We start from the raw sequence: 57,671 nt of genomic DNA, 5'->3' as shown, positions 1-57,671 counted from the left end.
CACGGGAGCGCCCCGGGTGCTCCGGGGTGGTGGTGTAGCCGTGACCGCCCTCGGCCACGTCGGGCCAGGGATCCCGCCACACGAGCACGTGGGCGGACGTCACGGACGGCTCGCCCGCTGCGTCGTGCGGGGAGACCTCCGTGGCGGGTCCCGCGGAGAGCAGCTCGGCCATGCGTCCGCCGAGGTCCCGGGTGGCCCCGAGCACGGCCCACTGCGGGCTGACGTCCTGGACCTCGACCCGCAGGGCGAAGCGCATGGAGGTGAGCCAGTCGGCGAGACCGGGGGCCTCGTCCGCCTCGGTGACGAGCCAGGTGGTGGTCCCGTCGTCCAGCACGTGCGGGGCGAACTCGATGCGCCCCTGCACGCTCAGGAACAGGGTCTCGGTGCCGCGGCCGGGTTCCAGGCCGGTGAGCACCTGAGAGGACAGCGTGGTGAGCCAGCTCAGCCGGTCCGGTCCGGTGACGGTCACGACGCCGCGCTGGGAGGCGTCCACGACGGCCCGGCCGCGGGCGAGGGCCCGCTGCTCGTGCACGGGATCCCCGTAGTGGGCGGCCACGCCGCGGTCCAGCCCGTGGGCGGCCACGGCACCGTGACGGGCCAGCAGGGCGGAGGTGTGGACGGTCGGCACCGCGCTCACGACCCGGAGGGGGCCGCGGGCTCGATCCTGGTCAGCTCCGCCGAGGCGTGGGTGGCCAGCTCGCGGCCGTCCGCGGCCATGTCCCAGGCCCACATGAGGTGGTTGTTCACGAGCCCGTAGAGCCGGGTGCCGGACTGGTACTCCTTGGCGCCCTGGGCGCGGATCACGGCGTCGGTGCGCAGGTCCACCCGGGGGCCCTTGATCTGCCCGAGGTACAGCTCCGCCACGCCACCGGGCTGGAGGATGCTCACGGAGATGTCGAAGCCGCCGTCCGCGTTGCGCAGCTTCTCGACGTCCTCCGCGGAGGTGAGCACGGGGACGGGATCGGGGGGCAGCATGCCGGGGCCGATGTCACCGTCCTCGCGCGGTCGCGCGAGCTCCCAGAAGCCCTGCTCGTACGTGGCCTCGCGCTGCGGCTCGCCCTCTTCGTCGAGGAGCGTGGTCTGCGCGCGGTAGATCACGAACGGGAGGCCGGTCTGCTCGAACGTGACGCGCTGCCGGAAGGCCCGCTGCTCGGCATCGCCGTACCCCATGAAGCCGTTGCCCTCCCACGTGCCCAGGAGCCACGCGAAGGGGACGAGTTCGGGGGTCAGGTCCGTGGGGATCTCGATGGGCACGAGTTACATCTGCCCCTTGAACAGGCTGAACACGACCTTGGCGCCGATTCCGAGGATGGCGAGGGTCGCGAGACCGAGGAGCGCGAGGTAGAAGATTTCGAGTGCAAGCATGGTCTCACGCTACCACGGAGGCCAGCACCTGACTGGCGAAAACCGCCACCATTCCGAGCAGCGCCACGGGGGTCACACCGAGGGTGATCATGCCCCTGCGCTGCAGGTGCTCGGGGGCCGCGGAGATCACCCGGGCGCCCGCCACCACCAGGATCACCGTGAGGGGTGCACCCACCCCGGCGACCGTGAGCCAGCCGCTGAGTCCCTGCTCGTGGGCCACGCGGGAGAACGCGATCCACCCCGAGGACGCCACCGCCGCGAGCACTCCCGTGACCGAGGCCAGGGCGGACTCCAGACGGTGCTCGGCACCCTCCCCGCGCACCAGCTCGGCCACGCACACCGCCATGAACGAGACGCCGATGATCGCGGGCAGCCACACGAGCCGTTGCGAGGGCACGAGCTGCACGAGCAGGCACGCGAGCGTCCCGGCCACCGCGATCAGCACGTTGTGCCGGCGCCGCGCGTGGATCCCCGCGGCGGCGGGCCATCCCACGCCGGTGGTCACGGCCATGCCCACGGACACCACGAACGGCGCCCAGCCGCCCAGGACTCCGGCCACGAGCGCGAGGACCAGCGCCACCACGGCGGCGATGACGATGCGCGCGTACTTCATGGGCTGGTCCTTCCGGGCCTGGCTGTCGAGCGGGCAGCGGTCGCTGCGCCCTCCCGCCAGCGTAGCCGCACCGCGTCCCGCCCCGGGCCAGGACCCGCGCCCCGCCGCCCTTCCGGGCGCCCCTCCCCGGGCACGACGCCGCCGCGGCGCCACCGTCCCAGGCCTCCCCGGGGGCGACGCCGCTCCCGGGCCCTCCGTGCGGGTCCCGCGGTCCCGCGCGGCGGGCCCGCCCTATACTGGCCCGGTCATCGGCCGCACCCGTCCCGGGGCCGGCCACCTCGCGTCCGAGCGGATCCCACCGTGTCCCACATCGCCCTGCTCAGCCCCAGCGCCCGCGCGGTGGAGACGGCGCTGCCCGCCCTGGAGCTGCTCTCGCACACCGTGGTGCTGCACTCCTTCGACGCCACCGGATCACTCGGCGGCTCGGCCCGCCCGGACGTGGTGCTGCTGGACGGCACTGCGGACCTCGTGGGAGCCCGCAACGCGGCCCAGGCACTGTCCGCCCTGGAGCGCCCGCTGCCCGTGGTGCTGTGCGTGACCGAGGGCGGGATGGCGGCCGTGGCGGCGTCGTGGTGCGTGGACGACGTCGTGCTGGACAGCGCCGGGCCCGCCGAGGTGGAGACCAGGCTGCGGCTCGCCTGCGCGCACGCAGTCTCCGCCGAGCCCGAGACGGAGCGCTCCGTGCTGCGCGCGGGCTCCGTGAGCATCGACGAGGACTCGTACACCGTGAAGCTCGCGGGACGCCCCCTGAACCTCACGTTCAAGGAGTTCGAGCTGCTCAAGTTCCTGGTGCAGCACGTGGGCCGGGTGTTCACCCGCCAGCAGCTGCTCTCCGAGGTGTGGGGCTACGACTACTACGGCGGAACCCGCACCGTGGACGTGCACATCCGGCGGCTGCGCGCCAAGCTGGGCTCGGACCACGAGCACCTGATCACCACAGTGCGTAACGTGGGGTACAACTTCGCCGCGGGCAGGGAGCCCTCTGCCTGAGCGGACCGCCGCACGAACGCCGAGGAGGCACCCATGTCCGTGACCGTGACCCCGTACGACAGCATCCCTTTCCCTGACGAGCTCGTGGCGCTCGCCGAGCGCTCCCGCGCGGCGGACGGCGAACCCCCGTTCTCAGACCAGACGCTCGTGGACATCCGCTCCGGGCGCGCGGGCGCCACGTGCGTGGCGGCCACCGACGGGGACGAGCTGGTGGGCGCCGCGGTGGTGGTGCCGCAGCAGGACGCCGCGTCCACGTTCACGGTGGAGCTCACCGTGGCGCCCGGGCACCGGGACCAGGGGGTGGCCACGGCGATCGCGGGCCAGCTGCGCGCCATGGTGGACGGCACCGTGGAGGCCTGGGCCCACGGGGACCAGCCTGCCTCCCGCCGGCTCGCGGAGCTCTACGGACTCACCGCGGTGCGGGACCTGCTCCAGCTCAAGCGCACGGTCTCCGGCGCGCAGGACATCCCCCTGGAGGTCTCCCTGCCGCAGGGCGTGCGGATCCGCCCGTTCGAGGTGGGCCGGGACGAGCAGGCGTGGCTGCACGTCAACTCCCGCGCGTTCGCGCAGCACCCCGAGCAGGGCCGGATCACCCTCGGGGACCTGCAGGAGCGCGAGGGGCAGTCCTGGTTCGACCCCCGCGGCTTCCTGCTGGCGGTCTCCGAGCAGGACCCCGACCGGGTGCTGGGGTTCCACTGGACCAAGGTGCACCCGGGCTCCGGGGACTCTCCGGCGCTCGGGGAGGTCTACGCGGTGGGCGTGGACCCGGAGCAGCAGGGCAGCGGACTCGGGCGCGCCCTCACCGCGGCGGGGATCAACCACCTCGCGCAGGAGGGACTCTGCGAGGTGATGCTCTACGTGGACGCGGACAACTCCGCGGCCATGGCGCTGTACGAGTCCCTGGGCTTCGAGCGCTGGCACGTGGACGTCATGTACCGCAGCTGAGCACCACTACCATCGTTACCGGATCCCCGCCCCGCCCATGCGGGTGGGGCATGAGCTTCTGAGCACGGAGAGCAGACCATGGCGAAGAACACCACCACGGGCAAGTACGACATCCTCGCCGCGGGGTGTCTCTGCTGGCGGGTGGTGGACGGCGAGCTGCAGGTGCTGGTGATCCACCGCCCGCGCTACGACGACTGGTCCTGGCCCAAGGGCAAGCAGGACTCCGGGGAGACCCTGCCCGAGACCGCCGTGCGCGAGCTGCGCGAGGAGACCGGGCTGCGCATCACCCTGGGCGTGCACCTCGCGGACTCCGAGTATAAGGTGCGCGGCCACGACAAGCTGGTGCGCTACTGGGCCGCCGAGGTTCCCCCGAACGCCCGCGCCGTGCCCGAGGACGACGAGGTGGACGTGATGAGGTGGGTGACCCCGGAGCAGGCCCGGGAGATGCTCACCAACACGGACGACCGCGCTCCCCTGGACGAGCTGCTGCGGCTGCACTCCCGGGCGAGCCTGGCCACCCGCCCCGTGATCGTGATCCGCCACGCCAAGGCCAAGCCCCGCTCCTCGTGGCAGCGCGCCGAGGGGGACCGCCCCCTCGCGGCCACCGGCAAGCGGCAGGCCCTGGCCGTGACCCGGCTGCTCGCGGCGTGGCAGCCCGAGCGCGTGGTCACCTCACCGTGGCTGCGCTGCATGTCCACCGTGGTGCCCTACGCCAAGAAGCACGGCGTGAAGGTCAAGGAGCGCTCGCAGCTCACCGAGGCCACGCACAAGCGCCACCCCAAGCGGGCCGCACAGGTCACGGAGCAGCTCTTCGACACCGAGCGGCCCGTGGTGCTGTGCACCCACCGCCCGGTGCTGCCCACGGTGCTCGAGGTGCTCGCCAAGCACATGCCCTCGGGGATGGCCGCGCAGCTGCCAAACACGGACCCGTACCTGAGCCCGGGCCAGATGATCGTGCTGCACATGCCGCGCGGCTCCCAGCACTCGCGCGCCGTGGCGTTCGAGATCATCTCCCCGTTCGACGACTGACCACCGCGCGGTGGTGCCACCGCGACCCCCGCACGCAGACAGCGCGACGCGAGCGAGCGGCGTCGTGAGAGGAGAGCCATGACCGAGATCCCCACACCGTACGAGGACCTGCTGCGGGACGTCCTGGAGCACGGGACGCCCAAGACGGACCGCACCGGGACCGGGACGCTGTCGGTGTTCGGGCGCCAGATCCGCTACGACCTCAGCCACTCTTTCCCCCTGCTGACCACCAAGCGCGTGCACTTCCGCTCCCTGGCGCTCGAGCTGCTGTGGTTCCTCTCCGGCTCCTCCAACGTGCGCTGGCTGCAGGAGCGCGGCGTGAGCATCTGGGACGAGTGGGCGGACGAGAACGGGGACCTGGGCCCGGTGTACGGCGTGCAGTGGCGCAGCTGGCCCGCCGGGCACGGAGAGACGATCGACCAGATCGCGCGCGTGGTCGAGTCCATCCGCACCACCCCGGACTCCCGGCGGCACATCGTCACGGCGTGGAATCCCGCGGAGGTGGACCGGATGGCGCTGCCGCCGTGCCACGCGCTGTTCCAGTTCTACGTGCAGCCGCGCGAGGACGGCCCGGACGCCCTGAGCTGCCAGCTCTACCAGCGCTCCGCGGACCTGTTCCTGGGGGTGCCGTTCAACATCGCCTCCTACGCGCTGCTCACCGTGATGGTGGCCCAGCAGTGCGACCTGGTGCCCGGCGAGTTCGTGTGGACCGGCGGTGACTGCCACATCTACACCAACCACCTGGAGCAGGTGCGCACGCAGCTCGCGCGCGAGCCCTACCCGTACCCCACGCTGCGGCTCACGCGCCGCCCGGACTCGATCTTCGACTACCGCTTCGAGGACTTCGCGGTGGAGGGCTACCAGCACCACCCCGGCATCAAGGCTCCGGTGGCGGTGTGAGCTCGGACCGTTTCCCCTCCCCGTCCCGGACGCGGCCCCCGGCGGACGACGACGCCGCTCGCGCCCCGTCCGCGAGCGGCCCCGGCGCGGGCGGCGTCGGCCCGGGCGGCGCCGTGGTGGGGGCCATCTGGGCGCAGAGTCCCGACGGCGTGATCGGGGTGGACGGCGGGATCCCGTGGCACCTGTCCGAGGACCTGAAGTTCTTCGCGCGCACCACCATCGGGCACCCCGTGATCATGGGTCGGCGCACGTGGGAGTCCTTCCCCGAGCAGTTCCGCCCGCTGCCGGGACGCCCGAACATCGTGATCACGTCCCGCCCCGAGTCCGTGCCCGCGGACGGCGAGCGCGTGTGGGCCGTGGGTTCCTACGCCGAGGCGCTGGAGCTCGCCGTGTCCCTGCTGGCGGCTCCCGGACCGGAGCACGAGGAGCCCGCCCGCGAGGTGTGGGTGATCGGCGGGCCGGGCGTGTGGCGCGAGGCCGTGTCCCACCGTCCGCTGCCGCTGACCCGGGCCCTGGTGACCACCGTGGACCTGGACGTCACCGGGGACACCCACGCCCCCGCACTGGACGGCTCCTGGTCCCGCCGTGAGGTGGCGGGCTGGACGGAGGCGCGCAACGGCACCTGGTTCCGGATCGACGAGTGGACGCGTACCCCCGTGGGGTAGCGTGATGTCCCACACACACCGAGTGGAGGAGTCCCCCGTGAGCGACGAGAGCACACCGAGCACCATCACGAGCCCCGAGCTGCGGATCGTGCCCAACCACGACGACTCCCGCTACGAGCTGTGGGACGGCGGGCAGTACATCGGTTTCCTGGGCGTGGAGGTGCTGCCGGACGGCACCGTGGACCTGCAGCACACCATCATCTCCGAGGCCTTCGGACGCCGCGGCTACGCCCGCACGCTCGTGACCCGCGTGCTGGACGAGTACCGCGAGCGCGGCACGAGGGTCCGGGCCACGTGCAGCTACGTGCAGGATTTCATGGACCGTTTTCCCTCCTACCGGGACCTGCTGGCCACCACCCCGGATCCGCGCGCCGAGAGCTGAGACCCGGGGCACCGGCCCCCGGGTCCGGGGCTTGTTCGGCGGGGTGTGCTCCGCGTCCGGGCGACCCGCGCAGGCATCCCCGTCCTGTGCGGGTCGACCTCGGCCCCGTCCGGGCGGCGTCCCACGCCGGCTCCCCCGGTCCGGGCCACGGCCTCCCCACCCGCCACCGCGGGCAGGGGCGGGAGGCCGCTCTGCGCGGGTCGGCGCTGCACGGGCCCTGGCTAGACTGGGCGGCATGACTTCACACCCCGCCGCCGTAGGTTTCATCGGTTGGCGCGGCATGGTCGGCTCCGTGCTCATGGACCGCCTGCGCGCCGAGAACGACTTCGCGGAGCTGGACCCCGTGTTCTTCTCCACCTCCGCCGCGGGAGGCCCGGCACCGGGGATCGAGGGACTCGGGGACACCGGCACCCTGCAGGACGCCCACGACCTCGACGCGCTGGCCAAGCTCCCGGTGCTCGTGACCACGCAGGGCGGGGACTACACCACGGCCGTCCACGGTGCGCTGCGCGCCGCCGGCTGGGACGGGATCTGGATCGACGCCGCCTCCACGCTGCGCATGGACGACGACGCCGTGATCGTGCTGGACCCCGTCAACCGGGACGTCATCGACGCCGCCCTGGACCGGGGCGTCAAGGACTTCGTGGGCGGCAACTGCACGGTCTCCTGCATGCTCATGGGCCTGGGCGGTCTGTTCCGCAACGGGCTGGTGGAGTGGGCCACCTCCATGACCTACCAGGCGGCCTCCGGCGGCGGTGCCCGCCACATGCGGGAGGTGCTGCGGCAGTTCGGGGACCTCAACGCCACCGTGGCCGAGCAGCTGGCCGATCCGGCGTCCGCGATCCTGGAGATCGACCGCGCCGTGCTCGCCGCCCAGCGCGGCGGGGAACTGGACACCACCCAGTTCGGTGTGCCCCTGGCGGGCTCGCTCATCCCCTGGATCGACGCGGACCTCGGCAACGGTCAGTCCCGTGAGGAGTGGAAGGCCCAGGCGGAGACCAACAAGATCCTGGGCCGCTCCGGGGACACCACCATCCCGGTGGACGGGCTGTGCGTGCGGATCGCCGCCATGCGCTCCCACTCCCAGGCGCTGACCCTCAAGCTGCGCGAGGAGATCCCCGTGCCCGAGATCGAGCGGATCCTGGACGCGGACAACGAGTGGGCCACCGTGGTGCCCAACACCAGGGAGGACACCATGAGGGACCTCACCCCCGTGGCCGCCTCCGGGTCGCTGCAGATTCCCGTGGGCCGCATCCGCACCCTGTCCATGGGACCGCAGCACATCTCCGCGTTCACCGTGGGTGACCAGCTGCTGTGGGGCGCGGCCGAACCCGTGCGGCGCATGCTCAAGATCGCCCTCGGGACCCTCTGAGTCGGCTGGTTACCGTCCGGAGACGTGGCCCCCGCGACGGCGGCCCCTCGTCAGTGCCGCGGCTCGCGTGCAGCGGTCGCCGTGGTCACTGACGTGTCGAAGGGTCCGTGGCACGCATGTGCCGCGGTCCCTGCACCCACGCATGGGGTTTGTCCCGGGCCCGGCGGTAGCGCCACCCGGCCAGGAGGTTCGACCACCAGCGCCACACCCGCAGCGCCGCGCGCTTGATGCGCAGGTTGAGCCGGTGCGCCCACTCGAACTCGGTACTCCACACCCCCAGGCCCAGGAAGATGAACAGCCAGCCCGGCCCCGGGGTGACCAGCATGATGATCCCCGCGAGCCCCAGCACACCGCCCAGCACGATCACGATGAGCTTGTGCAGTACCCGCAGCGCGGGATGGCGCTCGGACCACGCGCGCAGCCGCAGGACGGCCTGGTGCACCTTGCCTCCGCGTTCGCCGCGCTCGATCTCCTCGTGGAACTCGGAGCTCACGACAGCACCACCGGGGCCACGGCGCGCGGGGTGAGCGTGCGGGGCACGCCCGTCACAGGGACAGCCCGAGCAGCACCGGTTCCGGCTCCAGGCGCACGCCGAAGACCTGCTCCACCCCGTGCTGCACGGTGCGGGCCACGGCCGCGACGTCCTCCCCCGAGGCCTCGCCCCGGTTGGTCATGGCCAGGGTGTGCTTGCCGGACAGGGACGCCCGTCCCCCGGCGACGTCCTCCCCGACCAGGTCCAGCAGCTCGTTGCGCGTGCCGGGCAGCCCGAAGCCCTTGCCGAAGCCGGCGTGGTCGATGAGCCACGCCGCGGAGAACTTCACGGCGCCCTCCACCGTGCCCCCGCGGGCGTCCAGCACCGGGTACCGGGGGGCGTCCGCGGGGATCCGGTCCGTGAGCTCGTGCTCGGGCACCACGGGGTTCGTGAAGAAGGAGCCCGTGCTGAAGGTGTCCCGGTCCGCGGGGTCCAGCACCATGCCCTTGCCCGCCCGCAGTCGCAGGACGGTCTCCCGCACCGTGGCCAGCGGGGCGCGCTCCCCCACCTCCACGCCCAGGGCCGTGGCCAGCTGCGCGTAGCGGACGGGAGTAGAGTCCTCCCGGCGCTCCAGGCGGAACGTCACGGAGAGCACCACGTAGCGCGGGGAGCCGTGGTCCATGCTGCGCTTGAGCAGGGAGTCCCGGTAGGAGAACTGCAGGTCCTCGAAGGAGAACGTCCGTCGCCGCTGCTCCTGCCGGTCCCACACGCGCACGGCGACGATGTTCTGGGAGACCTCCGAGCCGTAGGCGCCCACGTTCTGCACCGGGGTGGCGCCGGTGGTGCCCGGGATCCCGGAGAGGGTTTCCAGCCCGGCGAGCCCGAGCTCCACGGTCTCTCGGACGAGGTCGTCCCACGGGTGCCCGGCGGCCGCCTCCACGAGCACGGAGCGCTCGTCCCAGGCGTCACCCCCGGTCGCGGTCGCGGTGCCGCCGTCGGCCGGGTGCAGATGCCGGTCACTGCCGTGGTGGGCCCCGCCGTCGGGAGATCCGGCGGCCGGCCCGCGGGCGGCGTCGTCGCCTGCGCCCGTGTGGTCCGCCGCGCGGGAAGGATCCGAGACCGTGAACCCGCGCGTGCCCACGAGCACCACCGTGCCCTCGAACGGCTCGTCCGAGGCGAGGATGTTGGACCCCCCGCCCACCACGAGCACCCGCTCCCCCGCGCGATCGGCACGGGAGACCGCCGCCACGAGGTCCTCCTCCGCGCCGGCCTCGACGTAGCGGGAGACGGGGCCGCCCACGGCCGTGGTCGTGAGCTGGGAGAGGCGCGGTGCAGTCATGGTGGTCAATCCTAGTGTGGGAACCTCACGACGGCCTGGGCCTTGACGAGCACCTTGAGCGGTGCGGCGGAAGCCGGGTCCGCGTCCGGCGCGGAGAGGTCCGGTGCGGTCACGGCGAGGTCCACGCGCGCGGTGCGGGCCTCGGCGTCGAGTGCCCCGACCACCCCGCTCACCGTGAGCGTGGTGCTCGGCTCCACCGCCGTGCCGTACGCGTTGGGCACCACCACGGGCTTGGTGAACCGCGTCTGGTAGTCCACCACGGCACCCGGATCACCGGCCCACTCGGTCACGAGCCCCACGGCTGCGCCCATGGTGAACATGCCGTGGGCGATCACGTTCGGCAGGCCCACGGAGCGGGCGAACGCCTCGTTCCAGTGGATGGGGTTCATGTCCCCGGACGCGCCCGCGTAGGCCACGAGGTCCGCGCGGGACACCTCGATGCGCCGTTCGCCGATCTGCTGGCCCTTCTCGAGGGTCTCGAACTCCACGGTCACTGGTCCTCTCCTCGCACGAGCAGCGACGACACGGTGGTCGCCACCTTCTCCCCCTCCACCGTGGTGACCTCCACGCGGGACGTCACCATGGCGCCCGAGCCGAGCGGGCGCACGGCGTCCACCGTGACGGCGGCCGTCAGCTCGTCCCCGGCCACGATGGGCCGGTGATGCGTGAAGCGCTGGTCCGCGTGGACCACGCGGGAGAAGTCGATCCCGGCCTCCGGGTCGTTCACCAGGGCGGCGTCGGCCCGCTGGGAGACCACGATGGCGAACGTGGGCGGCGCCACGAGGTCCGCGTACCCGGCGGCCTGCGCCGCGGCGACGTCGTGGTGCACGGGATCCGAGGCCTTCACGGCCGTGGCGAACTCGCGGATCTTCTCGCGCCCCACCTGGTACGCAGGGATGGACGGGTAGGTGGTGCCCACCACGTCAGCGGATACGGCCATGGTCTCCTCGATTCGACGGACGGCTTTGCGCCCCAGCCTATCGGCCCCCGCTCGCACCGGGCCCGACGACGCCGCTCGGCCCCGGGACGCTGCCCTCGCGCTCGTCGGGTCCGGGGCCGGCGGCGGAGCCGGGCACGGAAAAGGCGCCGCTCCCCGAGGGGAACGGCGCCTGAACAGTAGCGGTGGACGGGCTCGATCCGTCGACCTCACGATTATGAGTCGTGCGCTCTAACCAGCTGAGCTACACCGCCACATCATGGATGAAACCTGCGGTTCACAGGGTTCCGCAGGTTGTCATCATGAGAGCCCCGACCGGGAATCGATCCCGGGACCTCCATCTTACCAAGATGGCGCTCTACCACTGAGCTATCGGGGCAACGCGGAATACTCTAACAGCATCCCAGCGCGATGCACAAAACGGCTCCGACCCCTGAAGCACGCGCCGCGCGCCCGCCCACGGCGCCGGCGAATCGGCCCGCACAGGGGGGGGCGCTGGTCGTCGCAGGGGTTTGGCGGCGCAGGCGGCGGCCGGCGCGGAGGGTCGCCGGTGCGGATGCTGCGAGGTGGAGTAAATACAGCACAGGGCTCCGATTTCTGCACTGACGGAGCAAATGCACACCCCCGGGTGGGTGCTCGACTGACCGCCCAGCTCCGGGGGTCGGGTGGCCGCCCCACCACCCGGTCCCCCGAACGATGAGCGGCCCCTCACTCCACCGGGGATCCTGCGAGGATGCACCGGGGCGTGAGGGGCTGCGCGTCAGTGGTGGTCGGATCAGCGGCCCGAGTAGCCGCCGTTGTTCCGGCCGTAGCTCTTCTTGCGGGGACGGTCCTGGTAGGAGGACCCGCCGCCGCGGGGGCGCCCGCCACCACGGTCGTCACGGTAGCCACCGCGGTCCTCGCGGTACCCGCCACGGTCACCGCGATCGTCCCGGTAGCCGCCGCGGTCGTCCCGATAGCCGCCACGGTCACCGCGGTACCCGCCGCGGTCCCCACGGTCGTTGCGGGGGCCGCGGTCACGGTCCCCGCCGCGGAAGCGGTTGCCGCCGCCACTGCGGGCACCACCGGGTCCGCGGTCCTCCTGGATGCGGATGGGGGCGCCGTTGATCTGGGTGTTGGAGAGCTTGTCGAGGGTGCCCGCGGGCAGGTTCTCGGGCAGGCCCACCAGGGTGAACGTGGGGCGGATGTCGATCGCGCCGATCTGCGAGCCGTTGAGCCCGCCCTCGTGCGTGAGCGCACCCACCACGGCACCGGGCACCACGCGGTCCCGGTGGCCCACGGCCAGCTTGTAGGTCTTCATGCCGGCCTCGTCGCCCGGGGAGCGGCGGTTGCGGGGTCCGTCCCCGTCGCGGCGCTCACGGTCCCGCTTGCGCTGGGGCATCTCGGGGAGGTCCTCCACGAGGAACGGGCGGCCGTTCTGCGCGATCACGGCCAGGGCCGCGGCGATCTCGACGGCGTCCACGTCGTGCTCGGACTCGTAGCGCTCCACCAGCTCGCGGAACAGCCCGAGGTCCTCGGACTCGATGGTCTCCTCGATCTGCTGCGCGAAGTTGTCCTTGCGGGTCTGGTTGACCTCGTCCGTGGTAGGCACGCGCATCTGCTCCACGGGCTGACGGGTGGCCTTCTCGATGGCGCGCAGCAGGTACTTCTCGCGCGGCGTCATGAACAGGATGGCCTCGCCCTTGCGCCCGGCGCGGCCGGTGCGCCCGATGCGGTGCACGTAGGACTCGGTGTCGTGGGGGATGTCGTAGTTGACCACCAGGGAGATCCGCTCCACGTCCAGCCCGCGCGCGGCCACGTCCGTGGCCACGAGGATGTCGATCTTGCCCTCGCGCAGGGAGTCCACGGTGCGCTCGCGCAGGTTCTGCGGGATATCGCCGTTGATCGCGGCGGCGGTGTAGCCGCGGGCCTTGAGCTTGTCCGCGATCTCCTCGGTGGCGGCCTTGGTGCGCACGAAGACGATCACGCCGTCGTAGTCCTCGACCTCGAGCACGCGGGTCATGGCGTCCAGCTTGTGGGGGCCCATGACCTGCATGTAGCGCTGGCGGGTGTTGGTGCCCGTGGTGGTCTTGGCCTTGACCGTGATCTCCTGGGGATCCCGCAGGTACTGCTGCGCGATCCGCCGGATGGCCTTGGGCATGGTCGCGGAGAACAGGGCCACCTGCTTCTCCACGGGGGTCTGGGCGAGGATCTTCTCCACGTCCTCCGAGAAGCCCATGCGCAGCATCTCGTCGGCCTCGTCCAGCACCACGTACGCGATGTCGTCGAGCTTGAGCGAGCCCTTGGAGAGGTGGTCGATCACACGGCCGGGCGTGCCCACGACCACCTGCGCGCCGCGCTTGAGCCCGGCCAGCTGCGGACCGTAGGAGGAGCCGCCGTACACGGGCAGCACGGTGAAGTCCTCCAGGTGCGTGGCGTAGGAGCCGAACGCCTCGGCCACCTGCAGCGCGAGCTCACGGGTGGGGGCCAGCACGAGCACGCGGGTGCTGCGCTGCGGGCCGTGCAGGTCCGAGAGCTCCGCGAGCTTGGACAGCGCGGGCACCGCGAACGCGGCGGTCTTGCCGGTGCCGGTCTGGGCCAGGCCCACGACGTCCCGGCCGCTGAGCAGCGCGGGGATGGTGGCGGCCTGGATGGGCGAGGGGTACTCGTAGCCCACCTCGTCCAGGGCGGCCAGCACGCGGCCGTCCACGCCGAGCTCGGCGAACGTGGGCGTGGTGGCCTCGGAGGAGGCCGCGGGCTTCTCGGCGGACGCCTGCGCGGGCCCGGCGGTGGACGACGCCGCGTCGGCGGCGGGGGCCTCGGCGGGAACCTGCCCGGCGGCGTCGTTGGGGGCCTGCTCGGCGGCGCCGGCGTCGACGACCGTCGTCTCGCCCGGCTCGCTCGCGGGAGCCACGGTGTGGGCGGTCTCGTTCTCGGGGATGTTGTCAGTGGGCACGGAAGAACCTCGCTTCGGTGGAATGGAGTGACTGGCACCGGTGCGAGCGGAACGTCCGCTGAAGTCCAGGACCGACATGCCGGGAACGGCGAAACGGTGGTGTAGGACGGAAGACCGGGATGATGAACCCCCAGTCTAGCGCACCGGCTCCCCGGAACCGGCTCCGGAGCGGGCCACCACGATGTTCGCCTCGTCACTCACCACGGTGTACTCCGTGCCGTAGACGTCGCGCGCGTACCCGGGGACGTCCTCGGGTGCCGTGCCGCCCCACGTGGCCCCCGCGCGGTCCACCACCACGTACTCGGGGGCGGGGTCCTCGCCGTTGCCGATCCAGTGGACGTCCGCGCGGCCCACGAGCGCGTTCATGAGGGAGAGGTCGGTGCCCACGCTCGCTCCCGGCGGGACCTCCGCCACCGCGGCCGTCTTGGCGTCCCGCCGCGGGTCGGGCTGCCACGCCTCGGGCGCGACCAGCCCGGCGAGGGGCAGCTGGCTCCCCACCGCGAGCGCGACGGTCAGCGCGGCCCACGGCGCCACCGCGCCCATCCCGCCCAGCACGGCGGCTTCCGCACCGCCTCGCGTGGCGCGGGCCCGGGCGGCGTCCGCGCGCAGCCGCACGACCGCGTCCACGAGCGCCACGAACACCACGGGCATCAGCACGGCACTGTAGTGCCAGCCCGGGCCCCAGTACCCCTCGTTCGGGGAGAGCATCCGCCACAGCAGCGTGGGCAGCGCCACGAGCGCGATCGGCGAGCGCACCGCCACCACGGCCCCCGCCAGCAGGAGCAGCAGCCACGTGCCCAGCTTCTGCACGGGCACCACCTGCAGGATCACCGCGCTGGCGGGGTCCCGCAGCAGCCCGGCGACGTCCAGCTTGTCCGCGTACGCGAACTCCCCCGCGGGGTTCAGCGCGGGCAGCACCACCCCCACCGCGAGGGCCGTGACCCCCGCTCCCCAGACCACGAGCGCCGCGCCCCACGCGAGTGCCGGGCGCCGCGGGCCGGGCACCGGGGCCTCCCCCGCACCCCGCTCGGACGACGACGCCGCACGGCCGGCTCCGCGCGTGGACTCGCGAGCCGATGCCGCGGGAACCGGGGCGGCGGCGGGCGCACGGTCGACACCGAGCGCGGGCGCCCCCGATCGGCGGTGCGCCTCGGCCGCGGATCCTCGGGGTTCCTCCCCCGACCCGCCGGAGCGCACGGGCGCGAGCGCAGAGACGGCGGCCCAGCGGCGGCGTCCCGCGGACAGTCCGCGGCGCAGGGCGGGGTGCAGCGCGTGGGCGACCATGAGCGCGCCGACCACGGCCACGGTCAGCCCGAGGTCCTCCTTGACGAGGGCCACCGGTGCGCTCCACATGGCTGCGGCCCGCCAGCGGTGCTCCCGCAGGGCGGCGAGACCCGCCGCGAGCAGGGGCACCGCGAGCGCAACCTCGTGGAACTGCACGGCCACGGCGTTCTGCAGCCCGAAGCTCAGGGCGTAGGCCACCCCGATCGCGGCGGCGGGAGCGGCGGGCAGCACGCGCACGGCGCAGCGGGTCACCGCGACCGCCGAGATCCCCAGCAGCACGTCCTGCACGAGCATCACCGTGAGCGCGGAGGGGAACAGCGCGTAGACCGGCGCCAGGACGATCAGCAGGGGGTGGAAGTGGTCCCCCAGGAGGTTGAAGCCGTGGCCCTTGATGTCCACCACGGGCCCCGCGCCGGCGGCGTAGGAGGACAGCAGCTGCGTGAAGATCGCGTTGTCCCACGAGGGGACGTCCCAGCGGATCCACTGGCTCCACGAGAGCGCGCCGTACAGGGCGGTGGCGAGCGAGCCCACCAGGAGGGGCAGCAGCCAGTGCCCCCGGGCGCGGGCCCCTGCGCCGGGGCGGGGAGAACGACGCCGCCGCGGCACGGCCCACAGGTCGCGTCCCCACGGGTGCGCGCAACGTGAGTGAGGGTGCAACGGTCCTCCGTCCGCAGTGTCGTGGGCCCGTCGTCGGGAGGGCCCGGGGAGCCTCACCGGTTCTGCGTGCTCCGTGGGCCCTGTGTGCTCAGTGGGCCCTGCGTGCCCGTGGAACGCACACTACCGGCGCGGGTGGCGCGTGGGTGTCGGAGGGCGGTGGCATCATCGCGGCATGACCACGGAGGTGACCACGCGCGGCACGGCCCCGGGCGGTGCCCCCGCCCGGCTCCGGTGGAGCCCACCCGGTCCTCTCCACCTGGGCCAGACCCTGCGGGTGCTCGGCCGCGGCGCCGAGGACCCCACCGCGCGGGTGCTCGGCGAGGACTGCGCGTGGATCACCACCCGGTGCCGCGGCCTGCCCGTGAGCGCCCGCTTCACCCGCCCCGCGCGGCAGCCCGGTGAGAGCCCGCTCGACCGGGACGTGGTGGTGGACGCGTGGGGCCCGGGTGCCCGGGACTGGCTGCCGCAGGCACCCCGGTGGGTCGGGTCCGAGGACGCCTGGGACGAGTTCGAGTCCTCGGACGCGTTCTCCGCCCTGCCCCCCACGCTCGTGCGTGCGCGCCACGAGCACCCCGGGCTGCGCCTGCCCGCCACAGGCACGGTGCTGGAACGGGCCGTGGTGGCGGTCCTCGAGCAGCGGGTCACGGCCATCGAAGCCGTCCGCGCCCACCGCACGCTACTGCGCTGGATCGCCGAGGACGCCCCTGGGCCCGCCCCGCACGGCATGAAGGTTCCGCCGACCCCGCAGCAGTGGCGGGCCGTCCCCTCCTGGCAGTGGCACCGTGCGGGGGTGGACCCGGCGCGCTCCGCCACGCTCATGCGCACCATGCACCGCGCCTCCGCCCTGGAACGGCTCTCCCACGAGCGGGACCCCGCCCGGGTGCGCGCGGCCCTGCAGTCGATCAGCGGCATCGGGGTGTGGACGGCCGCCGAGATCACCCAGTGCAGCCACGGGGATCCGGACGGGGTCAGCGTGAAGGACTACCACCTGGCGGACTACGTGTGCTGGTTCTTCGACGGCGCCCCCGGCTCCGACGAGCGCATGCTCGAGCTGCTGGAGCCGTGGCGCGGGCACCGCCAGCGGGTCGTGCGGCTCATCAAGGCCAGCGGGCACCGCAAGCCCTCGTTCGGCCCCCGGCTCAGCCCTCAGGACCACCGCCACCACTGACCTCCTCCCCGCTGCGCGGTCCCCCGCGCGGGCACGGGATGAGGTTTGCCTGCCCTGCCTGGCGCCACCCCGGGATCCAGCGCACACTTGCTGGCATGTCTCTTCATTCCATGGCAGAACCCCATGCCGAGAAGTCCGGGGACCGACTCAACAAGCTCCGCGCCGCCGTGCTGGGCGCCAACGACGGCATCGTGTCCGTGGCCGCCACCGTGGTGGGCGTGGCCGGTGCCACCGCTGCCACCGGACCCATCCTGATCGCGGGCTCGGCGGCCGTGATCGGCGGTGCCCTGTCCATGGCGCTGGGCGAGTACGTCTCCGTGTCCAGCCAGAAGGACTCCGAGGAAGCCCTCATCGAGAAGGAGAAGCGGGAGCTCGAGGAGATGCCCGAGGCCGAGCTGGAGGAGCTCGCCGAGCTCTACCGGGAGCGGGGCCTGAGCGAGGCCACGGCCAAGCAGGTGGCCATCGAGCTCTCGGAGAAGGACGTCCTGCGGGCGCACCTGGATGCGGAACTGGGCATCGACCCGGACGACATCGTGAACCCGTGGTCCGCCGCGATCTCCTCCGCGCTGGCGTTCTTCCTGGGCTCGCTGCTGCCGATGCTCGCGATCCTGCTCCCGCCGCCGGAGCTGCGGATCCCCATCACGTTCGTGGCCGTGCTCGTGGCGCTGGGCCTCACGGGCACCCTGGGTGCCCGCCTGGGCAAGACCCCGCACGTGGCGCGCGCGGCCGTGCGCGTGGTCGTGGGCGGCGCCATCGCGCTCGGGGCCACGTTCCTCATCGGCTCCCTGCTGGGGGTCTCCGCCGCGTAGCGGACGACGCCGCCCGGTTCCCCGGGTGCCGCAGGCGCGGTCCCGACCGGGCGGGCGGCTCGCCGGCCCCGACGAGGGTCCGCGCCCCGCAGGGCATGCATCCCGCACGGCGCACACCCCGTATCGCACGCACACCGTATGGCAGAGGGCGGTTCCCCTGGTGGGGGGAACCGCCCTCGTGCTCGTTCCGGTCCGCGGACCGCACCGCCGGTCGGCCGGTGGTGCGAGGCCGCGGAAGCCTCAGCTCTGCGGGGCCTCCGGCTCCGCGGCGGACTCGGCCTCGGCGGCCTGCTTCTCCACCTCGGCACGCACCTCGTTCATGTCGAGGTTCTTGACGGCGGTGATCACCTCGTCCAGCGAGGACGCGGGGAGCGCACCCGGCTGGGAGAAGACGAGGATGCCCTCGCGGAACGCCATCAGCGTGGGGATCGAGGAGATCTGGGCGGCGGCGGCCAGGCCCTGCTCGGACTCGGTGTCCACCTTGCCGAACACGATCTCGGGGTTCTTCTCGGACGCGGCCTCGTAGGTGGGGGCGAACTGCTTGCACGGTCCGCACCACTCCGCCCACCAGTCCAGCAGGACGATGTCGTTGTCGGAAATGGTCTGGCCCAGGGTGTCCTGGGTGATGTCAACGGTAGCCATGCGCTCCACACTAGAAGCCCGCCCCGGGTGGTCTCCAGACCGTTCACTGGTGGCACAAGGAACGCTCGCCGGGCGTGTTGGACGGACAGCGTTCCTGCGGCGTGGGGCCCCACCGTCCTGACGCTCGTGGGAGCACAAACGCGGGGGGCCGACACGCGAAAGGGGCCTCCCGGACCGTGCGGTCCGGAAAGCCCCTGGTGATGTCGTGGACATCGAGTGCGGTGGCAGGTGAGGGATTCGAACCCCCGTAGGCAATGCCAGCTGATTTACAGTCAGCCCCCTTTGGCCGCTCGGGTAACCTGCCGAGACGCCCAGCGCACGGGTGAACCGTGCGCGGCGAAGCACCTCAACAGTACACAACGAGCCGCGACGCCCCCAAATCCCCGCCCGGCCGGTCCACCCGCCACCCGGCCCCTGAGCCCGGTCGAGTAGCACAGGGGTGCTCCGACCACCACCGGCCGACCCCGTTGACCCGGCCTGATCAGCAGGCTGATCATGGGGGCGGACAGCACTTGGAAGGAGCGGCTCCCGGACCGTCCACGGCCCCGGATGCGCGCTCCGCACACGGAAGGCGGACCCATGCCCCACGCCTCAGCACCCACCCGGGCCATCGTCCTGGGCGGCGGCGGAACCGCCGGGATCGCATGGGAGAGCGGTCTGCTCGGGGGCCTGCTGGAAGCGGGTGCGGACCTGGAGGCCGCGGACCTCGTGGTCGGGACCTCCGCGGGATCCGCGGTGGCCGTGCGGCTGCGCGCCGGCGCTCTGCACCTGGCCGCCCTGCGCTCCGAGATGACCCGGGAGGACGCCGCACCGCAGCCCCCGGCCGAGGACACCGCCCCGGCCTTCGACGCCGAGCAGTTCATGCAGATGATGGGGGAATCGGCCCGCGGTGCCACGAGCCCCGAGGCGGGCCGGGCCGCGATCGGTGCGCGGGCGGCGTCGTGCCCGGTGGCGCTGAGTGAGCAGGCGTGGGTCGCGCGGATGGCCGGGATGCTCCCCGCCGAGTGGCCCGCGGGCAGGCTCGCGATCACCGCGGTGGACGCGGGCAGCGGCGAGTTCGTGGTGTTCGACGCGGACAGCGGCGTCCCCCTGGACCGGGCGGTCGCGGCGAGCTGCACCGTGCCCATGGTGTTCCCGCTCGTGCACGTGGGGGGCCGCGACTGCATGGACGGCGGCATGCGCTCGGCCACCAACGCGGACCTGGCCGCGGGCTTCGACCGGGTGCTCGTGGTCTCGTGCAACCCCGAGCCGCCCACCAGCCCGTTCGGCCCCACGCTGGACCAGTCCCTGCGGATGATCGAGGAGGCCGGCTCGGCCCTGCACGTCACCGCGGACGACGCCGCCCGGGCGGCCTTCGGCACGAATCCCCTGGACCCCGCGAGTCGGCTACCCTCGTTCGAAGCCGGTCTCGCGCAGGCGCGACAGCTCGCGGACCGGGTCGCAGAGTTCTGGAACGCGTGAGCGCAGCACCCCGCGTTCCGCCGATCGCATCGCAGCCGAGGAGCGTGGCATGGCATCAGAATCATCGTTCGACGTGGTCAGCAAGGTGGACAAGCAGGAAGTGGCGAACGCCCTGAACCAGGCGCAGAAGGAAGTGGCCCAGCGCTACGACTTCCGCGGCGTGGGCGCGGACATCGACTTCTCCGGGGAGAAGATCCTCATCAAGGCCAACTCGCAGGAGCGCGCCGAGGCCGTGCTGGACGTTTTCCAGTCCAAGCTGGTCAAGCGCGGGATCTCCCTGAAGTCCCTGGACTCCGGTGAGCCCTACGCCTCCGGCAAGGAGTACCGGATCGAGTCCTCCATCAAGGAGGGCATCGCCCAGGACCAGGCCAAGAAGATCACCAAGCTCATCCGGGACGAGGGCCCCAAGGGCGTGAAGGCCACCATCCAGGGTGACGAGCTGCGCGTCTCGTCCAAGTCCCGTGACGACCTGCAGGAGATCATTTCCCTGCTCAAGGGCTCGGACCTGGAGGTCGACCTGCAGTTCGTGAACTACCGCTGAGCGCGCACTGCACCGCGGACGCGAAGGGGCCGGAACGGATCATCCGTTCCGGCCCCTTCGCACTGTCCCCCGCGGTGGGGGCGCCCGGCCGAGGTGGGATGCACGGTGCGCGGCGGCGTCGTCGGCACGGCGGCCCCCGCGCCCGTTCCGGCGGGGCGGCCGCGCGGCCGTTCTGGCGCGGGCCACCGCGCGGCGGGCGGCAGCGCCCGGCGTCAGCGACCTGCCGGATTGCCTCCCCCGGCGCGGGCCATGTTCTCCAGCCGTGCGATCCGGTCCGCCGTGGCCGGGTGCGTGCGGAAGAGCCCGGTGACGGCGCCGCCGCGGAACGGGTTGGCGATCATCAGGTGGGACGTGTTGACCACCTTCTGGTCCTCGGGGTCCATGGGGAACTGCGAGGCCCCGCCCTCGATCTTGCGCAGCGCTGAGGCCAGGGCCAGGGGGTCCCCGGTGAGCTTGGAGCCGTCCTCGTCCGCGTCGTACTCGCGGGTCCGGGAGATCGCCAGCTGGATCACGGTGGCGGCCAGCGGTGCCAGCAGGGCGAGCAGCAGACCCACCAGGGGGTTGCCGCCGCGGTTGTCGTTGCCCCGTCCGCCGCCGAAGATCGCGGCGAACTGCAGCATCTGGGCCGCGGAGGTGATGATCCCCGCCACGGCCGCCGCCACCGACGAGGTCAGGATGTCCCGGTTGTACACGTGCATGAGCTCGTGGCCCAGCACGCCGCGCAGCTCGCGCTCGTCGAGCAGCTGCAGGATGCCCTCGGTGCAGCACACCGCGGCGTGCTCGGGGTTGCGCCCCGTGGCGAAGGCGTTGGGGCTCATGGTGGGGGCGATGAACAGGCGGGGCATGGGCTGCCCGGCGGCCTGGGACAGCTCGTGCACGATCCGGTACATGGCCGGGGCCTGCTGCGGGGTCACGGGAACGGCGCGCATGGACCGGATGGCCAGCTTGTCCGAGTTCCAGTAGCTGTAGGCCGTGCCGAGCAGGCCCACCACCGCGAAGATCATGATGAAGGCCGAGTTGCGGGTGGCTCCGGCGATGGCCCAGCCGATCGCGAGCAGCACCACCCACATCCCGCCCAGGAGCAGGACGGTCTTGAGGCCGTTGTAGTGCCGGTGCATCAGGTGTTTCTCCTCAGGGGTGTGGAGGGGGGTCAGGGGGTGCGCACGGTCGGGCGGCCTACGGGATGCAGACCTCGATGCCCCAGGGTATGGGGACCCAGTGGCACGAGCCGTCGGAAGGGGTGGGTGTGGGTGCGGGGGTGGCACCGCCGCCGCCCGGGCTCGGCGTGGGCTCGGGGACGGTGGGCACGGGGCTGGGGGTGGGCTCGACCGGGTCGGGGCTCACCGGATCGGGGCTCGCCGGTTCTGGATCCACGGGATCGGGCGGCACGGGGTCGCCATCCACGCGCGGGAGGGTGGGGTACGGCACGGACACCGGCAGGTCGGGCACGGGGCCCACGATGGCCGGGTCGACGTCCGGGAGGAACGGGGCGGGCAGGGCGGTGGACTCGGACCGCTCCACCGCGGCGTCCTGGGCGGCCTCGGCACCCGACGCACCCTGGGCCTGGTCCGCGTCCGGCACGGCGGCGCCGTTCCCGCCGGGCGCGGCCCCCTGTACGGGCGCACCGCTCGCGGGGTCCTGCCTGCCAGGCTCCGCCGCGGCACGGCTGCCCGCTCCGCCCGGCTCGGCCGAGCCCGCGGCCGTGGGCGGGGCCTCCTCGGAACCGCTGTTCAGGGCCACGAGTCCCGCGGTGGAGGCACCGACCACGAGCACCGCGCCCACGGCGAGCGCGAGCCCCGTGCTGGACCCCAGCACCGCTCCGAGTCCGCCCGCGGCGGAGCCCGCCGCAGAGGATCCCGCGGCCGACGCCGCGGCGCCCGTCCCCGCGGCACCGCCCGTTCCAGCCGTTCCAGCGGCCGCCCCGGCGGCGTCGGCAGCTCCGGCAGCGCCACCCGTCCCGGCGAGACCGCGCACCCCGGCGGCGTCGACAACCCCGGCCGTGCCGCCAGCCCCGGTGGTGCCGGCCCCGGCACCTCCCGCGGCGGCGAGCGCGGGGGAACCACCGAGCAGCGGCAGCCCTCCGAGGGACTCCGCGAGCCGGCCGCCGGCCCCGCCCCACAGGGGCAGCCCGGCGAGCACGGGCAGCATCCAGCCGCGCAGCCCGAGCCCGAGGTCCTGGAGCTGGAGGTACTCGGCGGTGCAGCGGCGGCAGCCGTCAAGGTGGTCCTGGACCACGGCGGTGCGGGAGGGGGTGAGCGCGCCCCGGGCGAAGGCGCCCAGCTGGGAGGAGAACTGGTAGCAGTCCTCCAGCGCCTGCGCGGAGACGTGCTCCTGCATGTAGGCGGTGCGCAGCCCCTCGCGGGCGCGCTTGCCGAGGGCGGACACGGCGTTGGGCTGGACGCCCACCACGGAGGCCACCTGCCGCGGGCGGCGCCCCTCGACCTCGAGGTACCACAGGATCTCCTGCCAGCGCTCCGGCAGGCTCGCGAAGGCTTGCGCCACCACGGCGGAGTCCACCTGCTTGACCACGAGGTCGTCGAAGAGCTCCACGCGGTCCAGCGGACCGTTGGGCTGGGGTGCCTCGGGGCGGGTGCGGGTGAGGTCGTTCGCGCGGTCCGCGGCCAGGCGGGAGACGGCAGTGACCAGGTAGGCGCGCAGGAACTGCCGGGGCCCGCGGCCCTCGCGCAGCAGCCCCAGCACGCGGGTGAAGGCCTCGGACACGAGGTCCTGGGCGTCGGCGTCGTTGCGGGAGTGCATGCGGGCCACGGCCAGCACGGCCCCGCGGTGGCGTTCGTAGAGCTCGGCGAACGCGGAGGAGTCACCCTCGCGCACGGCGGTGAGCAGCTGCTCGTCGCTCGCGGGGTGCTCGGTGTGGACCCCCGGATCACGGGGCCCGGAACCTGCACTGTCTGGCATGACACTCTCTTGACGCGTGTGGTCTGGACGTGACTCCCCATTGTCTCAGCCCCCGCGGAGAACCGACAGACCGCGAGCCAGCATTGCGCTGGGCGGGGCCCGCAGGCCTCGCGCTGCCGGTGGCGGCACCCGGTGTGGCGGTCGGGGACGGAACCAGCCCCCACCGGTCCCGTCCCCGTCTCCTAGTACCGCTCTCCCCCGTCTCCCGCAGGGCAGCCCGCCCGGCCGGGAGCCGCTCTTGCCCTCCATGTGCCGCGTGATGCGTCCCCTTACTGACCGCGGCACCGGATCGTCGGCCCCAGAGCGATCGGGCCGTCCGGAATCGCGTGCAGCCCGCACGCGATTCACTGTGTAGACACGCGGGTGGGCGGATCGTGACGCGGTTCGGGAAAACTTTTTTTCGGGGCCTCATGGCGACGCCGCACGGCCGGGCCGCGGGGTCCCGCACCTCGTCTGTTCCGCCCCTCCAGCGGAGCGCCCCGCGCTCGGGGTCCAGCCGGGCCGCCGGCGCGCTTGCCGCCGGCCTCAGCCCCCGCAGCCCGGGCGCCGGTTCCAACCCCGGTTCCGGCCGGCCTCCGGCATGCGCTCCGGCCCGTTGTCCGTCCCGTGTGGGTGCCCTGACCCGAGCGCGGCCCCGCCCCGGAGCCCGGTGTGATCACGGGTGCGAGCGGGATCACACCACCTATTGTGAATTGCTCAGAATAAGGCTAGGCTCGACGCCATGGAGACCACCGCCGAGATCTCATCGCATCCCTCGCGGGAGGAGTGGACCTCGCACCTGCGCTCCCACGGGCGCAGGGTCACCAGGCAACGTCTCGCGGTGCTGGATGCCGTGGACGCTGTGCCGCACGCCACGGCGGAGGACACGGTCAAGCAGGTCCGCTCGGTCCTGCCCAACATGTCCGTGCAGTCCGTCTACGTGGTCCTCGCGGACCTCGCGGCCATCGGCATGGTGTCCAAGTTCGAACCGCCCGGATCTCCGGCGCGGTACGAGATCCGCACCGGTGACAACCACCACCACGCGTACTGCATCCACTGCGGCGTCATCCAGGACGTGCCGTGCGCGGTGGGACACGCCCCGTGTCTCACGCCTTCGCAGGACCACGGCTTCCAGCTGCTGTCCGCGGAGGTGGTGTACCGGGGGGTCTGTCCGCAGTGTCAGCAGGACATCGCGGCAGGCGCCCTCGAGGCGCAGCAATTCCCATCTTCCGTCGGATCCCATCCATCACCCAGGAGGAACCATGTCTGACACCACTCCCCACGAGCGCGGACTGCGCGAGACCGGGTCGTTCACCACCACCCAGGAGGGCCTGCCGGTCCCCACCAACGCGGACGCGCACTCCCTCAGCGTGGGCGCGGACGGGCCCATCGTGCTGCACGACTCCTACGTCGTGGAGAAGCTCGCGGCCTTCGACCGTGAGCGCGTCCCCGAGCGCGTGGTCCACGCCAAGGGCGCCGGCGCCTTCGGCGAGCTCGAGATCACCGAGGACGTCTCCCAGTACACCAAGGCCGCCGTGTTCCAGCCGGGCACCAAGACCCCCATGCTGGCGCGCTTCTCCACCGTGGCCGGCGAGCAGGGCTCGCCGGACACCTGGCGCGACCCCCGCGGCTTCGCCCTGAAGTTCTACACCACCGAGGGCAACCTGGACATCGTGGGCAACAACACCCCGATCTTCTTCGTCCGCGACGGCATCAAGTTCCCGGACTTCATCCACTCGCAGAAGCGTCTGCCGGGCTCCGGCATGCGTGACAACACCATGCAGTGGGACTTCTGGACCCAGTCGCCCGAGTCCGCCCACCAGGTCACCTACCTGATGGGCCCGCGCGGCATCCCGAAGGACTACCGCCACATGAACGGCTACGGCTCCCACACCTACCAGTGGAGCAACGAGGCCGGCGAGCGGTTCTGGGTCAAGTACCACTTCATCTCGGACCAGGGCACCGAGGGCCTGACCGGCCCGGAGGCCGAGGAGATCGCCGGCAAGGACGCCGATGCCCACCGCCGCGACCTCTACGAGTCCATCGAGAAGGGCGACTTCCCGTCCTGGACCATGTACGTGCAGGTCATGCCGTACGAGGACGCCAAGACGTACCGCTTCAACCCCTTCGACGTCACCAAGACGATCTCCAAGAAGGACTACCCGCGCATCAAGGTGGGCAAGTTCACACTGAACCAGAACCCGCTGAACTACTTCGCGCAGATCGAGCAGGCGGCGTTCTCCCCCAGCAACACCGTTCCCGGTGTGGAGATCTCCCCGGACAAGATGCTCATGACCCGCGTGTTCTCCTACCCGGACACGCACCGTCACCGCATCGGCGCGAACTTCGCGGACCTGCCCGTGAACTTTCCGTACCGCGCGGAGCAGAACTCGTACTCCCAGGACGGGCCCATGCGGTACACGTTCAAGCACCCGAACCAGCCGGTCTACGCGCCCAACACCCAGGGCGGCCCCGTGGCCGGTGCGGGCCCCGCCGTGGCGGACAACATGCGGTGGGAGTCCGACGGTGAGCTGCTGCGCACCGCCGCCACCCTGCACTCCGAGGACGACGACTTCGGCCAGGCCGGGACCCTCTACCGCGAGGTGTTCTCCGACGAGGAGAAGGCCGAGGCGGTCGAGAACATCGCCGGGCACGTGGGCGACGTGATGGACGAGACCATCAAGGAGGCCGCCTTCCAGTACTGGGAGAAGGTGGACCCCGAGCTCGGCCGCCGCGTGCGCGAGGCCGAGGCCCGCAACTCCGGTTCGGACGCCTACGGCATCTGATCCGCTCGGGTGGGCCGGTGCCCCGGCACCGGCCCACCCACCGGGCTGACACCACGCAGGCCCCGTTCCCGCTCCGGCGGGCACGGGGCCTGCGTCACACCCGGGCTACGTCATATCCAGTCTGCGCCGTCTCCTGTCTGCGGCGTCTCCGGGATGAGGACTGCGCGAGGCGCGTGCCTCCCCGGGGCGCCGGTCCGCATCCCGCCGCGAGCAAGCGGTGCGGACCGGCGTCGCGCTCCGGTCCGGCACCCTGGCCCCTGGCGGCGTTCCCGACCGCGGCGTCGCCCTAGTTCGCGGCGTCGCCCTGGTTCGGCGCGGCAGCCTGCCCCGCGGCGTCGTTGGCTGCGGCTGCGCCCGGGCCCGGGCCCGCTTCGCCGCGCTGGTCCGCGGCCGTGGCCTGCTCACGCTGGGCGATGAGCTCGAGCATCTCGCGCAGCTGCTCGGTGGGCAGCGTGGCCACCGGCGCCACGGCGTTGAGGCAGATCGCGGCGGCACCGGCGTCCAGCGCGAACTGGAGGATCTGCCGGGACGGTGCCGAGCGCACGGTCAGCGCCGGGTCCAGGGCAGCGACCTCCGCGGCCGAGGTGAACACCAGCAGCGTGTCCGGGGCGGCCCCCTCCTGCTCGGGCTGGAGCATCACCGGCAGGGCGTCGTCCCCCTGGTCCCGGGTGCCCAGCATCAGGTGCCCCTGCGGGTTGAACAGCGCCCCCAGCAGGTTGGCCATGTTGTCGTCCAGCAGGGCCTGCTTGAGGGGCTCGTTGTGCGGGGAGCGCGTGACCCACTCGATCTGCTCGCGGGAGATCCGCGTGGCGTGCCCGGAGGACGGGTCCACCACGATCTCGTCGTACTGCTCGTCCTGCGCCACCATCGCCAGCATGGCGCTCGCGCGCTGGCGCAGCAGCACGGGCTCGCCCATGTGGGGGTTGCGGTTGCTGCTCGCGAACATCTGCCGGGCCTCGTCCGTGCTGGTGTACACCGCCAGGCAGCGCTTGCCGTCCGCCTGGGTGACCGTCTGCACGCGGATGTCGGACTTCGGGCCCACGGGCTGGCCGTCCTCCCCCGGGACCAGCTCGGACCCGGAGACGTCCAGCAGCACGATCCCCGCGAGGGCCTCCCGCAGCACCCCGGCCAGGGCCCGGTCCCCCGGTTCCCGGGACCACGCCTCGGCGGCGGCCCGCAGCCGGGGGTGCACGTCCCCGTGGGCGTCGTCCGACTCCGGCTCCGCGAACGGCAGCTCGACGCCGGCCCCCTGCGCGAGCTCCACGGCCCACAGCGGCGTGCGCTCCTGGGTCCTGGGGAACGCGCTGAGCTGCGTGAGCACGTCCTGCGCGGTGTAGGGGCCCTCCTGGGCGTACGTGTGGGGCTCGTCGTGCACGTGGTAGGACGCACTCGTGTGCAGCGTGGGCTCGGGCCAGTCCCGGGCGGCGAGCGTCAGGGACATGGAGAACCAGCTGCCGCGGCCGGGCACGTAGCACGCGCGCTGCAGCTCGGAGAGCACCTCCAGCACGGGGCTGTCCTCCTTGATGGGCCCGGCGGCCCCGGGGATCACGGTGCCCGCACGGTTCTCGATGACCCGCAGGTGCACCCGCCCGCCCTGCGGCTTGAACTCCACGAGCATGGAGTCCCACCCGGGCTCGGTGCGCAGCACGGACATGACCCACTCACCCAGGCGGGTCACGAGGTCTCGCTCACCACCGGCGGAGGTCTGCCGTGCGGTCGGGTCCGAGGCGGGCTGGGGTGCGGAGCTCATGTGGTGTCAGTGTCCCTTCGACCCGATCGCTGCGGGTCCGCTCGACGTGTGGTCACGTGCGGCACCGGGGCCCCGGGCGCACGCACGCCCCAGCCTAGCCAATGTGGGGCACGTCACCGGGGTGGCCGCCGCGGTGCCGGGCGTTCCCCGGCCCTGCCACCGGGGGGCGGTGCCCGGGTCCGGGGCGCTGTGGGAGTCGGCGCCAGTTGTTAGCCTGGGCCCATGACGAAAACTTTGCAGGAGCTGATCGACGAGTCGATCTTCATCTCCACCGAGTACCAGGCAGTGCTGGCCGAGCTGTCCCAGGGTGCGGATTGGGACGTGGACTTCTCCGCGCCGTCGTTCACCCTGCAGACCACCCCGCCGGTCACCCTCACCCCGTACCTGCTGGGCACCGAGTCCGCGGCCCGCGGGTCCTTCGTGTGGTGCTGGCAGGAGCTGGGGCACTTCAACCCGGAGGTGGTCTCCGCGGCGGTGCAGGCCAAGCAGGCCGGTGAGCGCCACGAGGTCCCGGAGCTGAGCACCGCGGAGCTGACCCTGCAGGACGGCCTCGCACGCCGTCTCACGCTGGCCGCCAAGGCCGCCACCGGCCTGTACGCGCACTACCCCGCGCGCGCCGGGGGCAACATCACCGCGTGGCTGCTGCTGGACGGCCCGCAGTTCGAGCTGCCGCGCCTGACCGAGCAGCGGATGATGCAGGTGATCGGCGAGTCCCTCACCACGGACACCGCGGTGGACCACAACCTGGCCGTGGCCAGCTACGCCAAGCTGCGCGGCGCGCACGTGGAGTGGGACACGGACGCCACGTGCGTGGTCACGGTCCACGACGGCGCCCAGCGCTTCTGGTTCGACGACCACCAGATCACGGGCGTGGAGCCGGCCGAGCCCTCCGTGGGCGAGGACGAGCTGCGCGAGCTCGAGCGCCGGGCCGAGGCCCTGCGCGCGGCTCTCGCCGAGGACCGCCGCGCCGCCGTGACCCAGGCGGAGCGCCTCGGGGAGCAGCAGCGCGCCGAGGCTGCCGAGCGCAAGGTGCGCGAGCGCGAGGAGGCCGCCGCGGCGGCGTCGTCCGCGCCCGCCGCTGAGGAGGAGCCGCTGCCGAGCGAGCTGTCCCCCGAGGACATCGAGGCGCCGGAGCCCGAGCAGCCCGAGGGGGACGTCGCCGTTCCCGCGAGCCGTGTGCGGGACGCGGACCTGCCCTTCGACCAGGAGCCCACCGGCCCCGCCGAGCCCGGCCGCGTGGAGACCACCGTGCTGCCCGGTTCCGAGGGGACCCTCACCGCGGGCCCGCAGGCCTCCCCGCACCCCAACACCACCGCCATGTCCCGGATCCCGGACCCGGACTTCGCCGCGACCCAGCCGGGCACCTCCGAGGAAGGCCCCGCCGCGGAGACCCGCACCGGGGCGCCCGTCGAGACCGGCCGTGGCGCGGACGCCGAGCAGCGCACCGCGCGCGAGGCAGAGGTCTCCCCCGCCGTCACGCGGGAGGAGGTCCGCACCGAGCGCGCGGTGTCCGAGGACCGCGTGGAGCGCGAGACCGTCGAGGAGACCGTGGTGGAGCGCGAGACCGTCGCGGGCCCGGGTGCCCCCGAGGACGACCTCTCCGCCCCCGCCGTGGTGGACGGCCAGGAGGTCGAGACCAACGAGCAGGCCGAGCGCAAGGGCCGCAAGAAGCGCGGTTTCCTGAGCCGTTTCTTCGACCTGTAGGCCCCACCGCGCGTTCAGCGCCCCTCGTCACCGGCGGTAGGATGCTCCGGTGAGTAACGAGATAACTTCCGGCCCGGATCCCGACCAGCACCGTCGGGGCCGGGCCGGAGTCGGCTACGGCTTCGGGGCCTACGCCATCTGGGGTCTGCTGCCCCTGTACTTCGTGCTGCTGGCACCGGCCACCCCGTACGAGATCGTGGCCATGCGCGTGGTCTTCTCCCTGCTGTTCTGCCTGCTGCTGCTCGCGGCCACCCGGGGTCTGCGCCAGTACGGGCGGCTGTTCCGGGACCGCCAGGCGGTACTGGCCCTGACCGTGGCCGGTGTGCTGATCGCGGGCAACTGGCTGCTGTACACGGTGGCCGCCACCACGGGCCACACGCTGGAGGCGTCCCTGGGGTACTTCATCAACCCCATCGTGGCCATCCTGCTGGGCGTACTCGTGCTGCACGAGACGCTGCGGCCCCTGCAGTGGGCTGCCATCGGGGTGGGGGTGGTCGCGGTGCTCGTGATGGCCGTGTTCTACGGCGCCATCCCGTGGCTGTCCCTGGGGCTCGCGTTCACGTTCGGCTTCTACGGCCTGGTCAAGTCCCGCCTGGGCGCGCGCTACCCCGCGCTGGTCACGCTCGCCGCGGAGACCACCATGATCACCCCGCTCGCCCTCGTGGCCGTGGGAGTGCTGGGTGCGGCCGGGCAGATCACCCTGGTCTCCGAGGGGCCCGGGCACTTCCTGCTCCTGCTGGCCGCGGGCGTGATCACCGCCGTGCCGCTGCTGCTGTTCGGCGCGGCCGCCTCCCGCCTGCCGCTGAGCACTCTGGGGATGATCCAGTACGTGGCACCGATCGGCCAGTTCATCCTGGCCATCGCCCTGTTCCACGAGGAGATGCCCCCGCAGCGCTGGGCCGGTTTCGTGCTCGTGTGGATCGCCGTGGTGCTGCTGGTGCTCGACGCCGTCCGCGCACCGCGCGCACCCCGCCTGCCCCGCCGCTGAGCGCGGCTGCCCGCCACCCGGCCACGGTGCCGGGGAGGCACGAAGGCCACCCCGGACGCCGTGTCCGTGGTGGCCTTCGTCGTGCGGTGCGGGTCAGCCGCGGTGGCCCGGAGCCCGCTCGGTCCCCGGTGCGCCCGCGGCGTCCGCCGCGCTGCGCTGACCGGTGCGGGCGACGTCGCCGTCCCCCGCGCGGTGGGTGACGTCACCGTGGGCGGGGACGCGGGCGGCGTCGTCCTGCGCCGTGCGGCCGTCCGCCTGCTCGCCCTCGGCGGGGGTGTCGAGCTCGTCCACCTGCTCCGGGGAGCGCTTGATGTTGACGAGCGCCAGGACCAGCCCGCCCCACACGAGGAGCATGGCCACGACCATCATGACGACTGCGGAGGTGTTCATGAGAGTTCTCCTTCGGAGGTGCGGGTCGCGGTGCCCGCAGAGGCGGTCTGCTGGGCGGCGCCGTCACCGGCGGGGGTGCGGGACCACGGCATGGTGCGCTGCACCACGGTGCCGCGGTCGATGGCGCGCAGGGAGAAGTCCTGGTCCAGCGCGGCGGTGCGCCCGGCGGTGTCCGGGTAGTGGGTCAGCGAGCGCTGCTCGGCCAGGGCCTTGCGGTCCAGGTAGGCGTCCTGCACGGACGGTGCGGGGCTCGTGAATGCCTCACTGGTGCGCCTGCTCCACGGCAGCTTGGACAGCAGGTAGGAGATCACGATCAGCCCCACGGCCATGCCCCACCCGAAGACGTTCACGAACCACTGCGGCATGTCGTTGTAGCCTTCGGCCACGGTCTGGGTGAGCTGGTCGATGAGGATGTAGCCCAGGATCACCGGGGTCACACCGCCGGCCATAATCATCCAGGTGCGTCCGAGCTTGAAGGAGGACACCGAGTTGATGTGGTCGCGCAGCGTGGGCAGCGCGGTGAACCCGGAGGTCAGCAGAAGCACGGACATCAGCGCGGCGGCCACGATGCCGAAGTTGTTGACGAACGCGTCCACCACGTCCAGCAGGTTCAGGCCCGTGGTGGTGGGGAAGAACAGCAGGGACACCGCGGCCAGCGGCAGCACCACGAGGGCCACGGCCGCCGGGCGGGAGAGCCCGAGCTTGTCACGCACACCGGCCACGATGACCTCCACGATGGAGATCAGGGACGTGAAGCCCGCGAAGGCTAGGGCGCCGAAGAACAGCACGCCGATCAGCGTGCCGAACGGGGCCTGGGAGATGATCGCGGGGAACGCGATGAACGCGAGGCCGATGCCGGAGGTGGCCACGTCCGCGACCTGGGTCCCGGACGCGGTGGCCATGAAGCCCAGGGCGGCGAACACGCCGATACCGGCGAGGATCTCGAAGGACGAGTTCGCGAAACCGACCACGAGCGCGGAGCCGGAGAGGTCCGAGCGGGGCTTGAGGTAGGACGCGTAGGTGACCATGATGCCGAAACCCACCGAGAGGGAGAAGAAGATCTGCCCGTAGGCCGCGACCCACACGGAGGAATCACCCAGTGCGGACCAGGACGGGGTGAACAGGGCGTCCAGACCCGCGGCGGCACCCGGCAGCGTCAGGGCCATGCCCACCATGATCAAGAACATGACCACGAGCAGTGGGATCAGCACCACGTTGAGCTTGCCGATGCCGTTCTGCACGCCCATCATCAGCACCACGAGCAGCACGAGCCACGCGATGGCGGTGGCGATGAACACCGGCCAGATGAAGTCGAAGCCGATGGTCACGGTGTCCGAGACCTTCATGTAGTCCTTCATGAAGAAGGAGGAGGGGTCGTCACCCCACGCCTTGCTGAAGGAGAACACGGTGTACTGCATGGCCCAGCCGATGATCAGCGCGTAGTAGATGGCGATGACCACGCAGATGCTCAGCTGCCACCACCCGATGGTCTCGAGTTTGGGGTGCAGCCGTCGGAAGGACAGCGGGGCGGACCCGCGGTAGCGGTGACCCACCGCGTAGTCGAGCATGAGCAGCGGGATACCGGCGGTCAGCAGGGCCACCAGGTAGGGGATGATGAAGGCGCCGCCGCCGTTGTCGAACGCGACGTACGGGAAGCGCCAGATGTTGCCGAGACCCACGGCGGAGCCGATCGCGGCGAAGATGAACATGGTGCGCCCGGAAAATGCTTCCTTGGCGGCGCCGCCACGTGCTTTTTCTGTGGACATGAGTGACCTCACACGGGAAGAGTTCCCTTAGGCGCGCGTCCGGAGGGTCGGTGGCGCGCGAGTGGCTGGTGAATTCCTAAAGCTTACTGAGAACTCAGCCGTTGCGGTGGACCACCGCGTGGGCGAATTCGATCAGTGCCGCCTTGGCCACGGACTCCGGCAGGGGTGCCAGTGCCTCGATGGCCTCGTCCGCCCACCGGTTGGCGATCTGCCAGGCCTCGGCGGCCGCGGGATGGTCCGAGACGGCCGCCACGGCGGTGGCCAGGGCGGCGTCGTCGGTGAGGTCCCCGTCGATCAGACGGAGGATGTTCTGGGCGGAGGCCGCGGCGGCGGGGTTATCGCCGGCGGCGTCGCGGCGCAGCAGGAGCACTGGAAGGGTGTCCACGCCCTCGCGCAGGTCCGTGCCGCGGGTCTTGCCGGAGACGTCCGGGTGGCCCGTGAGGTCGATGATGTCGTCCGCGAGCTGGAACGCGAGGCCCACCTTCTCGCCGTAGACCACCATGAGGTCCACCACGGAGCGGGGTGCCCCGCCCAGCAGCGCGCCGTACTGGCCGCTCGCGGCGATCAGGGAGCCGGTCTTGCCGGCGATCACCTCAAGGTAGTGCTCCAGGGGGTCCTGGCCCTCGGCGGGGCCGGTGGTCTCGCGCAGCTGCCCGATCACGAGCCGCTCGAAGGTGCTGGCCTGAATCATCAGGGACTCCTGGCCCAGGGCGGAGACCATGGCGGAGGCGCGGGCGAAGATCATGTCCCCGGTGAGGATGGCCACGGTGTTGCCCCACACGGTGTGCGCGGTCTCCACGCCGCGGCGCATGGGCGCGGAGTCCATGACGTCGTCGTGGTAGAGGGAGGCCAGGTGGGTGAGCTCCACGACCACGGCGGCCTCGATGACGTCCTCGTTGACGGAACCGGCCACCTCCGCGGCGAGCAGCGCCAGCAGGGGGCGGACCCGCTTGCCGCCGGCGGCGAGCAGGTGGTGTGCGGTGACGTCTGCGAGCTGGTCCGAGGAGCGCACGGACTCCCCCAGCCGCTGCTCCACGCGTTCGAGGGAGCCCAGCATGAGGGGCCCCAGGTGGGGGTCCTGGGCAATGAGCTCAAACCCTGCGGGCAGGCGCAAGGTGCCATCGAGGCGGCTGGGTTCAGTCACGGTCCACCACTCTATCGACAATTCAGCGCGCGGGTGTCAGCGCGTCGAGCACCGCGATGGCGCGGTCGGTCACACTGCGGGCGGGGGTGTCGGAGAGCTCGGTCATGAGCTGCACGGCGAAGCGCATCAGCGCGGGCACGCGCATCCCGGCGCGCACCGCCGCGGAGAGGAGCGCGGGGTGGCCGATGAGCTCGGCGAGCGCCCGGCCCTGAGTGAAGTGGGCGCCCCACTCGGCGCGCACGAGCTGCGGGTACCGCGCGAGGGCGTTCTCGCGCTGCTGGGCGCCGTTGGCCGCGGCGGCGTCGAGCACGCAGGACGCCGCGAAGAGCCCGGACTCCATGGCGTTGGAGATCCCCTCGCCGTTGAACGGGGAGACGAGCCCGGCGGCGTCGCCCAGGAGCATGAGCCCTGGGACGTAGTGGGGGGTGCGGTTGCCGGCCATGGGCAGGGCCGCGGAGCCGATCCGGCCCACCTGGTGCTCGGGATCGAAGGTCCAGTCCGCGGGCATCGAGGCCACCCAGTCCCGCAGCACGCAGCGGTAGTCCAGGGTGCCGAAGGCGGGCGAGGTGTCCAGGATGCCGAGCCCCACGTTGGCGGTGCCGTCCCCCACGCCGAACACCCAGCCGTAGCCGGGCAGCAGCGGGCGGGCGGGGTCGGAGCCGTCCTGCAGCTCGAGCCAGCCCTCCATCCAGTCCAGCGCGGAGCGCGGCGAGCGGTAGTACGTGCGCACGGCCACACCCATGGGGCGGTCGGTGCGCCGGTGCAGTCCCGCGGCGATCGCCGTGCGGGTGGAGTTGCCGTCCGCGGCGAGCACGAGGTCCGCGGTGTGCTCCTCGGTCTCGGCGGTGCGCCGCCCGGTGGCGGGGTCCATCACGGTGGCACGCACGCCCACCACGCGCCCGGTGCCGTCCCGCAGCACGTCCTTCACGGCGCGGTGCTCCACGATCTCCGCCCCGGCCCGCTGCGCGTGGCGCACGAGGTCCTCGTCGAAGCCCGTGCGCGTGCGCACCAGCCCGTAGGAGGGGAAGTCTGTGAGCTCGGGCCACGGGAACTCCACGGTGCGCCCGGCCGCCACGAGCCGCAGCCCGAGGTTGCGCGTGTAGCCCTCGGCCTCGCCGTGGGGCAGGCCCATGAGCTGCATCTGCCGCACCGCGCGGGGCGTGAGACCGTCCCCGCACACCTTCTCCCGGGGGTAGCCGGTCTTCTCGAGCACCGTCACGCGGATGCCCTGGCTCGCGAGCCAGTACGCCGCCGTGGCGCCGGCGGGGCCACCCCCGCTGATCACTACCTTCACTGCGCCGCAGCCCTCCGCGTTCTCGTCCGTGCCGGGGGCGCACCGGCAGCGCGCGCCCCTCCTGGGATCCGGCGTCCATTGTGTCACTGCCCTCCGACGCCGCCCGCCGCCCCGGCGGCCACCCCGGCGCGCCGCGCGTCCTATGCTGGTGGGCGATGACACCCGAGTTCCCCGCGCCCCGTCTGAGCGCGCTCACCCTCCCCCTCTCGGACGTCCCCGCCGCCGCGGACCTCGCGCGCGATCCGGACGTCCGCCGCCTGCTCGCCAGCCCGGACCCGGCCACGTGGATCGTGCGCGGCCGGGGTCTCGTGGGCCTCGGGCGCGCCGCGGCCTTCCGGGTGCGCGGGGGCACGCGGTTCACGTCCGCGCGCGTGTGGTGGGACGCCGTGCGGGACGCCGCCCGGGTCACGGACCCGTTCGCGCTGCCGGGCACCGGGCTGCTCGCCTTCGGGGCGTTCGCGTTCGCGCCGTCCTCCACCGTGGACTCGGGCCTCATGGTCCCCGAGCTGGTGGTGGGCACCTCGGACGACGCCGCCTGGGTCACCCTCATCACGTCCGACCCCTCCCCCGCGCCCTCGGACGTGGACGCCGCGTGGCGGCGCCTCGCGCGCCTCACCCCCGCCGCGCACGACGCCGCCGCCCCGGCCTCCGACGCAGCGTCACCATCCGTGCGGGCCGGGTCCACTGACATCGATGCCCCGGCCGCACGCGCGGGCGCTACCGCGGAAACTCCCCGTGACGCCGCGGCGCGCAGTGACTCTGGCAACGCGTCTCCCGAGGCCGCGACGGGCCGTGCCTCCGCCGACCCGGTCCGCGAGGTGACGGGGGCCGCGGAAGGTGGCGCAGCGGCGTCGTACCCCGCGGCGGTGCCCGGTGCGCTGGACGAGCAGCGCTGGATGGCGGCCGTGGCGGACGGTGTGGGGATGATCCGCGCCGGGGAGCTGGACAAGCTCGTGCTCGCGCGGGACGTGGTGGTGGACACCGGTGCGGACATCGAGCTGGGTGCGGTGCTCGGGACGCTGAGCGAGCGCTTCGACACGTGCTGGACGTACTGCGTGCGGCTGGGCGGGGAAGGGTCCCCGAACGCCGGCCGGCTGCTGGGGGCCACCCCGGAGATGCTGATCCGCGTGCACCGCGGCACCGCCACGGCGCGCGTGCTGGCCGGGACCCTGGACCGCCAGGACCTCCCCGAGGGGGCGAACCCCGAGGACTTCGCGGGCACCGAACTGGGCGGCTCCGACAAGCAGCAGCGCGAGCACCGCTTCGCCGTGGACTCGCTGATCGCGGGACTGTCCCCGTACGCGGACGAGGTCTCCGGCGGGGAGCGGCCCTTCATCCTGGCGCTGCCCAACGTGTGGCACCTGGCCTCGGACGTCACCGCCCACCTGCGCACCGGCGTGGACGGCACCCTGCCCTCCGCGCTGGAGCTCGCGGAGGCCGTGCACCCCACCGCCGCCGTGTGCGGCACGCCCACCGAGACCGCGGGGGCCGTGATCGAGGACCTCGAGCGCATGGACCGCGGCCTCTACGCGGGTCCGGTGGGCTGGCTCGACGGCGCGGGCAACGGCGAGTGGGGCATCGCCCTGCGCGGGGCGGTCCAGCTGGACGGGCACCGCGCCCGGGTCAGTGCCGGCTGCGGGATCGTGGCCGAGTCCGACCCGCGCGCCGAGCTCGCCGAGACGTGGGCGAAGCTGCGGCCCATGCTGGAGTCGCTGCCCGCGCGCGGGCTGGGGTAGCGGGCCCGGCCGGGGCCCCGGAGCCGCATAGTACGATCGCCACAGGTCCAGGCCACTCAACGAGGAGCCCCCCCATGCCCGCTCCACGTCGCATCGCGTCCGCGGTCGCCGCTGTCTGCGCCGCGGGCATGGCGGTGACCGGCTGCGGCACCTCCTCGGGTGACCGTTCGGAGGAGAGCCGCTCCCCCGAGGCCTTCCGGGTGTGCACCAACTCCCCCTACGCCCCGTTCGAGTTCGAACGCGACGGCCAGACCGTAGGCTTCGACATGTCCCTGGGCCACGAGATCGCCCGGGACATGGGCCGCACCCTCACCGTGGTGCAGGCGGACTTCCACACCCTGGAGTCCGGCGCCGCCCTGAACGAGGACCGCTGCGATGCCGCCATCTCCGGGATGACCATCACGGACCAGCGCCGCCAGGTGGTGGACTTCTCGCAGCCCTACTTCAACGACCAGATCGCCCTGCTGACCACCAGGAACTCGGGCATCACCGGATTCGACTCGGTGGGGAAGAACACCGTGGGGGTCCAGCACGCGACGTCCGGCGAGCAGTACGCGCGGGACAAGAAGCTGCGGGTGCGCCGGTTCGAGGACGTGGGCCGGATGTTCTCGGCACTGGAGGACGGTCAGGTGAAGGCGGTCTCCGGCAACATCTCCACGCTCTCCCGCCAGGCCAAGGACCGCCCGGAGCTGCGCCTGGTGCAGACGGTGGACACCAACGAGAACCTGGGCATCGCGGTGAAGAAGGGCAACACCGAGATCCTGGACGCCGTGAACCGCACCCTGGACCGGGTCCGCACGGACGGCACCGTGGACTCCCTCAAGGAGGAGTGGATGGGCCTGTAGCCCTCCCGCTCAGCGCATCCCGGAGGGGCGCACGGAGATGACCTCCACCTCGGAGGTGCGCTCGGCGTCCACCGCCATGCGGACCGCCGCGGCGATCTGCTCGGGCTGGATCCACTCCTCCGGGCGGTACTCCCGGCCCATGTACTCGTGCAGCTGCTCCTGCATGTCCGTGGCCACGCGGCCCGGGTGGACCGAGGCCACGCGCACGCCGTGCTCGCGCTCCTCCTCGCGCAGGGCGTCCGTGAACGCGCGCAGCGCGAACTTGGTGCCCGAGTACAGCGCCGCCGACTTGTTGGACGTGAACCCCGAGCCGGAGTTGATGGCCACCACGTCCCCCTGCGCGGCGCGCAGCTCGGGCAGGGTGAGCCGGGTCAGCTGCGCCACGGAGATCACGTTCACGTCGAAGATCTGCTCCCACATCTCACGCGGGGCATCCGCCACGAGGGACTGCGGTGCGATGCCCGCGGAGTGCACCAAGACGTTCAGGGCGCCGAACTCCTCGCGCAGGGGCGCCCACGCGGCGGCCGCCTGCTCGTCGTCGGTCACGTCCGCCACAAACGGGCGGGTTCCGGGGCCCACGCCGGCGAGCTCGGCGCGCAGGCGCTCGACGTCCTCGGCCGAGCGGCCTCCCACGAACACCACGTGGTCGGCGGCGAGGTCCCGGGCGATCGCGCGGCCGATGCCGCGGGTCGCGCCCGTGACCAGGGCGGTGCGAGGGGTGCTCTGCTGTGCGGTCTGTTCACTCATGACGCCATGCTAACGAGCGGCCCCGCACCCTGCGCCAGCGGGAGCACCGCCGCAACCGGCAGAGGCGCCGCCGCGGCCGCGGGTCGGGTGCGGGCTCAACCGACGACCGGCAGGCACGCGCCGGTCCACGGCCTCCACGGCCCGCTGTGGTCTTCTGCGGCCCTCGGCAGCACGACGCCGCCCGGTGCGGGCGGTCTCCCGGGTTCGGCTCGGCCGGTGCTCGGCTCAGCCGCGCGCGAGGTGCTCCTGCGCGGCCCGCGCTCCCGCCTGCCGTGCCCCGGCGTTGAGGTCCCGCAGGGTGTCACGCGCCACGGGCACCTCGACCACCCGCCGCCCCACCACGGGCTCCGCGAGCACAGCGGTAAGGTCCTCGACCGTGTCCACGCGCACGTGCTCAACCCCGTACGCCGCGCACAGCTGCGCGACCCCCGCCCGGTGCGGAGTGCCGAAGAACCGCTCCACGGCTGCCGTGTAGCGCTCGTCCAGGCCCAGCCCACCGTGCTCGAGGGTCTGGAAGATGCCCCCTCCGGAGTCGTTGACCACCACCAGGTGCACGTCCGGGACCTGCTCCCCCGGGCCCACGAGCAGCCCCCCGGCGTCGTGCAGGAAGGTGAGGTCGCCCATCACGGCGCGCACCGGGCGCCCGGTGCCCAGCCCCACGCCGTGGGCGGTGGCCACCGTGCCGTCAATCCCGGCCAGGCCGCGGTTCGCGATCACGGGCACGGGTGTCTGCGCCCGCGCCACGAGGTCCACGTCCCGCACCACCGTGGAGGAACCCACCACCAGCACGGCGCCGTCCCGGCAGCTCGCGTCCCACACCGCGCGGGCCACGTGCAGCCGGGTCAGGTGCTCCTGGGTGTCCGCGTGGCGCAGCACGGCGGCGTCGGCGGCGTCCCCGGCCTTGCGCCACGCACCGAGCCAGCCCTCGGCCACGGTCCCGACGGCGGTTGCGGCCTCCGCGAAGCCGCGCACCTCGGTCTCGGGGCGGCGCCCCGGCTCGAACCACGGTGCGGGGTCCGGGCGCACCGCCACCACCTGCACGTCGGAACGCTTGAACAGGGCGGAGACCGCGCGGCTCAGGGTGGGCCGTCCCACGAGGACCACGGTGTCGATCTGCCGCCCCAGTGTGGTGTCCAGGAGGCTCTCGTAGGAGGCGATCGCCTCCCCCTCGCGGGCGTTCGAGGAGGGTTCAGCAAGCAGGGGGATGCCGTGTTCCCGGGCGAAGCGCGCGGCGGCCCGCCCGGCACCGTCGCCCGCGAAGACCACCGGGTGCGACGGTGCGGACGTCGGACCCGCCGGTCCCGATCCGCTGCAGTGGGACGCCTGGTCGTGGGGGCGCTCAGGGGCGGTTCCCTCGTACGTGCTGCTCTCGCGCGGCGCGGAGGAATCTCGCCGCGATTCCTCCGGGGGCACCCCGGCCCGGGCCCCCATCGGGGTCACGGAGGCGGGTGCCGCGCTCGACGCGGAGACCACTGCGGCCGAGTCGCGGGCCGGTGCGCCACCCATCGGGGCGCTGTCGGTCGACAGGTCGGCGGGGAGGAACGGTTCGGGCAGCACCGACCACGGGTGGGCCGTGAGTTCGGAGGGGCCGTCGGACCGGGTTCGGCGCAACTCTGCGGCCAGCTCCCGGGCCCAGTCCTTGAGGTGCTCGTGGTCCTCGTCCGAGACGGGGTAGAGGGGGTCCCGCAGCGCGATGTTGAGCTGCACCGGGCCCGGCGCGGCATCCCGGCTCCCAGCGAGCGCGGCGAGCGGGGCGAGCAAGGCGGCGTCGATCTCGGCGCGCTGCTCGGCCTCGGTCCCGGAGCCGCCCGGGGGCAGCACGTCCACCTCCGCGCGCACGAACGTGCTGAACAGTCCGGGCTGGCGCGTGGTCTGGTTGGCGCCGGTGCCGCGCAGCTCGGGCGGGCGGTCGGCGCTGAGCACCACCACGGGCACCCCCGCGTGGGCGGCCTCCATCACGGCGGGCAGCAGCTCCCCCACGGCGGTGCCGCTGGTGGTGAGCACGGCGCACGGGTGGCCCGTGGAGCGCGCGATCCCGAGGGCGGTGAACGCGGCGTCCCGCTCGTCGATCCGCACGTGCACACTCAGCGCACCGCTCGCGTGGGCAACCGCCGCGGCGTAGGCCAACGGCGCGGAACGGGAGCCCGGGGACACCACCAGGTGCCGCATCCCGCGCTCCGCGAGCGCGCGCAGAACCGTGGTGGCCGTGAGGATGCTGGGGGTGATCACCCTCCCGAGGGTACTCAGCCGCACCGACGCCGTCCGAGCGACCGACAGCGCCGGGCCCGGCACCCACCCGGCGGCACCGCGGGACGGGACCGGGCGGCGTCGTCAGGCGGGGGTCAGATGGCCCACTCCCCCGCGTCCGCGCGGAGGCTGCCGAGCACGCCCGGGGTGTGGACGCTGTCGTCCTGGACCATGCCCGCGGCCTGGGTGCGCCCGGACTGCGGGTCGATCAGCAGGAACGAGCCGAGCGCGTGGGACTGGGTGTACGGGGTGGTGAACAGGGGCTCGGCCACGCGGATGCTCACCCGCCCGATGTCGTTGAGCTCGAACGCGCCCACGGACTCTGCGGCGAGGCTCTCCAGGTTGAGCCGCCCGTCCAGCGAGCCGACGATGCCGCGGACCACGCGCGTGGTGTGCTTGAGCAGCACGCGCTGGCCCTCGCGCAGGGGGTTCTCGTCGTCCAACCAGCACACCACGGCGTCCACGGTCTTGGAGCCCCGCGGCACCGCGGCCGGTTCCGCGAGCAGGTCACCGCGGCTGATGTCGATCTGGTCCGCGAGGCTCAGCGTGACGGACTGCCCCGCCACGGCGTGCTCGGCGGGGGCGCCGGCCACGTCGATGCGGGTGACCGTGGTGGTGCGCCCCGCGGGCTGGACCGCCACGGAATCGCCCACGGCCACGGAGCCGGAGGCGATCTGCCCCGCGTAGCCGCGGTAGTCCGTGAACTCCGGGGACACCGCCGCGGACTGCGGGCGGATCACGGTCTGCACGGGCAGCGCGAAGGGTTCGGCGCTCGTGAGCTGGGCGGCGTCCGGGAGGTTCTCCAGCCAGCCCAGCAGGGACGGGCCCGCGTACCAGGGGGTGGCCTCGGAGGGCTCCACCACGTTGTCCCCGCGCAACGCGGAGACCGGGATGCTCTGCAGGTTCAGCACGCCCAGCTCGTCCGCGAGCGCGTGCAGGTCCCGCTCCAGTGCCTCGAAGGCGTCCTGGGCGTCCGGGACCAGGTCGATCTTGTTGACCGCCACGATCAGGTGCGGCACGCCCAGCAGCGCGGCCACGGCCAGGTGGCGGCGGGTCTGCTCCACGATCCCGTGGGTCACGTCCACCAGCACGATCAGGGCGTCCGCCGTGGACGCACCGGTCACGGTGTTGCGGGTGTACTGCACGTGCCCGGGGCAGTCGGCCAGGATGAAGCTGCGCGCGGGGGTCGCGAAGTAGCGGTAGGCCACGTCGATGGTGATCCCCTGCTCGCGCTCCGCCCGCAGCCCGTCGGTCAGCAGGGCCAGGTCCGCGGAGCTCAGACCGCGGGACTCACTGACCCGCTCGATGGCCTCCAGCTGGTCCACCAGGATGTTCTTGGTGTCGTGCAGCAGCCGCCCCACCAGGGTGGACTTGCCGTCGTCCACGCTGCCGGCCGTGGCGATGCGCAGCAGGCTCGCTTGGTTCTCGGTGCTCATCTCTAGAAGTAGCCCTCTCGCTTGCGGTCCTCCATGGCGGCCTCGGACACGCGGTCGTCCGCGCGGGTGGCCCCGCGCTCGGTGAGCGTGCTGGTCCTGACCTCGGCCAGCACGTCCTGCGCGGTGGCGGCCGGGGACTCAACGGCGCCCGTGCAGCTCATGTCCCCCACCGTCCGGTAGCGCACGGTGCGGGGCTGCACGGTCTCGCCCTCGCGCGGGCTCACGTGCTCGCCCACGGCCAGCCACATGCCGTCCCGGCTCACCACGTCCCGCTCGTGGGCGTAGTAGAGGGAGGGCAGCTCGATGCCCTGCTCGGTGATGTAGGACCAGATGTCCAGCTCGGTCCAGTTGGACAGCGGGAACACCCGCACGTGCTCCCCGGGGCGGTGGCGCGTGTTGTAGAGGCTCCACAGCTCGGGGCGCTGGTTGCGGGGGTCCCACTGGCCGAACTCGTCCCGCAGGCTGATGATCCGCTCCTTGGCGCGGGCCTTCTCCTCGTCCCGCCGGGCGCCGCCGTAGACCACGTCGTGGTGGCCCTCCGTGATGGCGTCCAGCAGGGGCACGGTCTGCAGCTGGTTGCGGGTGCCGTCCGGGCGCTCGGTGAGGCGGCCGTCGTCGAGGTAGTCCTGCACGGACGCGACCTCCAGGCGGATGTGCAGCCGCTCGACGGTGCGGTCCCGGAACTCCAGGACCTCCGGGAAGTTGTGCCCGGTGTCCACGTGCAGCACGGGGAACGGGATGGGTGCCGGCCAGAAGGCCTTGGCGGCCAGGTGCAGCATGACCACCGAGTCCTTGCCGCCGGAGAACAGCAGCACGGGGCGCTCACCCTCCGCCGCGGTCTCCCGGAAGATGTGGATGGACTCGGCCTCGAGCCGCTGCAGCTGGCTCAGCGCCGTCTCTGTGGGGGCAGTCGTGGTGCTCACAGGTGGATCCCGCATTCTGTCTTGCCCACACCGGACCAGCGTCCGGCGCGGGGGTCTTCTCCGGGGGCGACCTTGCGCGTGCACGGGGCGCACCCGATGGACGGGTAGCCCTGGCTCAGCAGCGGGTTGACCACCACCAGGTTCTCCTCGGCGTAGGCGACCACGTGGTCGAAGGTCCAGTCCACGATGGCGTTGATCTTGACCATCTGGTGGTGCTCGTCCCATTCCACGGGCGCGGCGTTGGCGCGGTGCGGTGTCTCCTCACGCCGCAGCCCGGTCACCCACGCCTCGTACCCGGCCAGGGCCTTGTCCAGCGGCGCGACCTTGCGCATCCCGCAGCACAGCCCCGGATCACGGTCGTGGAGCTGGGCGCCGTACTTCGCGTCCTGCTCGGGGACGGTGAGCTCGGGCAGCAGGGTGCGCACGTTCACGGGCCAGTCCCGGGCGAAGTCGTCACGGGTCTGCAGGGTCTCCGGGAAGTGGTAGCCGGTCTCCAGGAACAGCACGTCCACGTTCTTCAGGTGGGTGCTGACCAGGGCGGGCACCACGGTGTCCGAGGCCATGGAGCACGCCACCGCCAGGCGGGGCCCGAAGGTCTCCGCGGCCCACGCGAGCACCTCGTCCGGGTCCGCGTCCCGCGCGCCGAAGCGCTCACGCGCCTCCTCCACGAGGGCCTTGAGCTCCTCGGTGGAGCGGGTGCGCCCCGGCGAGACCCCCTGGGAGGTGGCCGGTGCCGCGGAGCCCGCGGGCGGCGTCGTCGTGCCGCGGGCGTCCAGGGTCGCGGCGGACGACGCCGCTGGGTCCCCGCCCTGCCCCGCGGCGAGCGGGTGCGTGGTGAGCTGGATGTCGGTGGCTGTCATCGAAGGGAATCCTCCTCGGCGCTCAGCGCCCATTCGGCGAAAGACTGTTCCGGGCCGCGCTCCCGCAGGAAGGTGCGGGTCACGCGCTCCACGTAGTCGGAGAGATCGTCTGCGGTGACCTTGAGCCCGCGCACGGTGCGGCCCAGGCCGCCCTCCTCGCGGTCGGTGGAGGCCAGCCCGCCGCCCAGGTGGACCTGGAACACGTACTCCTCCCCGATGTACTGGCCCTTGAGCCCGATGTCCGCGGTCTGGATGCGGGCGCACGAGTTGGGGCAGCCGTTGATGTGCAGGGAGATGGGCGTGGGGATCTCCACGTCCGCCAGGCGGTCCTCCATGTCGTCGATCACCCGGGCGGCCAAGCCCTTGGTCTCCACGAACGCGAGCTTGCAGAACTCGATGCCCGTGCAGGCAATGGTCGAGCGGCGGAACGGGCTGGGCTTCGCGTGCAGCCCCAGGGGCCGCACGGCCTCGATCAACCCGTCCACGTTGTCCTCGGGCACGTCCAGCACCAGCACCTTCTGGTGGGGGGTCAGGCGGATGCGCTGGGAACCGGCGGCCTCGGCGGCGTCGGCCAGGGCCACGAGCGCGTCCCCGGAGAGCCGGCCCGCGGTGAGCGCGAAGCCCACGTACCGGTTGCCGTCCACCTGCTCGTGCACGCCCACGTGGTCCGAGTGGCCCACCGCGCGCTCGGGGGCGGGGCCGTCCGGCAGCTCGAAGCCCAGGTACTCGTCCTGCAGCACCTGCCGGAACTTGTCCGGGCCCCACTCGGCCAGCAGGAACTTGAGGCGGGCCTTGGTGCGCTGCTTGCGGTAGCCGTAGTCGCGGAAGATTCCGCACACCCCGGCCCACACGGGCACCACGTTCTCACGGGAGACGAACGCGCCCAGGCGCTCGCCGAGCCGCGGCGCCACGGACAGCGCCCCGCCCACCCACAGGTCGTAGCCGGGGCCCAGCTCGGGGTGGTCCACGCCCACGAAGCTGACGTCGTTGATCTCGTGCACCACGTCCAGCGTGGGGCTGCCGGTGATCGCGGTCTTGAACTTGCGCGGCAGGTTCACGTATTCGGGGTTGCCGATGAACTCCTCGCGCAGGGCGGCGAGGTCCTCGCTGGGGTCGATGATCGCGTTCTTCTCCACGCCGGCCACGGGGCTGCCGAGGAACACGCGCGGGGTGTCCCCGCAGGCCTCCAGGGTGGTCAGGCCCACCGCGTCCAGCCGCTCCCACATCTCGGGGACGTCCTCGATGGCGATCCAGTGCAGCTGGATGTTCTGCCGGTCTGAGACGTCCGCCGTGCCGCGCGCGAAGTCCCGAGAGACCTCGCCCACCACGCGGGTCTGCTCGGTGCTCAGCTGCCCGCCGTCCAGGCGGATGCGCTGCATGAAGTACTCGTCCGAGAGGGACTCGGCGTCCAGCTTGGAGGTGTTCGCGCCGGCCACACCCTGCTTGCGCTGCGTGTAGAGGCCCAGCCAGCGGAAGCGGCCGTGGACGTCGTCCGCGGGAATCGAGGCGTAGCCCGTCTTCGAGTACGTGTCGATGATCCGCTGCCGCACGTCCAGCGAGTTCTCCTCCGCCTTGAACTCCTCGTTGTGGTTCAGGGGGGTGCGGCCGCTGACCTTCCACTGGCCCAGGTCCGTGCCCTTGCGGGGTCCGCGCACACGGCCGGACGCGCTCTTGGGGGGCGCTGTCCCGGTGTCTGTCGAGGTGGTCATGGCTGCTCCTTGGGTGAGAGGGAGGCGAGTCGCTCCAACGTACCGACCGGGCCACCCGGGCCCATACTTTCCGTCACAAACACGTCACATACCGGGCGTTTCCCCAGGTCAAGCCCGGGTTGGGGACCGACGACGCCGCCGGACCTCGCGCGCGGGCGGCACGGGCGACGTCGTCGACAGGGCACGGAAAAGCGGGCGGGGCCGCGGGTGACCGCGATCCCGCCCGCCTGCTCGGGCCGGAGGGTCTCAGCTCTCGTAGCTCCTGGGGGCCTGCTCGGCGCGCTGCTGCAGCTCCAGGGTGGGCTTGTCGTCGTAGCCGCGGTACTTGGGGCCGGTCTTGCCGTTCTTGCGGCGCTTGTCCTGGTTCTCGCCCTTGCCCGGCTGGTCACTCACGCCGCCCGGGAACTGGGGCTTGTTGTTCCGGTTCTTGCGGAACACCTGGATCACGGACGGGCGCGGCATGGAGAACTCGCCCGGCTCCAGGCGCGTGGGCAGCGCGTAGTCCGGGAAGTACGAGCGGGGCTGCTCGAAGGAGCCGTCCTCACCCGGGTGCTGCACGGCGATGTAGACCATGCCCTCGGTGTCGTGGACCACCGGGCCGCACGTCTCCGCGTCCTGTGGGACCGAGAGGAACTGCTGCACGCGGCCACGCTCGGAGCCGTTGAGGGTCACCTTGAACAGGCCGTCGTTGTAGCCGATCTTGGACGGCGCACCATCCGTGGAGATCCACAGGTTGCCGGAGTTGTCGAAAGCGACGTTGTCCGGGCAGGAGATCGGGGAGACCTTCTCCTTGGGGAAGCCGCCGAAGTACGTGCCGGAGTCCTTGGCGGGGTCACCGCACACCAGCAGCAGGTTCCAGTCGAAGCGGGTGGCCTGCGGGAGGTTGTGGCGCTCGGTGAGCTCCAGGACGTAGCCGTCCCGGTTGCCGGTCCTCGGGTTGGCCTCGTCCACGCCGGCCTTGCCCGCCTTGCCGCGGTCCGAGTTGTTGGTCAGCGCCACGTACACCTTGCCGGTGTGCGGGTTGGGCTCCACGTCCTCCGGGCGGTCCATCTTGGTGGCGCCGCCCTTGTCCGCGGCCAGGCGGGTGTAGACGAGCACCTGCTCCACGGACATGCCCTTGATCATGGACCTGCCGCCCTTGACCAGGGGCAGCCACTCGCCGGAGCCGTCGAACTCGCCGTCCCTGGGCAGGGTGCCGTCCCCGGTGATCTGCTTCTTGGGAGAGTTGCCCTTGAGCCGGGCCACGTAGAGGTCGCCCTCGGACAGCAGGGTCATGTTGTGCTTCTTGTCGCCCTGCTTGTACTTCTTGGCGGAGACGAACTTGTAGATGTACTCGAACTTCTCGTCGTCACCGGAGTACGCCACCACGGTGCCGTCGTCGCCCACGCGCACGTTCGCGCCCTCGTGCTTGAAGCGGCCCATCGCGGTGTGCTTGAGCGGGGCGGAGTTCGGGTTCTGGGGGTCGATCTCTACGACCCAGCCGAAGCGGTTGGGCTCGTTCTTGTACCCGGGGATGCGGGCGTCGAAGCGCTTCTCCACCTCGGGCCAGCGGCGCGAGGGCATGGTGGTGGGGAAGCCGTAGCGCTTCTCCTCCGCGGTGCCGGAGGTGATGAAGTACTGGTGGACGTTCTCCTCGCCGGAGAGCACGGTGCCCCACGGGGTCACGCCGCCCGAGCAGTTGTTCTGGGTGCCCAGCACGCGCCTGCCGGTGGGGTCGTCCTGGGTCTTGAGCAGGTCCGAGCCGGCCGCGGGGCCGTCCACGACGAACGGCGTGGTCAGGGTGATGCGCCGGTTGCGGGCGCCGCCGCGCACGTAGGTCCAGGGCTCCCCCACCTTGGCGCGGGTGATCTCCACGACCGACATGCCGTGCGCCTGGATGGCGGTCCTGACCATGTTCGTGAGGTTCGTCTTCTCGTAGCCCGTGGGGAACATGGTGTTCTCGTTGGTGTACTCGTGGTTGTTCACCAGCACGCCCGTGAGTCCGTTGGGGTCCGGGATGATGTCCAGGTAGTCCGAGTTGAAGCCGAACTGCTTGGACTGGGACTCCGGGCTCTGGTTCTTGGGGTCGAACTCCGGGGAGTCGTAGAACAGGGGATCGCCCCAGCGGATGATCGGCGACCAGTCGTAGCCCTTGGGGACGGTGAGGTCGTCCACCGTCATGTTCACCGGCTTGATGGCGGTGAAGTCCAGGCGCGCCCTGCCCTGACCCCAGTAGCCGTACGTGGCCTGAGCGGGCTGGGCGGTCGCGGCCACCAGCCCCACCGTCACCGCCCCGGCGGCACCGAGCCCGAGTGCGGCGCGGCGGCTCATCGCGGCGGAGATGACGTCGTGCACGTACTCGTTGGACGAGGTGTTGGCGTCCGGGGTCATGCACTGGCTGCCGCACTTGAGCTCGCACGTGAGCGGGCTGCGCTTGCCGTTCACATGGCCCAGCATGGGCAGGAGACGGCGGCGTTCTGGTGCTTGGGTCATGGAGTGGCTCCCTGGGTGAGACATGCGTCCGTGCATGTCAGCGAGTGTTTCCATGAGCCACCTCACCACTGGCGTGTGATCGCCGTGCGACCGCCGGGCGAACTGGAGGTTAACCCGGTGGGCGGAGTGCGCCGACGCCGCCGCGCGGCACCGCGCCCGGCACCACCGGACCTCCCAGCCCCTCAGCCGCTGGCCCCGCCCACCCCAGTCCCGTGCAGCGCTGCACCTGCGGGGCACGCTGGGCCGTCGCCCGGCGTCGTGCACCGCGGCGGCGAGGACCGCGCGTCAGGCCGCGGGCGGCGTCGCCCTCCCCCTGGTCTACTGCGCGGCGAGCACGGCGTGGGTGCGGCGCAGCCGGTCCAGCCACCAGTCCCGGCGCGCGCCGGTGATGGCGTGCTCGGCGAGCAGCGCCTCGTCCACGGCGACGTCCCGCACGGGCAGGAACCCGTCCACGGGGCGCAGGGGCTCGGCGGTCACGTCCGCGGTCATGAGCGAGAGGGTGCCGAGCCCGCACGCGTACGGCAGCTCGGGCAGCGCGGCAGCCAGGGCGACGCCCGCGCGGATCCCCACGGAGGAGTCGATCGCCGAGCTGACGACGGCGGGAAGCCCCGCCTGCGCCACGACGTCCAGCGCGCGGCGCACTCCCCCGAGCGGGGCGACCTTCACGACGATCAGGTCCGCGGCACCCGCGCGCGCGACGGCCAGCGGGTCCTCGGCCTTGCGCACGGACTCGTCCGCAGCAATCAGCGTGCCCACGCCCTGTTCCCGCAGCCGACGCCGCACGCTCGCCAGACCCTCGACGCTCGCCACGGGCTGCTCCGCGTAGGCGATGCGGAACTCGCTGAGCGCGCTGAGGGCGGTCACGGCGTCGTCCTCGTCCCAGCCCGCGTTGGCGTCCACCCGCAGCTCGGCGTCCGGGAGGAGGTGCCGGACGGCGGCGACGCGGGCGACGTCGTCCGCGAGACTCTGGCCGCGCTCGGCCACCTTGATCTTCACGGCGTGGACCTGCCCGGCGTAGCCGCCGAGGACGTCCACGACGCGCTCGGCCGGGACCGCTGGGACGGTGGCGTTGACGGGCACCCGGTCACGGACGGGCTCCGGGACGCCCTGCCAGGCGGCCTCGATGCCGGCGCGCAGCCACGCGGCGGCCTCGGCGTCCCCGTACTCGGGGAACGGGCCGAACTCGCCCCACCCGGCGGGGCCGCGGAAGACGACGGTCTCCCGCTCGGTGACGCCGCGGAAGGTGACGCGCATGGGGAGGGAGACCACGTGGGCGGAGTCGAGGAGGTCGGCGAGCGGGGGGAGTGGCAGGGACCGCGAAAAGCTCAACACGCGTTCAGGATACGCGGCCGCGGGGCGGCCCCACGGCCGCTCGCACCGCGCCGCGGACGACGACCACGAGCGTCCCGAGCTGCGCCGCAGTCTAATTCTCGGTGAACCTGCCCTTAACTTCTTGCCCCCGTTTATTACGCTTGTGCGTATAAACCTCCGGGAATTCCCGCGGCTTTAGTCAGCTCGCAGTGTTTCACCCCCCGTCCGGCCCACGAGAGCATGAGGTCAAGTTCTTTGCACTGTTTGCCATGGTAATTGCCGTCTGAGAACCTGAAGGCGCGCCATGTGGCGTGGTTTGATCAGGTCAGTGCGCATCCGGGGGGATGGACGCGGTGCCCGCGGGGTGAATTCGGGGGAATTCATGATGCATGTCCACATGACGTCCGGAACGGCGAATGTCGGGGAGGCGCTCCAGATGTTCCTGCAGGGCGGCAGTCGCGTCCTGCTGATGATCGCCATGGCGCTGTTCCTGGCCTACATGATCTTCTTCCTGGCCACCTCGCGATGCACCCAGGGGAAGAAGGCCGTACCCTGCACGTCTTCCGGCACCGGACCCACGGAGGTGCCGTGGGCGGTGCGCTCCGGCAACCGCAACGACCTCGCGGAGGTGCCACTGGACTACATCGACTCCAACGACGTGTACCTGATCTACTCGGACCTCTTCTACGACCTGGTGGGTTCAGACGCCCCCGCGGTGAAGCAGGCCGCGGTGCGCCTGGAGGACGTGGGCCCGGAGTCCGACCCGAAAGACCTGCGCCGCGTGGCTGATTACCTCGCGTCCGAGAACGTCCCGTTCCAGGTGGCCGTGATCCCCATCCAGATCGGGCAGAACAAGGACGGCTCCGACTGGTACGGGCTCAGCCTCACCGACCGGCCCGAGGTCTGGACGCCCTGAAGTACATGCAGGGCAAGGGTGGCACGCTCATCCAGCACGGCACCACGCACCAGATGGGCACCATGGACAACCCGTACAGCGGGCGTTCCGGTGAGGACTACGAGTTCTACCGGTTCGGGTGCACCTCCACCGACACCGCGCCCTACGCGTTCGAGGAGCGCACCAACGACTCCTACATCACGCCCGTGGGCCGCGCGGCCCAGGACGACGTGGACGAGTGGGGGGACCGCCTGGACGCGGGACGCTCCGTGATGGAGGACGCCGGTCTGGGTGAGCCCACGATCTTCGAGACACCGCACTACGGCCGTTCCGTGAACTCGTGCGTGGCCATGGCCCAGGAGTACAACGCGCGCTACGAACAGGGCGACTACTACGCGAGCATCCTCACGGGGCAGCCCTCCGAGGTCGGCAAGTCCTACAGCCAGCAGTTCCCGTACACCGTGCACGACATCTACGGCGGCGCCGTGTATCCCGAGAACCTGGGCAACATCACCGAGGGCGAGCAGAACAACCACGCGATCCGCGATCCCAAGTTCCTGATCTCCCGGGCGAAGGCGAACCTCACGGCGCGCGAATCCACCGCAAGCTTCTTCTTCCACCCGTATCTGGATCTGAACTACCTCAAGCAGACGGTGCACGGGATCAAGGAGCTCGGTTACGAGTTCGCACCGGTCACGGAGCTGAAGTAGTGCACGCCCGGGCCGGCGCCCCCACTCGGGACGCCGGCCCAGACGCACCACACCGCGGGTTCAGCCGCGGGTCAGCGCCTCTCCACGAGCGCGGTCGTGTTCTGGGCAGTGCGGATCATGGAGATCACGAACTCCAGGAACACGCGCATCAGCACGATGTTGATCAGGACGCTCACGAGCCCGAAGACCACGAACAGCAGACCCGCGGCGCTCTCCGTGAGTGCGACCAATCCAGAGATCACCATGATCAATCCGCCCAGTGCGCTGAGCGCGATCGACAGGACGTAGATGAACTTCGCGAACTTGATGGTGATGAAGTGCTTGAAATCCAGGTCGAACAACGCGGCCAGGAAGCCCGGCTCGCTATCGGGGCGGTGCGGCGCGTGCGGGGGCTGCGCAGCGCCGTCGTGCGGGGCGGGGTACGCATCGTAGCGGGGGGTGCTACCGGCGGCGTAGGGGTTACCACCGTCCGCTCGGGGACCGGCCACCGGCTCCCGGGGATCGTTGTGGTCGTAGCGGGGGTAATTCTGCTCGGACATGACACTTCCTCGTGGGGGCGATAAGTGAAGGACACGGGGCCGCGGACAGCAGCCCCGCCCTCATTCTGACCCGCGGGCGTGCATTCGCAAACGATTGCTCTGTGACGCCGATGTCGAAGCGCGGACATTACGCGCCGGACGACGCCGCGCCGCGCGGCTCCCCGGCCCGTCCTTGCCGAACGGGCCCGTGCTCGAGGTGAGCGGTCGGGTCCCTCCCCCTGGAGCGCTCAGTTGTCCGCGCGCCCTCTGGCAGATGCCCGAGACCCGGAACGCGCGAACACCCGGCCAGGATCACTGACCGGGTGTTCGCACGCGTGTGAACGTCAGGGGTGGGCGGCCATCGGCAGCCGGGAGCCCCGCACGGTGGTCATCCCACCGCGCCCGGGCCCACCGAACTCACCCGGGGTCCGTTCACCCCCGAAGCGTTACTCGCTGATCTCGGAGTTGCTCGTGGGGTCCTCGTCCACGCCCATGCCCGGAACCTCGGGGCTGGCGGCGTTGGACTTGACGGCCTCCTCGATGCGTTGACCAATGTTCTCGTCCACGTTCTTCCAGTACTGGAAAGCGTTGGAGAGCACCGGCTCCGCGACACCATCGAGGGCGCCGGCCACGGTCTGCACGAACCGCGCGCGCTGCGCGTCGTTGAAGACCTCGCGGATCAGGGTGCCCGGCTGACCGAAGTCGTCGTCGTCCTGACGCAAGGTGTAGGCCTCGCGGACCAGAGCGCCGTCGTCCTCCCAGCCATTGTCCACGGGACCGGTCTCGTCCGACCAGGAGTCACCGAAGGAGTTCGGGGCGTACACCCGCCGGGCACCGCTGTGGTGATACGTCATGCTGCCCTCGAAGTTGTAGGTGTGCACTTCGTTGATCGGGCGGTTGACCGGCAGCTGCTGGAAGTTGGTGCCGACGCGGTAGAGCTGGGCGTCCGCGTAGGCGAAGGTGCGCCCCAGTAGCATCTTGTCCGGGGAGTTGCCGGTGCCCGGGACCATGTTCGCCGGGGAGAAGGCCGCCTGCTCGATCTGGGCGAAGAAATTCTCCGGGTTGCGGTTCAGGGTCATGGTGCCCACCTTGTGCCGCGGGTAGTCCTTCTTGGACCAGGTCTTGGTCAGGTCGAAGGGGTTGAACCGGTAGGTCTTGGCCTCCTCGTACGGCATGATCTGGAAGTACAGGTCCCACTTCGGGTACTCGCCCCGCTCGATCGCCTCGAACAGGTCGCGACGGTGGACGTCGCCATCGGCTCCGGCCAGGCGCTCGGCCTCTTCGTTGCTCAGGCTCTCCACGCCCTGCCGCGACTCGAAGTGCCACTTGACCCAGAACTTCTCGCCCTCGGCGTTGACCAGCATGTAGGTGTGTGAGCCGTAACCGTTCATGTGGCGCCAAGTCTTGGGCAGGCCGCGCTCACCCATCAGGTAGGTGACCTGGTGGGCGGACTCGGGGTTGTTGGTCCAGAAGTCCCACTGCATGGTGCCGTCACGCAGCCCGGAGTCCGGCAGGCGCTTCTGCGAGCGGATGAAGTGCGGGAACTTCATGGGGTCGCGCACGAAGAAAATCGGGGTGTTGTTCCCGACCATGTCGAAGTTGCCTTCTTCGGTGTAGAACTTCAGGGCGAAGCCACGGACGTCACGCCAGGTGTCCGGGGAGCCCAGCTCGCCGGCCACGGTGGAGAAGCGGGCCAGCATCTCGGTCTTCTTGCCCGGCTGCAGGAAGTCCGCCTTGGTCCACTGCGAGACGTCCTCGGTGACCTCGAAGGTGCCGAACGCGCCGGCCCCCTTGGCGTGCGGACGACGCTCGGGGATGTTCATCCGGTTGAAGTGCTGCAGGGTCTCCACCAGCTGGTGGTCATGCAGCACGATCGAACCGTTGGGGCCGGTGGTCAGCGAGTTGCGGTCGCTGACAGCGGGAATGCCGGCCTGGGTCGTGGACCCGGTGGCGTGCGGTGTGGATTCCGTCATCGCGTACTCCTTGATGGGGTTGGGATGGGTGGGTGAACCGGTGGCCCAGATGGGTTCCCGGAGCTCAGGGGGGCCTACACGGGCGCCGCGGTCGCACCGGCCCGCTGGGCCGAGCAGTCGGAACACACGCCTTGGTAGACGACATCGGCCACGTGGATGCTCATCCCGTGGGTCTCGCTGGGAGTCAGGCACGGTGCATGCCCCACGGCACAGGCCACGTCCTCGATGCGTCCACACACCGTGCACACGGCATGGTGGTGGTTGTCATCGACCCGGGTCTCGTACCGCGCCGGGGAGTTCGCCAGGTCCAGCTGGCGCAACAGTCCGGCGTCCGTGAGCGAGTGCAGCACCACGTAGATGGACTGCACCGTGATCTCCGGTAATGCCGTGCGCACGTCCGCGAGCACCTCGTCCGCGGTGGCGTGCTGGTGGCGATCGACAGCGTCCAGCACCGCCAGTCGGGGCTTGGTGACCCTCAGTCCGGCCGCCCGGATCCGATTGGTCCACGGCACGGGCACGACGGCGCCGCCGCCGTTCTCGCGTCCCCCGGGCTGATCGGTCAGTGTTGTCGAGGTCATAGCTTCACTATGTCATGTTTTGAGTTACTCATCAAAAGGTTGCGGGGTGTGCCGGACGACGTAGGGGTGACGGGAGGGTGAACCCTCGGGGAGCGCGGCTTCCCCCTCCTCACCCTCTGGCGCCGCGGCAAACGCTCTCCACTACATCCATGCCGCGATCCGCACGGTTTTTCCTTGTTTTCTGGTCGTTCTGCACCACAGATGTTCCCACCCGCTGTCCAGCGGCGCGTCCGTTCGCGCGGGCCATCGACGACGCCGCCCGCGGCCTCCGCGGCGCCCAATGGCGGGCGGCCGTACTACCTGTCCGGGTGCTTCACGGCAAGGTACAAACCCGCGAGCCCACAGAGGGTCTCCAACAGGGGCAGGTCACACTGTCACCAGTTCGTGCAACAGACCCATTTGGTTCCGCTGGTTGGCCGGCACCAGATCCGAGAACCTTCAGCTCCCAAAAGGCCGCGAAGAGAACAGCTTCTCATTGCCCCCCTCGTAGACTGCACGGTAGACCCCCGCCCCACCGAGTAAGGCAGCCACCCACCGTGTTCAACCACGCGTCCTTCATCTGGGGTGACGCGGACATCCTGCGCGGCACCTATAAGCAGCAGTAGAGGCCAGGGATCCCCCGGCGACGCCCTTCTGGTCATCATGCAACCGGCCTTATCAGCAGCCCCTTACCATTATTTGCACGAGCCCTAGAGCGCGCGGCCCGGTGAGAAAACTTCAATACATGAAGGGGCAGCCTGTTCCTAAGATGAAGAGTTATAGTAAGCCCATTAACTTAAGGTTCAGGCTGTCAGGTCACACAGGACGCCGGGAATAACGCGGAAAACGCCTCGAGCCGTGTTTTGAATCATGCTTACCATCCCTTGTGCCTGCCTCACACTCGCACCAGAACACCTTTAGTGGCAGAACCTCGTACAGCCTTCAGTCCTGTTCCTGTTGAATCAGGGTTCTGAGGCGCTTACTCAAATCACCGCGAAGCTTCTGGCGCTCACTCGACCCTAGTCCGTACATAAGGTACCGGATCGGCTGCAGGTCGAACGGTACATCGTCGGCATTCTGCGTGAGAAGCACGGTCTTTCGCGGTAAGGCATGGGCAAGGCCCACCTCGTAGAACACGTTCGGATTTCGCCCTGTGAGATCCGCAATAACGATTTGCCCTTCCCAGAGAGCCGAGAGGACATCACCCATCACGTGATCATGCTCCCAAATATCGTCGACTCGTACGCTGATGAGTCCTGCGTCATCTACTGCACCCCGGATCGTCTCGTGTACTACGTCAAATTCTTTCTTGAATGGCATCATCACTACCACCAGCTTGGGATTGCGTGGTGTTTCCACAGGGAACCGAACGGCACCTGACGAGCGGAAGGCCTGCGAGCCACCTTTACTCAACCGGGCCTGGTGTTCAAACAGCACTTGAAACAGATCGACGTCTTTGACAGCCCAGTGCGTACGCGAGAATTCCCCCCAACCCTCTGAACTAATTTTCAGATCCGTGACGAGATTTTGAATTGTACTCGCTGGAATTGGGTCAACATTTGGATTAGGCAAGAACCTGAAAGCCGGGCCCCATTGCGCATCGTGGGACTTCGAAACGGAACCGACTCGTGCAAACTTCTCTGAACCATCGTCCTGAATTTCGGGCATAGACAGTGCTGGAATCGACGTGAGTGTCGAAATATAGTCCTCACCTAAACGCTCTTGTAGTTTTTGATCAGTGTACTCAAAAAGTCGATCCCTAGGCACGATTTCATTTTCGTCGTGCGTATATCCGACCAGTAGGTTGAACATATTACCACCTTTCGCTGGTATCATTACCAGGCTCCTTGATGATCTTATCGCTGGGACTGTTACACGGGTAGGTGATAGCGTCGTCTACCGTGCAACAGTCCCCCAGATATTCATCATTGGTGTCTACCTCGTTGCGCTGTCGGCATACAACTCTGCTTGCTCCAGTACAAGGTTGACTGCCTCGTCCTCAGCATCAGGAGGATAGTCATACTTTGCGAGGATGCGGCGCACACTGGATCGCATCGAGGCACGGACACTCTCTTTTTGATCCCAGTCGATGACAACGCTGTTGCGGACTGCCCAGACCACGTCGACAGCAATTTTCTTCAACGTTTCGTCGCCCATTTCCAGCACGGCGGAATCGTTCTGCGCGATCGCATCATAGAGCGCGACCTCAGCGCTAGAAAGCCCGAGGTCGTCGTGGCGCTTCTGATCGTCGCGCATTTGCTTGGCGAGTTTTACCAGCTCCGCAATGATCTCTGCCGTCGTCAGTGATCGGTTCGTGTATCGGTTAATCGCCTCATCCAGTAGCTCGGAGAACTTGCGTGCTTGAACAATGTTGGTGCGCTGCACCGTACGAATTTGATCGTTGAGCAACCGATGCAGCAGACCCATTTGGAGGTTGGGTTTGTCCTTCTCCGCGAACGAATTGAGGAACTCGTCGCTGAGGATTGAGAGGTCTGGCGTATCCACGCCAGCGAGCTTATAGACGTCGACGACTTGATCGGCCGCAACGGCCTCGTTGAGTAGCTGCCCGAGCGCTGTATCGATCCCTACGGCACCTGACCCGCCTCGGCCGGAGTCAGGGTTCTGGATCTTTAGGATCGCTGCCCTGACGTCCGTGAACAGTCGGACATTGTTCCGGATCGCGGCTGCCTCATCGCGCGCGCCCGCCAGCGCAAACGCCTTCGCCAGAGCCAGCACCTGGTCATTAAATCGCGAAGTCCGGTCTGGGTCCGCCATGACGAAGTCGAGGACCTTCGCGTACTCGTTCAACCGCTGCGAGGCTGTCAGCTCCGGGGAAGAATCGAATTGGACGCCGTGCAGCAGCCCGCGCACGATGTCATGCTTCTCCAACATCACCTGGACCATCTCGTCGATGGGCACGCCAGCCTGTTCGCGGTCGGACGGCGAGTACTCGCTCAACGCGTTCTGGAGGTTCGCGAACACTCCGATGTAGTCGACGATCAGCCCGCCAGGCTTGTCGCGGAACGTCCTGTTGACCCGAGCGATGGCCTGCATGAGCCCGGCGCCCTGCATGGTCTTGTCGACGTACATCGTGTGCATCGACGGGGCATCGAAACCGGTCAGCCACATGTCACGGACGATGACCAGTTCCAGCGGGTCGTCCGCGTTCTTCGCCCGCAGCTTGAGGTCCTTGCGCACGTCCTTCGAGTGGATGTGCGGCTGGAACTCAGCAGGATCAGACGCGGACCCGGTCATGACGACCTTGATCTTGCCCTGCGCCGGGTCATCCGAGTGCCAATCGGGCCGCAGCGCGACGATCTTCTCGTACAGCCGTACAGCGATCCGGCGACTCATGGTCACGATCATGCCCTTGCCGAACAGGGACTCCCGGCGCTTCTCCCAGTGCTCCACGATGTCGCGAGCTACGAGGTCAAGTCGTGCCTCCGCTCCGACGACCGCCTCCAGCCGCGACCAACGTGACTTCGCAGCTGTTGCCGTGTCTTCCTCGA

General features: G+C 71.2%; 49 protein-coding genes and 3 tRNA genes (2 of these 52 cut by a window edge). 19 read left to right on the top strand and 33 right to left on the bottom strand.

The features are described 5' to 3' along the window. The 3 genes from KRH_RS02775 to KRH_RS02765 all read right to left on the bottom strand — a co-directional run. Window positions 1–637 carry the 5' portion of a YgfZ/GcvT domain-containing protein gene (locus KRH_RS02775; RefSeq protein WP_012397649.1) on the bottom strand. Its footprint begins 596 nt before the window's first position, so 637 of the gene's 1,233 nt are visible here — the first part of the coding sequence; the start codon lies at window positions 635–637; its stop codon lies off the left edge, out of view. Further along, window positions 634–1,254, bottom strand: a complete 621-nt coding sequence (locus KRH_RS02770) for an FABP family protein (RefSeq protein ID WP_012397648.1) — start codon at window positions 1,252–1,254, stop codon at window positions 634–636. The genes KRH_RS02775 and KRH_RS02770 overlap by 4 nt, the downstream gene beginning before the upstream one ends. Window positions 1,255–1,369: 115 nt before the next feature. Next, window positions 1,370–1,978, bottom strand: coding sequence for a hypothetical protein (locus tag KRH_RS02765; protein WP_041297297.1), 609 nt, complete (start codon window positions 1,976–1,978; stop codon window positions 1,370–1,372). Window positions 1,979–2,278: 300 nt separating this feature from the next. Between KRH_RS02765 and KRH_RS02760 the strand changes: the two genes are divergently transcribed. The 7 genes from KRH_RS02760 (at window position 2,279) to asd (ending at window position 8,261) form a co-directional block, all read left to right on the top strand. After that, a complete protein-coding gene (locus tag KRH_RS02760) occupies window positions 2,279–2,968 on the top strand; it encodes a response regulator transcription factor (RefSeq protein WP_012397645.1) in 690 nt (229 codons plus the stop codon). 33 nt (window positions 2,969–3,001) lie between these two features. Then, window positions 3,002–3,913: a mycothiol synthase gene (gene mshD, locus KRH_RS02755; RefSeq protein ID WP_012397644.1), complete on the top strand. Its 912-nt coding sequence runs from the start codon at window positions 3,002–3,004 to the stop codon at window positions 3,911–3,913. A gap of 78 nt (window positions 3,914–3,991) precedes the next feature. After that, the gene (locus KRH_RS02750; RefSeq protein WP_012397643.1) at window positions 3,992–4,942 is read left to right on the top strand and encodes an NUDIX hydrolase; all 951 of its coding nucleotides are present in this window, start codon (window positions 3,992–3,994) and stop codon (window positions 4,940–4,942) included. A 78-nt stretch (window positions 4,943–5,020) separates the two neighbouring features. Further along, window positions 5,021–5,842 (top strand): thymidylate synthase, encoded by an 822-nt coding sequence (locus KRH_RS02745; RefSeq protein ID WP_012397642.1) that lies wholly within the window; start codon window positions 5,021–5,023, stop codon window positions 5,840–5,842. Beyond that, a complete protein-coding gene (locus KRH_RS02740) occupies window positions 5,839–6,507 on the top strand; it encodes a dihydrofolate reductase (protein WP_081431578.1) in 669 nt (222 codons plus the stop codon). Before KRH_RS02745 ends, KRH_RS02740 begins: the two co-directional genes overlap by 4 nt. A 37-nt stretch (window positions 6,508–6,544) precedes the next feature. After that, complete coding sequence (locus KRH_RS02735) at window positions 6,545–6,889, top strand: GNAT family N-acetyltransferase (RefSeq protein ID WP_050738091.1); 345 nt, start codon at window positions 6,545–6,547, stop codon at window positions 6,887–6,889. Between the two features lie 235 nt (window positions 6,890–7,124). Next, window positions 7,125–8,261, top strand: coding sequence for an aspartate-semialdehyde dehydrogenase (gene asd, locus KRH_RS02730; RefSeq protein ID WP_012397638.1), 1,137 nt, complete (start codon window positions 7,125–7,127; stop codon window positions 8,259–8,261). Between the two features lie 85 nt (window positions 8,262–8,346). Here asd and KRH_RS02725 read toward each other — a convergent pair whose 3' ends face one another. From KRH_RS02725 to KRH_RS02690, 8 genes are all read right to left on the bottom strand, one after another. Next, window positions 8,347–8,754: a PGPGW domain-containing protein gene (locus KRH_RS02725; RefSeq protein WP_012397637.1), complete on the bottom strand. Its 408-nt coding sequence runs from the start codon at window positions 8,752–8,754 to the stop codon at window positions 8,347–8,349. 52 nt (window positions 8,755–8,806) lie between these two features. Continuing rightward, the gene (locus KRH_RS02720) at window positions 8,807–10,072 is read right to left on the bottom strand and encodes a UDP-N-acetylmuramate dehydrogenase (RefSeq protein ID WP_012397636.1); all 1,266 of its coding nucleotides are present in this window, start codon (window positions 10,070–10,072) and stop codon (window positions 8,807–8,809) included. A gap of 11 nt (window positions 10,073–10,083) precedes the next feature. After that, the gene (locus KRH_RS02715; RefSeq protein ID WP_012397635.1) at window positions 10,084–10,566 is read right to left on the bottom strand and encodes a MaoC family dehydratase; all 483 of its coding nucleotides are present in this window, start codon (window positions 10,564–10,566) and stop codon (window positions 10,084–10,086) included. Beyond that, the gene (locus tag KRH_RS02710) at window positions 10,563–11,012 is read right to left on the bottom strand and encodes an FAS1-like dehydratase domain-containing protein (RefSeq protein WP_012397634.1); all 450 of its coding nucleotides are present in this window, start codon (window positions 11,010–11,012) and stop codon (window positions 10,563–10,565) included. Before KRH_RS02710 ends, KRH_RS02715 begins: the two co-directional genes overlap by 4 nt. A 177-nt stretch (window positions 11,013–11,189) precedes the next feature. Next, window positions 11,190–11,263, bottom strand: a tRNA-Met gene (locus tag KRH_RS02705). Window positions 11,264–11,316: 53 nt separating this feature from the next. Beyond that, a tRNA-Thr gene (locus KRH_RS02700) sits at window positions 11,317–11,388 on the bottom strand. Between the two features lie 396 nt (window positions 11,389–11,784). Beyond that, on the bottom strand, window positions 11,785–13,944 hold the full coding sequence (locus KRH_RS02695; protein WP_012397633.1) for a DEAD/DEAH box helicase: 2,160 nt from the start codon (window positions 13,942–13,944) through the stop codon (window positions 11,785–11,787). Window positions 13,945–14,079: 135 nt separating this feature from the next. Next, window positions 14,080–15,759, bottom strand: coding sequence for a DUF2079 domain-containing protein (locus KRH_RS02690; RefSeq protein ID WP_226905931.1), 1,680 nt, complete (start codon window positions 15,757–15,759; stop codon window positions 14,080–14,082). A 298-nt stretch (window positions 15,760–16,057) separates the two neighbouring features. On the opposite strand from KRH_RS02690, the gene KRH_RS02685 reads away from it, so the two are divergent. Together KRH_RS02685 and KRH_RS02680 are read left to right on the top strand one after the other, a co-directional pair. Continuing rightward, on the top strand, window positions 16,058–17,053 hold the full coding sequence (locus KRH_RS02685; protein ID WP_012397631.1) for a DNA-3-methyladenine glycosylase family protein: 996 nt from the start codon (window positions 16,058–16,060) through the stop codon (window positions 17,051–17,053). A gap of 110 nt (window positions 17,054–17,163) precedes the next feature. Next, window positions 17,164–17,862, top strand: coding sequence for a VIT1/CCC1 transporter family protein (locus KRH_RS02680; RefSeq protein ID WP_012397630.1), 699 nt, complete (start codon window positions 17,164–17,166; stop codon window positions 17,860–17,862). Window positions 17,863–18,102: 240 nt separating this feature from the next. Here KRH_RS02680 and KRH_RS02675 read toward each other — a convergent pair whose 3' ends face one another. Both KRH_RS02675 and KRH_RS02670 read right to left on the bottom strand, forming a co-directional pair. After that, window positions 18,103–18,504 (bottom strand): thioredoxin family protein, encoded by a 402-nt coding sequence (locus tag KRH_RS02675; RefSeq protein WP_012397629.1) that lies wholly within the window; start codon window positions 18,502–18,504, stop codon window positions 18,103–18,105. 222 nt (window positions 18,505–18,726) lie between these two features. After that, window positions 18,727–18,808, bottom strand: a tRNA-Tyr gene (locus tag KRH_RS02670). Window positions 18,809–19,083: 275 nt separating this feature from the next. Here KRH_RS02670 and KRH_RS02665 point away from each other — a divergent pair. Together KRH_RS02665 and KRH_RS02660 are read left to right on the top strand one after the other, a co-directional pair. After that, window positions 19,084–19,965, top strand: a complete 882-nt coding sequence (locus tag KRH_RS02665) for a patatin-like phospholipase family protein (RefSeq protein WP_041297295.1) — start codon at window positions 19,084–19,086, stop codon at window positions 19,963–19,965. Window positions 19,966–20,014: 49 nt separating this feature from the next. Next, the gene (locus KRH_RS02660) at window positions 20,015–20,506 is read left to right on the top strand and encodes a YajQ family cyclic di-GMP-binding protein (protein ID WP_012397627.1); all 492 of its coding nucleotides are present in this window, start codon (window positions 20,015–20,017) and stop codon (window positions 20,504–20,506) included. A 212-nt stretch (window positions 20,507–20,718) separates the two neighbouring features. Here the strand turns inward: KRH_RS02660 and htpX are convergent, their stop codons facing one another. Then, window positions 20,719–21,624: a zinc metalloprotease HtpX gene (htpX, locus tag KRH_RS02655; protein WP_012397626.1), complete on the bottom strand. Its 906-nt coding sequence runs from the start codon at window positions 21,622–21,624 to the stop codon at window positions 20,719–20,721. A gap of 58 nt (window positions 21,625–21,682) precedes the next feature. Beyond that, on the bottom strand, window positions 21,683–23,422 hold the full coding sequence (locus tag KRH_RS12760; RefSeq protein WP_012397625.1) for a sigma-70 family RNA polymerase sigma factor: 1,740 nt from the start codon (window positions 23,420–23,422) through the stop codon (window positions 21,683–21,685). Between the two features lie 721 nt (window positions 23,423–24,143). On the opposite strand from KRH_RS12760, the gene KRH_RS02645 reads away from it, so the two are divergent. Then, window positions 24,144–24,671, top strand: coding sequence for a Fur family transcriptional regulator (locus tag KRH_RS02645; RefSeq protein ID WP_012397624.1), 528 nt, complete (start codon window positions 24,144–24,146; stop codon window positions 24,669–24,671). Further along, window positions 24,664–26,187: a catalase gene (locus KRH_RS02640; protein WP_012397623.1), complete on the top strand. Its 1,524-nt coding sequence runs from the start codon at window positions 24,664–24,666 to the stop codon at window positions 26,185–26,187. The genes KRH_RS02645 and KRH_RS02640 overlap by 8 nt, the downstream gene beginning before the upstream one ends. A 286-nt stretch (window positions 26,188–26,473) precedes the next feature. Here KRH_RS02640 and KRH_RS02635 read toward each other — a convergent pair whose 3' ends face one another. Beyond that, a complete protein-coding gene (locus KRH_RS02635) occupies window positions 26,474–27,937 on the bottom strand; it encodes an SseB family protein (protein WP_012397622.1) in 1,464 nt (487 codons plus the stop codon). A 222-nt stretch (window positions 27,938–28,159) separates the two neighbouring features. On the opposite strand from KRH_RS02635, the gene KRH_RS02630 reads away from it, so the two are divergent. Both KRH_RS02630 and rarD read left to right on the top strand, forming a co-directional pair. Beyond that, window positions 28,160–29,641 carry a DUF6882 domain-containing protein gene (locus KRH_RS02630; protein ID WP_012397621.1) on the top strand — a complete coding sequence of 494 codons (1,482 nt, stop codon included), beginning with the start codon at window positions 28,160–28,162 and terminating at the stop codon, window positions 29,639–29,641. 49 nt (window positions 29,642–29,690) lie between these two features. Further along, window positions 29,691–30,629: an EamA family transporter RarD gene (gene rarD / locus KRH_RS02625; protein WP_012397620.1), complete on the top strand. Its 939-nt coding sequence runs from the start codon at window positions 29,691–29,693 to the stop codon at window positions 30,627–30,629. Window positions 30,630–30,722: 93 nt separating this feature from the next. On the opposite strand, the gene KRH_RS02620 is transcribed toward rarD, so the two are convergent. From KRH_RS02620 to KRH_RS02605, 4 genes are all read right to left on the bottom strand, one after another. Next, window positions 30,723–31,019, bottom strand: a complete 297-nt coding sequence (locus KRH_RS02620; RefSeq protein ID WP_012397619.1) for a methionine/alanine import family NSS transporter small subunit — start codon at window positions 31,017–31,019, stop codon at window positions 30,723–30,725. After that, entirely contained in the window at window positions 31,016–32,785 is a 1,770-nt protein-coding gene (locus KRH_RS02615) for a sodium-dependent transporter (protein ID WP_041297294.1), read from the bottom strand. Before KRH_RS02615 ends, KRH_RS02620 begins: the two co-directional genes overlap by 4 nt. Window positions 32,786–32,879: 94 nt before the next feature. Further along, the gene (locus KRH_RS02610) at window positions 32,880–33,929 is read right to left on the bottom strand and encodes a polyprenyl synthetase family protein (protein ID WP_081431577.1); all 1,050 of its coding nucleotides are present in this window, start codon (window positions 33,927–33,929) and stop codon (window positions 32,880–32,882) included. Window positions 33,930–33,951: 22 nt separating this feature from the next. Then, a complete protein-coding gene (locus tag KRH_RS02605) occupies window positions 33,952–35,223 on the bottom strand; it encodes a geranylgeranyl reductase family protein (protein WP_012397616.1) in 1,272 nt (423 codons plus the stop codon). Window positions 35,224–35,378: 155 nt separating this feature from the next. On the opposite strand from KRH_RS02605, the gene KRH_RS12565 reads away from it, so the two are divergent. Beyond that, on the top strand, window positions 35,379–36,959 hold the full coding sequence (locus tag KRH_RS12565; protein WP_012397615.1) for an isochorismate synthase: 1,581 nt from the start codon (window positions 35,379–35,381) through the stop codon (window positions 36,957–36,959). A 74-nt stretch (window positions 36,960–37,033) separates the two neighbouring features. Next, window positions 37,034–37,804, top strand: coding sequence for an ABC transporter substrate-binding protein (locus KRH_RS02595; protein WP_012397614.1), 771 nt, complete (start codon window positions 37,034–37,036; stop codon window positions 37,802–37,804). Between the two features lie 9 nt (window positions 37,805–37,813). Here KRH_RS02595 and KRH_RS02590 read toward each other — a convergent pair whose 3' ends face one another. The 8 genes from KRH_RS02590 to KRH_RS02555 form a co-directional block, all read right to left on the bottom strand. Next, window positions 37,814–38,551, bottom strand: coding sequence for an SDR family oxidoreductase (locus KRH_RS02590; RefSeq protein ID WP_012397613.1), 738 nt, complete (start codon window positions 38,549–38,551; stop codon window positions 37,814–37,816). Between the two features lie 225 nt (window positions 38,552–38,776). Continuing rightward, window positions 38,777–40,780, bottom strand: coding sequence for a 2-succinyl-5-enolpyruvyl-6-hydroxy-3-cyclohexene-1-carboxylate synthase (gene menD / locus KRH_RS12560; RefSeq protein WP_012397612.1), 2,004 nt, complete (start codon window positions 40,778–40,780; stop codon window positions 38,777–38,779). 113 nt (window positions 40,781–40,893) lie between these two features. Further along, window positions 40,894–42,234 (bottom strand): sulfate adenylyltransferase subunit 1, encoded by a 1,341-nt coding sequence (locus tag KRH_RS02580; RefSeq protein ID WP_012397611.1) that lies wholly within the window; start codon window positions 42,232–42,234, stop codon window positions 40,894–40,896. 2 nt (window positions 42,235–42,236) lie between these two features. After that, entirely contained in the window at window positions 42,237–43,172 is a 936-nt protein-coding gene (gene cysD, locus KRH_RS02575) for a sulfate adenylyltransferase subunit CysD (protein ID WP_012397610.1), read from the bottom strand. Then, complete coding sequence (locus KRH_RS02570; protein ID WP_012397609.1) at window positions 43,154–44,017, bottom strand: phosphoadenylyl-sulfate reductase; 864 nt, start codon at window positions 44,015–44,017, stop codon at window positions 43,154–43,156. The genes cysD and KRH_RS02570 overlap by 19 nt, the downstream gene beginning before the upstream one ends. Then, on the bottom strand, window positions 44,014–45,726 hold the full coding sequence (locus KRH_RS02565; RefSeq protein WP_041297293.1) for a nitrite/sulfite reductase: 1,713 nt from the start codon (window positions 45,724–45,726) through the stop codon (window positions 44,014–44,016). The genes KRH_RS02570 and KRH_RS02565 overlap by 4 nt, the downstream gene beginning before the upstream one ends. Before the next feature lie 246 nt (window positions 45,727–45,972). Continuing rightward, window positions 45,973–48,198, bottom strand: coding sequence for a PhoX family protein (locus KRH_RS02560; RefSeq protein WP_012397607.1), 2,226 nt, complete (start codon window positions 48,196–48,198; stop codon window positions 45,973–45,975). Window positions 48,199–48,516: 318 nt separating this feature from the next. Further along, window positions 48,517–49,452, bottom strand: coding sequence for an o-succinylbenzoate synthase (locus tag KRH_RS02555; protein ID WP_231844729.1), 936 nt, complete (start codon window positions 49,450–49,452; stop codon window positions 48,517–48,519). A 454-nt stretch (window positions 49,453–49,906) separates the two neighbouring features. Here KRH_RS02555 and KRH_RS12755 point away from each other — a divergent pair, with 454 nt between their 5' ends. Beyond that, window positions 49,907–50,425, top strand: coding sequence for a DUF2334 domain-containing protein (locus tag KRH_RS12755; RefSeq protein WP_050738028.1), 519 nt, complete (start codon window positions 49,907–49,909; stop codon window positions 50,423–50,425). 5 nt (window positions 50,426–50,430) lie between these two features. After that, window positions 50,431–51,114 carry a DUF2334 domain-containing protein gene (locus KRH_RS12750; protein WP_012397604.1) on the top strand — a complete coding sequence of 228 codons (684 nt, stop codon included), beginning with the start codon at window positions 50,431–50,433 and terminating at the stop codon, window positions 51,112–51,114. Between the two features lie 71 nt (window positions 51,115–51,185). Here KRH_RS12750 and KRH_RS11690 read toward each other — a convergent pair whose 3' ends face one another. From KRH_RS11690 to KRH_RS02525, 5 genes are all read right to left on the bottom strand, one after another. After that, a complete protein-coding gene (locus KRH_RS11690; protein WP_012397603.1) occupies window positions 51,186–51,653 on the bottom strand; it encodes a DUF4282 domain-containing protein in 468 nt (155 codons plus the stop codon). Window positions 51,654–52,078: 425 nt separating this feature from the next. Next, a complete protein-coding gene (locus tag KRH_RS02540) occupies window positions 52,079–53,605 on the bottom strand; it encodes a catalase (RefSeq protein WP_012397602.1) in 1,527 nt (508 codons plus the stop codon). Between the two features lie 74 nt (window positions 53,606–53,679). After that, a complete protein-coding gene (locus tag KRH_RS02535; RefSeq protein ID WP_081431576.1) occupies window positions 53,680–54,183 on the bottom strand; it encodes a Fur family transcriptional regulator in 504 nt (167 codons plus the stop codon). Between the two features lie 921 nt (window positions 54,184–55,104). Then, entirely contained in the window at window positions 55,105–55,974 is an 870-nt protein-coding gene (locus tag KRH_RS02530; RefSeq protein WP_105590545.1) for a hypothetical protein, read from the bottom strand. A gap of 123 nt (window positions 55,975–56,097) precedes the next feature. Next, window positions 56,098–57,671, bottom strand: partial view of a type I restriction endonuclease subunit R gene (locus tag KRH_RS02525; protein ID WP_012397599.1) — the 3' portion only. 1,561 nt of this gene lie beyond the right edge of the window; the window shows 1,574 of its 3,135 coding nt (coding positions 1,562–3,135); its start codon lies off the right edge, out of view; its stop codon occupies window positions 56,098–56,100.

It is taken from the genome of Kocuria rhizophila DC2201, assembly GCF_000010285.1.
In the GTDB taxonomy this organism is placed as follows: Bacteria; Actinomycetota; Actinomycetes; order Actinomycetales; family Micrococcaceae; genus Kocuria; species Kocuria rhizophila_A.
The sequence above is the reverse complement of the archived record's forward strand: the minus strand, read 5'-3'. Positions and strand labels throughout refer to the sequence as shown.

Coding starts and splice junctions, on each gene's coding strand:
- KRH_RS02645 (WP_012397624.1), top strand. CDS start 24,144: ATGGAGACCACCGCCGAGATCTCATCGCATCCCTCGCGGGAGGAGTGG.
- KRH_RS02560 (WP_012397607.1), bottom strand. CDS start 48,198: ATGACCCAAGCACCAGAACGCCGCCGTCTCCTGCCCATGCTGGGCCAT.
- KRH_RS02595 (WP_012397614.1), top strand. CDS start 37,034: ATGCCCGCTCCACGTCGCATCGCGTCCGCGGTCGCCGCTGTCTGCGCC.
- KRH_RS02745 (WP_012397642.1), top strand. CDS start 5,021: ATGACCGAGATCCCCACACCGTACGAGGACCTGCTGCGGGACGTCCTG.
- KRH_RS02615 (WP_041297294.1), bottom strand. CDS start 32,785: ATGTCCACAGAAAAAGCACGTGGCGGCGCCGCCAAGGAAGCATTTTCC.
- KRH_RS02675 (WP_012397629.1), bottom strand. CDS start 18,504: ATGGCTACCGTTGACATCACCCAGGACACCCTGGGCCAGACCATTTCC.
- KRH_RS02535 (WP_081431576.1), bottom strand. CDS start 54,183: ATGACCTCGACAACACTGACCGATCAGCCCGGGGGACGCGAGAACGGC.
- KRH_RS12565 (WP_012397615.1), top strand. CDS start 35,379: ATGACACCCGAGTTCCCCGCGCCCCGTCTGAGCGCGCTCACCCTCCCC.
- KRH_RS02750 (WP_012397643.1), top strand. CDS start 3,992: ATGGCGAAGAACACCACCACGGGCAAGTACGACATCCTCGCCGCGGGG.
- cysD (WP_012397610.1), bottom strand. CDS start 43,172: ATGCGGGATCCACCTGTGAGCACCACGACTGCCCCCACAGAGACGGCG.
- KRH_RS02540 (WP_012397602.1), bottom strand. CDS start 53,605: ATGACGGAATCCACACCGCACGCCACCGGGTCCACGACCCAGGCCGGC.
- htpX (WP_012397626.1), bottom strand. CDS start 21,624: ATGCACCGGCACTACAACGGCCTCAAGACCGTCCTGCTCCTGGGCGGG.
- KRH_RS02620 (WP_012397619.1), bottom strand. CDS start 31,019: ATGAACACCTCCGCAGTCGTCATGATGGTCGTGGCCATGCTCCTCGTG.
- KRH_RS02565 (WP_041297293.1), bottom strand. CDS start 45,726: ATGACCACCTCGACAGACACCGGGACAGCGCCCCCCAAGAGCGCGTCC.
- KRH_RS11690 (WP_012397603.1), bottom strand. CDS start 51,653: ATGTCCGAGCAGAATTACCCCCGCTACGACCACAACGATCCCCGGGAG.
- KRH_RS02720 (WP_012397636.1), bottom strand. CDS start 10,072: ATGACTGCACCGCGCCTCTCCCAGCTCACGACCACGGCCGTGGGCGGC.
- KRH_RS02640 (WP_012397623.1), top strand. CDS start 24,664: ATGTCTGACACCACTCCCCACGAGCGCGGACTGCGCGAGACCGGGTCG.
- KRH_RS02530 (WP_105590545.1), bottom strand. CDS start 55,974: ATGTTCAACCTACTGGTCGGATATACGCACGACGAAAATGAAATCGTG.
- KRH_RS02635 (WP_012397622.1), bottom strand. CDS start 27,937: ATGAGCTCCGCACCCCAGCCCGCCTCGGACCCGACCGCACGGCAGACC.
- KRH_RS02710 (WP_012397634.1), bottom strand. CDS start 11,012: ATGGCCGTATCCGCTGACGTGGTGGGCACCACCTACCCGTCCATCCCT.
- KRH_RS12755 (WP_050738028.1), top strand. CDS start 49,907: ATGACGTCCGGAACGGCGAATGTCGGGGAGGCGCTCCAGATGTTCCTG.
- KRH_RS02630 (WP_012397621.1), top strand. CDS start 28,160: ATGACGAAAACTTTGCAGGAGCTGATCGACGAGTCGATCTTCATCTCC.
- mshD (WP_012397644.1), top strand. CDS start 3,002: ATGTCCGTGACCGTGACCCCGTACGACAGCATCCCTTTCCCTGACGAG.
- KRH_RS02590 (WP_012397613.1), bottom strand. CDS start 38,551: ATGAGTGAACAGACCGCACAGCAGAGCACCCCTCGCACCGCCCTGGTC.
- KRH_RS02765 (WP_041297297.1), bottom strand. CDS start 1,978: ATGAAGTACGCGCGCATCGTCATCGCCGCCGTGGTGGCGCTGGTCCTC.
- asd (WP_012397638.1), top strand. CDS start 7,125: ATGACTTCACACCCCGCCGCCGTAGGTTTCATCGGTTGGCGCGGCATG.
- KRH_RS02660 (WP_012397627.1), top strand. CDS start 20,015: ATGGCATCAGAATCATCGTTCGACGTGGTCAGCAAGGTGGACAAGCAG.
- KRH_RS12760 (WP_012397625.1), bottom strand. CDS start 23,422: ATGCCAGACAGTGCAGGTTCCGGGCCCCGTGATCCGGGGGTCCACACC.
- KRH_RS02685 (WP_012397631.1), top strand. CDS start 16,058: ATGACCACGGAGGTGACCACGCGCGGCACGGCCCCGGGCGGTGCCCCC.
- KRH_RS02580 (WP_012397611.1), bottom strand. CDS start 42,234: ATGAGCACCGAGAACCAAGCGAGCCTGCTGCGCATCGCCACGGCCGGC.
- KRH_RS02555 (WP_231844729.1), bottom strand. CDS start 49,452: ATGCGCGTCACCTTCCGCGGCGTCACCGAGCGGGAGACCGTCGTCTTC.
- KRH_RS02665 (WP_041297295.1), top strand. CDS start 19,084: ATGCCCCACGCCTCAGCACCCACCCGGGCCATCGTCCTGGGCGGCGGC.
- KRH_RS12750 (WP_012397604.1), top strand. CDS start 50,431: ATGCAGGGCAAGGGTGGCACGCTCATCCAGCACGGCACCACGCACCAG.
- KRH_RS02570 (WP_012397609.1), bottom strand. CDS start 44,017: ATGACAGCCACCGACATCCAGCTCACCACGCACCCGCTCGCCGCGGGG.
- KRH_RS02680 (WP_012397630.1), top strand. CDS start 17,164: ATGGCAGAACCCCATGCCGAGAAGTCCGGGGACCGACTCAACAAGCTC.